Here is a 57,671-nt window from a genome sequence, read left to right as displayed (position 1 = left end):
CGCCTACAAATTCTAGTCATCGTAATTCCAATAGAAAGCCTGCCGCTTGCCGCGACGAGCTTTTCTTTGTGCACCGCTAATTCTGGGGACCGTGGCATCTGCATGAAGATGGCCGGCGCCGCAATGGGAGCATTGCCTGATCAGCGCCGGCCGGGCGGTAAAATCAGGTCCGCCGCAACTCAAGCGATAGCTGATTCTTGACGTTGCGTCAGGTGGGGTCGGACTAGGCCTTCTTCGCCCGTTTCGCCGGCGCCTTAACCTCAGCCTTCCGAGTTCGGCGCGACCATGGGGTAATCGCGAGACAAGCCCCACTTCTCACGGTATTCGTCGGGTGTCATGCCAAGTAGGCCAAGGTGGCGTTTCATAGACTGGAATTTCCGGCCGTCTTCCAGGCTGATGATGTAATCCGGGAATACAGACTTTTTTGGATTTGCCGCAGGCACAAGCTCTTTCGAAGCCGGTGCGATCTGGCTGCTCAAACCTGACAATGAAGCGCGTTGGCAACATTTCCATAGGCGCAGCGAGAGCCCCGAAGTTGTTCATCCACGCCAGAAGCCTCGACGCCTCTTCGTCGACCAGGCAGAGCGGCAGGCGTTTGCCTAATAGAGCCAGAACAATCGGTTCGGCGCGTTAGCACTCGACCCCCGCGTGGCATCTGGCTGGGCAAAAAAGCTTGAATTGTCCGACGGTTGGGCGCTGATAGGGAGACAGCGACCGATGAGCGAGAGCCGGAACTGGCTTGCGAGGCGCTTGAGGGGGAGAAATCGTGGATACGACGGCGGAAACGGACGTTACTTCGTTGATTTCGGGCTTCGAACAGTTCGCCGGGCGGTTCGTCTCAGGACTGTCCGCGCGGTTCGCCGCTCTAAGCGGCGTCCCCGTTGACATTGAAAACCTGAGGGCCTCGCTCGCGGCCGGGGGAACGTCTCTCCTTGCGCTCCTGTTCGAGATTGTGTTGGTCGTTGCGCTCGTCGCGGGCGTGTTCATCCTGCTCGCTCGGCAATTCAAGAAGGCGAGTGCCACAAGCAGTGCATGGCGCAAAATCTTCGCGGGCTTGGCGGCTACTGTGGTGGCGATGGTTATCGGCTTCATTGCTGCGCGGCTGCTGGCCGGTTCGGGCCTGCCTCTGCAAACCCTTCACCTTTGGACGGTAGTGACCGTACTCGGCCTCATCATCCTCGCCGCCGTCAGATCACTCTTGATGGCATCGAGGCGAACCGAGTTCTCGGAGCGCTCCGTCCATCTGCTGGCGCTGGTGCACGACCTATCACTTGCTATTGGCTTGGCGATCATCGGCGTTGCGCTGTTCGCGACGTTGCGGCTCTGGAGCGTCGGGCCGGCCTTGGGGGATCTGCTGCGAACAGGCTTGGGAATTCCGATCTACCTTGTGTTTGCATGGGCGGTATGGCGGCACAGACGCACAATGGCAGCAGCCGTCGCCGGTCCGCGCCCCAGAAGCCGGTGGCGCACCCGTCTAGCCAAATTGTGGCCGCCAATCGTGATCGCGTTCCTGATAATCACCTTTCTCAGCACTCAGGCCGCGCTGACCCTGGGAGCATCGCTTCCTGGGTTGGCCGTTCTGCTGACCGCGTTGGTGTTTCTCGCCGCGCCGCATCTCGACGCAATGATCGGGAACTGGGCGCAGCGCGGATTGGAGTCTCCTGACATCTCGATCTTGGCAGCGGCAGGGCGACAGACCGCCCGCTTCACTGTCGTGGCTATCATGATTGCCATGCTGGGAACGTTATGGGCGACACCGCTAGCTGCCGGGTTCGGCATAAATCTGCGACAGGTCGCCAAGGGGGCATCCGGTTTGGCGCTGATCATGTTGGGGGCGGCTTTTCTGTGGAACGTAGTCGGCACGGGGACGGCTCGCGCCTTGCGCGCAGAGTTACCCACCGAAGGTGGTGATGAGGAGATGCTGGGTGCGCCGCGTTCACGGCTGGGCACGCTGGTGCCGCTGCTCAGCGCGGTCGGCAAATCGAGCATTCTGGCCTTGGCACTACTCTCGATCCTGGTGTCTATCGGGGTCAATGTCTGGCCTGTGATCGCTGGCTTGAGTGTGTTCGGGCTGGCCATCGGCTTCGGCTCGCAGACATTGGTCAAGGACCTGGTCTCCGGGCTGTTTTTCCTGATCGATGATGCATTCCGCTTCGGCGAATATATTGAAACGTCAGGCGCCAAGGGGACCGTAGAAAAAATATCGGTTCGGTCGGTTTCTCTGCGCCATCAGCGCGGTGCCTTAGCAACAATTCCTTATGGCGAGATTGGCAAGATCCAGAATTTCAGCCGCGACTGGATGATCGAGAAACTGACCTTTCGCGTTGCATTCAACACCGATGTCGACAAAGTCCGCAAGATTTTCAAGAAGATCGGCCAGGATATTTCGACCAATCCGGAACTTTCCGGAGATTTGCTCGCCCCGTTCAAGAGCCAAGGTATTGCCGAGGTTGAGGACGGCACGCTGGTTATCCGGGCCAAATTCATGGCGAAAGCGGGCAAACACTTCATGATCCGCCGCGCCGTTTTGCTCGCCGTGCACCAGGCATTTCAGGAAAACGGCATTAAGGCCGTCCCAAAGCCACTGACCTCTAATCCCGGAGCCTGAGCATTCCGAATAATCACGGCTACGCCGTCGTGAATTCGTGTCGCTACCGGCCGTCAGCCCACGATCACCGGAAGCATTCTCTCCCTGCCTTTCCTGTGCAGCCGCCGCGCACTTCCTTTAGGCTAGCATGTCTACACTGATGCGGGCGCTGCAAGAGGGAAGGGCGCTCGGGAGAACATTGCGCTTGGTCTGTGCGCCAGCCAGCCCACTGAATCCCTTGCAGCCTTCCCTAACGGGGTTTTTGGCGGGCCGAGGGTTGGCGAGCGTAATGTGGAGCGGCAGGGGCATGAGGCACCCTGAAAATCGCTGACCACCTAAACCCTAGGAGAGCACGAACTCCCAGCGGGAAATCCTTATCTTCGGCAATAGCGAAAACCCACACGTCGCGTCATCGAGCAGTACCATCGGATGGTCTCCTCAAGCCCACCATGACGCTGCGGCTTTCAGTCCGCCACGTCGAAGCCGGCTTTCCTCAGCGAGCCGATGATGAATTCGACGTCTTGCACACGGGCCAACCGCGTAGAAGCGACCTGACGCAGGCTCTTCACCAAATTAGGTTGATTTTGGTACAGCCATTCAACCTCGCGATCAGCCTCGATTTTGTATCCTCCTTCGCTGAAGACGGCAGCGGCAATCACGTGGTAGAGCGCGTTCAATCGAACCGGCGATTTCTTGATCCACATGACCGCCTGCGGATAGTCGCCGCTGAAATAAGAGCAAAGAGCCAGATCTGCTTCATAGTAACCTAAGGAACTCGGATTTCTTTGACGCGCCTCCACAATCAACGCGCAGCCGTCATGCCAATTTCCAGAGACCGCCAGACGCTGTCCGTATTCGCCCATGAACTCGGTATCGTTGGGATTGATGGCTAAACCTCGTTTACCCACTGCCAATGCCAAATTGATTTCCTTGCTGAAATAGAGCGCAAGCATTTCTCCCTGAAGCCCTCTTAGATTGAGAGGGTCGATTTCCGCCGCCTGCCTTGCGGCTGCCAAGGCGCGCTCGAGCGCGGCGGTGGAAGATTTGGGGTCGTCCGGGAATTCGAACCGATATTCATCGATGTAGACAAGCGAAAGAAGACCCCAGGCGGTGGCGTAATTCGGGAAGCGTCCCACGGCCTTCTCGAGGCACGTACGCACGGATACACGGGTCTCGGGACTTAGCTCGATCCGATATGCATAGAAAGACAGCGTGCAAGAATATGCCACCCAATCGTCGGGCGGATTGTTGACATGGAGATTGGCATCCGCTTGGAAGATAACACCATAGGTTTGAGCCAGGCTCGTCGACACGTTTCGCGCGATGTCTGACTGGGCCTCGACAAGTTCCGCGACTTTCATCCGGCCATCATAGCTGTGCGCCCACAGAACCGAACCGTTGGCTCGGTTGAACAACCTGACCCGAAGCAGAAAGGTATCGACCGACAGATTGACGCTTCCGGCAAGGACAAATCGTGGTGGCAACGTCGACGTGTCGCCGTCCTTAGGCCCCGACTCCATAACCACGATGTCCCTGAACTTAGAAAGCTGGCTGACAATTTCCTGCTTCAACCCGCTCGCAATGGCCGCCGCCGCGGCGTTGCCGGTGAGATCGTCAAAGGACTCAACCAGTACTCGGGGCGTTTCTGGCGCGCTTGACCTGACAGACGCCCACGACCACGCCAAGACCGACGCTCCAGCCGCGAGAATGGCTGCTAGCGTCGCCGGCAACAGGAACGCAATCCTGCGGGCCGGAGAGTGGGTGATTGTTTGAGAAACAACGCCCACTTGCGGCTCCGCCAGCGAAGGCTGAGAACGAAGCGCGAAGACAGGAGCATATCCTCCTTTTGGAATCGTGATCAGGATTGGGTCTGTGTGTCCGGCCGTCAGATAGTAGCGCTCGAGCGCGCGCCTGAGGTGGCCAGCCTCGATGCGAACGATCGGATCCGTTTGCGGGTCGAACGACTCGCCGCGACCAAATACCTCGACTGCGATAGAATAGGCCTTGATACGGTCGCCACGTCCCGACAATGCTTCTTCCACCACATGGGTGAGGAAACGGCGCTCGCGGCCGGTGGCATCGAAGTCCGCACTACCGAGGATAAGAGCAAGTTGGACGCGACAAGCCTCGATGGGGACCACATGCTCCCCCGGTGCGGGCGTTTCCGCCTGGATTACCATATCTTGGCCCCCTGCAACCGCTGCTTTTGTTGTTGTGCGGTTACGTGCTTATCCACGTAACTTACCTTCTGCTGCCGTCACTTTGCAATACGATTGCTTGAAGTCGATGAGCTGGACGTCATGAACACAAAAGACGGATCGTCTGACAGACACCGAGCGGTCTCCGCGGCAGTGCGCCGATACCCCCAGTTTGAATTGACTGTCTATCGGCTGATGGACCGAAGTGAGAGCTTTCGCGACATTTGCGAGGAACTCGCCGATGCAGAGTTTGCGCTTTCGAAGGTCGACGAGGTCCCGCCGGCATTGCGCGAAGCCAGACGAGCCGAATGGCAGGAACTGGTGGATCGCTTGGTTGGAGAGCTAGGCGCAGCAGTGCTGAACACCGACGCTGCCCGGAAATCGGGTATCAACCCCTGGCCGCCACGGTGAACAAGTCATGAGTGCCGGGAGCAATAAATTCGTAAAGGAAGGAACCTGACATGATGGCTGTCAATCGGACAAAAGCGCTGGGTTGTGCCGTTCTTTCCTTCCTTTGGCTTGCCCATCCCGCCGGAGCCGCTGATGCGGTCTCACCAGTGACGCCGGACTTGAAGCCGGTGGTCACCGAACAAGGGTGGACGTTCTCCGTCGCGCCGTATTTCTGGGCGGCTGGAATGTCGGGGGAAGTGGCGCAATTCGGTCTGCCCCCCATCGACGTTGATGCGAATTTCGGCGACGTCCTGAAGAATCTCGATTTCGCGGCAATGGCTGTCGCCGAGGCTCGCTACGGCCGCTACAGCATTTTCGGCGACCTTCAGTATGTGAAAATATCTGGAGAAAGCGGCACGCCAAGAGGCGTCGTCGCCACCAGTGTCGAGCTCTCGTCGAAAACGTTTTCAGGGCTGGTCGGAGCTGGCTATTCGATCTTCCAGAGTGACGCCGGACGCCTCGATTTCGTCGGCGCCATGAGGGTCTGGTCCGTAAACACGGATCTCGACTTCCATGGCGGTGTCCTTGACGGGGTGTCCGGCAGCGATGGTGGGACCTGGGTGGATGGCCTGGTTGGCGTTCGCGCGAGTTACTCGCTCACGCCTGAAGTCTATGTAACGGGCTGGGGCATGGTTGGTGCAGGCGCAGCCAATGTCGACTGGGACGTCGCGGCGGCCCTGGGCTACCGATTCCACGAACGGTTTTCGGCGGTCGCCGGCTACCGAGCACTCGGCGTCAACTACCGCAGTGACGGCTTCGTCTTCGATGTCGTCCAGCAAGGACCGATCATGGGATTGGTCATGCGTTTCTAGGATTCGACTTGGATCAATGAACAACGATGGAGGAAGCGATGACAACGAAACCTACATTCCGCAAGTGCGCCGTCCTGGCCTTGCCTTTGGCAACTTTCGTACAGATTGATCCCATCTCCCTCGTGACTCGGGGATCGATATCATCTGAAGCGTTGGCCCGCGTTGGACGCCCTCTTACGGCCACAAGCGCAGCGGGAGTCGCGCGACGCGCGACCCGGCGAACCATCCGGAGAACAAGCGTGTACGTAGCTAGCCTGCCGGCCGGTTGCGCCAAGACTTCGGTTAACGGGACGGCCGTCTGGCATTGCGGCGGGAAATATTATCAGCACTCGGGCTCGAAGTACGTGGTCGTCCACGTCAACTGACATAGCCTGCGACCGGATAAGCAGATCCGAGGCTTGCGCCAAGGTCCTGACGTACGGCCGAGGCCTGCGCCAGTTTGCTGCCAGCGCCAAAATCGGCGAGCCTAGCGATGGACAAAGTAAAATAAATGAACGCGACACGAACACTATTTCTGGTCGTAGTTGCGGCGGTCGAAGCGGCAACAGGTCTCGGTCTTTTGTTGCTGCCTTCGGTTGCATTCGTACTGCTTCTCGGATTGGAAGGCGCCGCGGTTGAAGCATTTTTTGTCGGCCGCATTGCGGGCGCGGCGTTACTTGCCATAGGTGTCGCAAGCTGGATGGCGAGGAAAGACGGCGCAAATCCTTCACTATTCGGATTCCTGACTGGCATTCTGATTTACAACACGGCGGTGTCAATTCTCCTCGTCTACGCGGCCGCAGTCCTGAAGATGACGGGCGTTATGCTTTGGCCCACGGTTGCATTTCATGGCCTTCTTGCGGTCTGGGGTGGTCTGCTTCTACGGGGCATTCCGCAGGCAAACCGGTGAGAGCCGACGGCAAGATGCCGCGCTCGCCCGGGCACATTTACGAGTTCGTTCGCGGCAACGACAGCAGCTCTGTAGAGCTATTACATGCTTCCCCCACGTAACTTACATTCCAGCGTCAGCTCTTTGGGGCCTACTATCCATGAAGGAATGCAGGAAGTGCTCATCGAGTATCGCGCCCGAATTGCGTTGCGCGGGTAATTTGAGAGCTTTCCCATTGTCGCAGCCGGAGCGCTTCGCAACGAGGGGCAAACATGGGCGAGATCGTATCGGTCTTACTAGTGGCGGTTCCGCCGGTTTTCGGCGTCGAAGGCAACCGGCATTTGACAATGCCTGCGTGGCCCGCGTGCGAGATGCTGCCGTAGCTGGAGCGAAGGAGGGCGTATGACGTTGCTCAGGGAGCCTCTGCTGCATTTTGCCGTTGCCGGCGGGATCCTGTTTGGCGGCTATTCCTGGCTGAACGACAGGCATAGCGAAGCAACAACCAGCGAGCAGATCAGCCTCGGCGAAGGCGACGTGCGCTGGCTCAAGCAGACCTGGTCGACCCAATGGCTGCGCGAGCCAACCGCCGATGAGCTCAAGGGTCTTGTCGATGATCTGCTGAACGAGAAAGTGATGGCGCGCGAAGCGCAGGAGATGGGCCTCGAGAAGGACGACACCATCATCCGCCGCCGCCTGGCGCAAAAGCTCAAATTCCTTGTCGAGGACACGGCCCAGCTTGTCCAGCCGACCGAAGTGGAACTGCGGCAGTTCTATGCCGCCAACCCCGCGCACTTCGAGACGCCCGGAACACTTTCATTCCGGCAGGTCTACTTCAACCCGGAGCATCGCAAGGATGCCGCGGCGGAGGCGACCGCCGCGCTGGGTGCGTTTGCCGCGAAAGTAGGGGACGACTCGATTGAGGGCGACCGGCTGCTGTTCGGCGACAGCTTTGCCGACACTGACGAACAGGCGCTGTCGGGAATGTTCGGCGCCGATTTTGCCCGCCAGGTGTTTGCCTTTGAACCCGGCGGATGGCGCGGTCCGGTGAAATCTGGCTACGGCTTTCATCTGGTGCTCGTCACACAGCGCACGGCGACCGCGCCGAAGCCCTTTGAGACCGTGAAGGATGCCGTGCTGGCTGACTGGCGTTCTGCGAAGCAGACCGAGCTCAGCCGAAACTATATGGTCGAGCTGCGCAACAAATATGACGCGGCGCTGGATGCCAGCGCAAAAGCGCTGCTTGGGCAAGAGAACACACCGAAGGTGGCTGCTCAATGAACCCACTCGCCAGATGGCCCGCACCCGTACGAGTTGTTCGGGCCGCGATGCAGTGCGTTCGGCTGGCTGTGCTGACCGCTTGTATCGCCATGCTGGTCCCGCTAGTTGCCGCCGCGCATGAGGTGCGTCCGGCCTATCTGAGCGTCCAGGAAGATGCACCCAATGAATTCAGCGTGTTGCTCAAAACGCCGATGCAGGGCGACGCGCGCCTGGCGCTGTCGGCCCTGTTTTCCGGCAAGATCGAGAAGGTGACGCCGATCGTCTCGCATCCGACCGGCGATGCTATGGTGCAGACCTGGCGCATGCGGACGCTTGAGCCGCTCGCCGGTCAGAACGTCCTGATCGACGGGCTGCAAAACACCATGACAGACGCGCTTGTCCACGTGGTGTTCGCGAATGGTAACAGTTGGACGGCGCGACTCACCCCCAGCGACCCGTCGGCGATCATCCCGGCGTCGCAGAGCGTCCGGGCGGTGTTCGTCACCTATGTTCGCAACGGCATCGAACATATTGCCTTTGGCTTCGACCACCTGCTCTTCGTCGCCGGGCTGATGCTGATCGTGCGCGATTGGCGCAAGCTCGTGAAAGCGATTACAGCCTTCACTGTGGCTCATTCGATCACCTTAAGCTGCGCCACCCTCGGGTGGCTGACGCTGCCGTCGCGGCCGGTGGAAGCGATGATCGCCATCAGCATCGTCATGGTTGCCGCCGAGGTCGTGAGGATGGAGCGCGGGCAGCTCAGCCTGGCCATTGTGAGACCATGGATGGTGGCCTTCGTTTTCGGCCTGCTGCACGGTTTCGGCTTTGCGGGGGCGCTGGTCGAGCTCGGCCTACCGCAGGGCGACATTCCGCTGGCGCTCTTGGCCTTCAACGTCGGCGTCGAACTCGGGCAACTAGCCTTCATCGCCGTTTTGCTGACGGCTGTTTATTCGGTGATGCGGTTCGCCAAGATCCCGCGGCAGGCGATCGTCGGGTCGGCCTATGTGATCGGGACCATCGCGGCATTCTGGAGCGTCCAGCGGCTGGACGCGATGTTCTTGTAAGGAGGAGCAAATGGGACCCGCAAGACTGCCGCGCCGCCGCCTGAGTAGCCGGAAGCTTGGGCGCGCTACCGCGGTAGCCTTTGTCGCATCTCTTTTGGCCGCTGCTCCGACGTCCAAGGGACAGGCTTGCGGCTATGACAGCCCGCAGACCGCTTCGCAGGGTTTCCTGAATTGGCTCTATCCGGATTCACTCTATGTCGTCGGCGCCATATCGAAGGAGGTGGCAGCGGGACGGCTGCCGGTAGCAAACTTCGATCAAACGGGACCAGACCTGTTCGGGCACAGATTCAAGCTGACGGCGACGGCGCTGGAGCAATTCGGCGACATGCTCCGGGCGGCGTCGCCGGGTCCGGCCCAGCCTTCGGTTTCCCTAGTCGTCGTTGAGCCGATGCTGTGGACACGCTTCGATCAGGGTCCCGAGGGCTTGCGCACGACGGTTCATGTTACGGGGGCGCTCCGCGGCGACCTTGTCCTCGTATCGGGCGAAGCCGTATTAACCGAAATCGCGTCGCGGCGGTTGACCTTCGGCCAAGCTGTCAAGCGCGGCGTGGTGCGTCTCTATGGGACGGCCCCGCAGATCGCCCAATTCCTGCTCAGCTATTCGGACGTCGGCGCCAACGACAGTGCTGTCGAAACATCATTGAGGCCGGTCTTCTCGCTGGCAAGCGTGGCGGCCGGCTCACCCCATTTCGCTTCGTTGCAGTCGCACCCGGTTGGCATCGCGCCCGCCGAGCTCGGATGCACACCTGACCACGCTGAGATTTCATTCCATGAGGGAGAGAGACAATGATCCGGAAACCATTGAGAATTACCAGTTTTGTGTTGCTTGCCGTCTGCGCAAGCGCCGTGGCGAGGGCACAGGATGCCGGCACCTATACCGTGGAGGAGGCGGGGCAAGCCATCAAGCCCCGGCCTTACTCACCCTATGCCGGGCGCAATTTCCCCACGCGGCCGCTGTTTGGTGATACGCATTTGCACACCGCCCTGTCCTTCGACGCCGGGGCGGCCGGAGCCAGGCTGGGACCGCGCGAGGCCTACAAATTTGCGAAAGGCGAGGAGGTCATTTCCTCGACAGGACAGCCGGCCAGGCTGTCGCGTCCGCTCGACTTCTTGGTCGTCGCAGATCACTCCGACAATATGGGATGGTTCACAGACTTCATGGCGGGAAAGCCGGAGATCCTCCAGAACGCGCAAGCCCGCAAGTGGTACGACCAGATACAGTCGGGTCAGGCGGGGGAAGCGGCGTGGGACATCGTCGTGACTTTTTCGCAAGGCAAATTCCCGCCCGATATCATCTACCAGCCGGGCAATCCCGCCTATCGGTCGGTGTGGCAGAGCATCATCTCGGCAGCCGAAGAAGCCAACGATCCGGGGCGCTTCACTGCTTTCATCGGCTTTGAATGGACGTCGCTGTCCAAGGGCAACAATCTCCACCGCAATGTCATATTCCGCGACGGTGCAGAAAAGGCCGGTCTCATCGAACCATACACAACGCAGCCGCCCATTGGCAGCAACAACCCGCGCGACCTTTGGAAATGGCTGAAGAACTATGAGGACACGACCGGCGGCGATGTGCTTGCCATCGCCCACAATGGCAATCTGAGCAATGGAGAGATGTTCCCGATCATTGAGCCGGTCACCGGCAAGGAGATTGATCGCGAATACGCCCAGCAGCGTGCCCACTGGGAGGTGCTTTACGAAACCACCCAGATGAAAGGTGATGGTGAGAGCCATCCCTTTCTTTCTCCCAATGACGAATTCGCCAACTTCGAGAAATGGGACAAAGGCAATCTTGATCTCAGTGTGAAGAAGACACCGGACATGCTGGAGTTCGAGTATACGCGCTCGGCTCTCAAGAACGGGCTGAAGCTGGAAGCCAAGCTGGGGGTCAATCCCTACAAATTCGGCTTGGTCGGGAGCACAGATTCGCACACGGGCCTCTCCACTGCCGACGACGACAACTTCTTCGGTAAGATCTCGACCGGTGAGCCGAGCCCGGAACGCTGGTCGCACCCCTTCATGGCAAACCCCAAGCTCGGGCTCAAGATCCTGGGCTGGGAGACAACTGCATCGGGCTATGCCGCAGTGTGGGCGCAGGAGAACACACGCGCCTCGATCTTCGACGCCATGAAGCGGCGCGAGACCTACGCCACGACCGGACCACGGATGACAGTTCGGTTCTTCGGCGGTTTCGATTTCGTCGAAGCCGACGCCAATACCCGCAGCCCAGCGATCGCCGGCTACACCAAGGGCGTGCCGATGGGCGGCGACCTCAGTCAGGCGCCCACGGGCAAGGTGCCGACCTTCCTGATCGCGGCGCTGAAAGATCCGATCGGCGCCAATCTTGACCGCTATCAGATCGTAAAAGGCTGGCTGGACGCCGGCGGCGAGGTGCATGAACAGGTCTACGATGTCGCCTGGTCTGGAGACCGTAAGCCGGGCACCAACGGCAAGCTGCCGCCGGTCGGCAATACCGTTGACGTGGCCAACGCCACCTGGACCAACACGATCGGATCTCCGGAACTTGTCGCTGTGTGGAAAGACCCGGATTTCGACCCGTCCCAGCGGGCCTTCTACTATGGCCGCGTCATGGAGATCCCGACACCACGCTGGCCCGCCTATGATGCCAAGTACTTCGGCATCAAGATGTCGCCGGATGTGAACATGACGACACAGGAACGAGCCTACACATCGCCGATCTGGTATACTCCAGCCGGATAAAGAAGTGGCGGCTAGGGGAGATCGGACTAATGAAGCCTACGAGCAACGCTCAACGATGAGCATGGCAGTAACAATCCCATAATAACGAACATTCATGAGCAAGAACGACAACAAAGGAAGAGGATACCATGCGAAACTTCGTGATCATCACGGCAACGTCAGTAGCACTTTCGTCTGCGACGGTAGCTTACGCACAAACACAAAATCCCCTTCCGAAGGCCAGCGATGTGCTTGTCCGATACGGGGACGACGTCGAGGGCTGGACGGTCTATGCAAATCAAACCCGCGGAGATTGCTTGATCGTGCGCCAAGATGGGCCAAGTGCGGTTCAAATGGGCGTCACCGCAAATCAGGAGGTCGGGTATCTGGGCGTGTTTACGAAGGTGGATATCGGCCTCAAGAACGGAAACACGTCGGACATTTTCGTCTCTCTTGACGGGCATCTCTATAAGGGTGTGGCCACCAGCTCAACCGGCGAACTTAAGGGTGGATATTCTGGTGGCTACATTTTGACCGACGACCCGAATTTCAAGCGCGACGTAGCGAAGAAGTATCAAATGACCGTGTTTCCGGAAACCAAGGGGACCTTCATCGTCGATCTGGAGGGGACTTTCAAGGCAATGGCAGTCGGCCGCAAATGCCTCAAGCATTGACCGCCAGGCAATATTCCCACCCACTCCTCCACCTGGCCGTAGTTAGAATTGCTCAGGGATTGGCGAATTTAGGGTTGCGCTTCATCCCTCAACGTGGTGACGGATAGAGGGGATTTGCGGCTCGGTTCGCGACTGTCTGCGTGAGAGCGTCCGGCATCTACCGAGCGTCCGCTTTCCGGCGGGCCATCAAAAGCAGCGGCAATCTGGTAGACGTAGAAACTTACCCTTCCCTCCACGTAACTTACGTTCCCCCGACGGCTCGGTCCGGTAGTCTCGTGATAACTCGAACCAACAAACGGGATAAGACGCCGGCTGGCTGACGAAAGCGGTCTCGGAGGTTGCGCTTTGGAAGGTCAACGAGGCCCCGCCGGCATTGCGCGAAGCCAGACGAGCCGAAGGGCAGGAACTGGTGGATCGCTTTGATTGGAGAGGTAGGAGCGGCAGTGCTGAACACCGACGCCGCGCGGAAATCGGGTATCAACCCTTGGCCGCCACGGTGAACAGTCATGAGTTGCGCTGACTCTCGACGGAGAGGTCACCTTGACCGGCTCGGCGATACGATCATCGTACGGCAGTGCTTGCAAGGTGGAGTCAGGGTACGCGAGATTCCTTCGATTTCCTCAAAACTGTTAGAGCCACAATCCATTCGATCAGCCTCTCGAAATTAAGGGCACAATGATGAAAGCATTCCAGTTCATCGCAGCGCAGAAGCCGGCCGAACTCCGCGAGGTGGCGGTGCCCGAACCGGGTGCGGGTCAGGTGCTGATCAAGATCGGGGGCGCTGGCGCCTGTCACTCCGACCTGCACATACTCGAAGCGCCGCCGAAGCCAGGACCTGCCCGAAAGCCCTTCACTCTCGGCCACGAGAACGCGGGCTGGGTCGAGAAGCTTGGACCAGGCGCAACGGGGTTTGCAAATGGCGACCCAGTGATTGTCTACGGCCCTTGGGGTTGCGGCCTTTGCATGAACTGTCGGGTGGGTCGGGAGAACTATTGCCAGAACCCCGGGGATACCAAAGCAGGCGGCTTGGGCTCCGACGGCGGCATGGCCCCCTATTTCCTGGTCCCGTCAACGCGATTCCTCATACCCCTGGGGACCCTGGATCCTCGCGAGGCGGCTCCACTTAGTGACGCCGCTCTCACAAGCTATCACGCGGTTAAACGGTCGCTCCACCTACTGGGTGCGGGCTCGACCGCTGTAGTGATTGGTGCCGGCGGCCTCGGGCAGATGGCTATTCAGGTCTTGCGAGTGCTTAGCGGGGCAACAACCATCATTGCTGTCGACACTTCGGCCGACAAGCTTGCGATCGCCAAGAACATGGGCGCCGACGAGGTGTTGCTCTCGAGCGACGCGGCGGTTAAGCGCATCAAGGACATGACGCGAGGACAGGGCGCTGAGCTGGTGCTTGACATGGTGGGCGCGAACCCGACCCTCAATATGGCCGCGCGTGTGGCTCGAGTGCTGGGTCACCTCACGATCGTCGGGCTGGGTAGTGGAGCTGTGCCCGTCAACTTCCGGGGCCCGGCGATGGAGTGCTCGGTTTCGTCACCCTACTGGGGTTACATCCCCGAGCTGATCGAGGTTGTCAGCCTCGCGCAAGCGGGAAAAATCAAGATGCTGGTGGAACACTTTCCGCTAGAGCGGGCGGCCGAGGCCTACCACCTTCTTCACGAAGGAAAGATTAATGGACGCGCGGTTATTACCCCGAACGACTGATCTTCGCCGCTGACAGAACGGCAGCGGCCGACAGATCAGTGAAACGGGCGCATTCAGTTCGGAACAGGTCGTCCAGACAGTGAATGTCTACCCAAGGTAGAGGAGGCTTTCACCCGAATTGCAACATGGCGTCTCAACGATTGGCAGCTCGGGCAAGCGCCATTAGATGTTTAGTCCCAGGCTTTTCATCAAGTTGTTAAAGTTGACGTCTCCCGCATCTAGACTAGAGGCTCTTCGGCCTCAATTTCGGTCTACCAAAGGCGAACCAGAAATACGCATGGACGGCATGCGACGTCACTGCGGCAATTCGGTTGGTTCTTCCCGAACGGCACCATTGGCGGTTCGACGGTACTCGGACACCATCTCGTAGACCACCCTTCGCGCGCGGTTCATGTTACCAATGGGCCGATGCTCGGGCAGCGCATGCCAAGGGTTGAAGGCAAGGGTTTCGGCCATTTCTATGCCCTTCATGGTGATGTCCTGGCGTGGAATGCGAACGATCGCCACTCGCTGGAATGGAGATTGCGATTCATCCCAAACCGTGAGCGGCTCTTCGACTGGCATCCTCACGGGATCAGTCTGAACCTGGACCATGAAATCAAAATAGACGTCGCTCTCAACGACCTGCTTCCTCATCGCTTCGCGCAGGAAGTCGGGTCCCTCGGACGCCGGCGGGCGATTTGCGGTGTTGAAGATCGGCTTGGCACTGAACTTTATCGCATTCGGACCAAGCATGTACGGGACTTGGCTGAAATACCGGACCTGGAGCGGGTTGTAGAACGGCTCTAGCGACTGGCGCAAATATAGCGCGTGCTCTGGTCGGTGCGCTTCATAAAACCGCGCCCGGTCTTCGGGTGAGCTAGCTATGTGCAAGGCCTCGTAACTCTCAAAGGACTGAGCAAGGAACCCTGGGAAATTTATCATAATGAAGTCTTGCGTCATCGCGTGCCTCTCGGACGCCAGAAGTTTTTCCCCCTCGACGCCGAGAAGTTTTATGGCCATGCCTCCGGAACGCGGGAGACGTGTGTCGGGATAGCTGAAGACGTCTCCGGCAGAAAACCGAATGAGTGCATCGAATTTGCGCGGTGCCTTGAACACGCCATGGCGCAGAGCGTAAGAAAAATCGTCGAGCACGATAAACTCCGCGGTCACGAGGCCGTGGGTTTTCGGATGCGCGTCGCGCTGAATGGATGTGGAACCCGGCTGATACTGTCCACGCAGCCGATCCATGGTTAGCTTCTTGAGAGTTTCAATAAAAACCTCTTCGGACGGGTCAAGCGTTTCTTCTGCCAAGCCCGGAGTGTAGGTGCCTGATTGCGCTTCTGACATTAAATCATCTCCCTCATGCCCATCACTTGAACCAGAGACATCACTCTCCGACGGTCGATCATTTGGTGCACTCGTTTCCTCCGCCCTAGGTGTTCAGGTCAGCCAGCCAGCGCAGCGCTCGAAGTCCTGGCGCGAAGAAATACTCGCCACCCCGGTTGGTGACGAAGCCAGGCAGCCCCTTCAAGCGTTGACGGATCGGCTCTTGCGGGATTGTGAACTGACCAGTCCCATCGTTTGGACCTATCATCGGGTCTCTCTCGCCCTTGGCCCCGAAGAAGAGACCGTCGTTCACCCACTCTCTCTTAATGAACTCGAACTGTCGCTCCAGATCGGCGCCGACGAACGCGAACACCATGCCCCGATCGGCACCGTCGTCCTCCAACACACCCGCCGGGAGCATCGGGCCGTAGGCCATGCCGCGACGCAGGACGCGATGAAGGCGGGAAATCCCAGTGATTTTGGCATCGCGTGGATTCATCCGCCGGGCGTGGGAGCCCATGGGGCATCTCAGGCCCCGTGGGTCGTCAGCCTCATAGAGGAAATCGTCGTTTCGACGCCGATCGGCGCCGAGCTCTGGGTCATCGCGCTCTGGAGCCAGAGCGAGGGGCGCCCCGCTGGGCCACCGCCCGACGATCTTCGCGGCGAGACGGTCTTCGTCCTCCGGACGGGTGGCGCTTGCATGCACGTATTGTCGGAAAGCTGCCACCCGGGTGTGGTACTTCAACATGGCGAAGTAGCTGCCGTTCCGACCGAGCATCTCGGGCGCCGGCATCGCCGGCAGCACGTCCAGTTCATTGGTGTAGCCAAGGAAAAACTCGCCCGCCTTGATAGGCTGCTCCTGCGGGTTGGTGCCTGGAATGCCGCTGCCCTCAATGCCGGGACTGGCGATGCCATCCTTGAAACCGAACGGGTTGCGCAAGTCAGCCGGCACGTGGCAGTCCTGACGCCAGATCGCCTCGATGCCAGGCATCTCTCGCAATACTTCGCGCGCGGGCGCGAAAACCGCCTCCAGCTGCGCGGTACCAGGCGAAATCGCGGAGACCGCGATGTGGACATCCGGGCTGCCGAGCGGCCATTCCCAGTGGTCCGGCCCGTTCTCGCCCACATCGCCCAGCATCGCTGCGCGCGCGGCCATGCCCTGCTGGAACGCCAGCGGGAAGCTGTCGAGCGAGTCCTGCGGTACGCCTAGCGCCTTGAGGCCCTGGAAAGTAAGAGCGGTGCTGACCCAAGCCTTGGCAGCTGGATCGGCCGGATGGGCGGCATTGCCGAGCGCCGGTATCAACCGACGCAGCAACTCGCGACCCGCGCGCCTGTCATCGACGCGCAGGAGGATGTAGGCGCCGACGTACGGTATGGGACGGGGACGCAGGGCCCCGTTCTGGATATCGTCCAGTTCAAGATTCATAATCCACCCCACCCATCACTTAGCCAGCGCCCAGCTCAGTCGGCCGCCTCGGCAAGCAGCGCCTTTAAGGCTGGGTGCTTCAAGGCCTCGGCGGCGCCGGGCTGGTCGAGCGCGCTTTGGAACGCCTCCTGCACGCGCAGGGCTTTGCGAACTTCCTTGGCGGTAGCGCCTGGGTAGTAAGAGTAGGTGAGGAGTTCCTCGACTTTGTGGTCCTTCCAGAACTTGACGAAGGCGTCGCGGTTACTGGAACCCGGCCAGCCTTCCGTGTACTGCCAGGCACTATTGAAAACGCCAAACGTCGGACCTGGCTTAATTTCCATGGAATAGAAATCGCTGAGATAGCTGTCGGTGTCGCCATCGAACTCGCTGGTGAACACGAGATATTTGTCGTTGAGGATGAAGAACCGCTGAAAATGCAGGATGCCCAAGACCTCGGAAATGGATCCGAATGTTCCTCCCTTCTTTGCAGCCTCCGCTATTTTAAGGAGGTTCTCAAGCTCGCCCGGCTTGATCTTGTTGACGATCGTGTACGTGTTGGTGAACGGCTTAGTGGCGTTTTTGGCCAGCTGCTTGTCATCCATGGTTTTTTCTCCTCAAAGCGGCAGATGTAATGGTCGAGTCTCGAAACAGATCGCGAGGGCAGGGAACTCGGTAGTGAATGCCTGATGGCCTACATCGCCACCCAACGGCTTGAAGCGACAGGTGATGACAGTTGGTCAAACCAGGTATCAACGGATCCATCTGACAAACCGCACGATCACTTCCTCGGCGATGACCATGGTCATGACGACAATAATCAGCGGCACCACGCCGTGCAGCATGCCTTCGAAGCGAACCCTGTCCCCGAACACGAAGGAAATCACCTCCAGGATCACGAACTTGGAAAGGAACAGCACCACCCATGCGCCGAAGAATCGCATGAACTTCATGAAGGCGCCTTGCCTTGCATGGAAGAACACGGCGACCTGATGCTCGATGGCGATGGTCCCCTTAAGGAGGGCCTGCAACAGGATGGCGGCTAGCAATGACACGCTGAAGGATGAGACTGTGACGCTGTCCGAAAACTCATCAAACAGGTTCAGGACCACGAGATCGATCAGGACACCAAAGAGATAACGTATGATCAATCGCTGGCGGTCAGTCGGCATTTCGGCCGTGGCCGGCAGAAAACCGTGAATTTTATCAGCCATGACGTCCCCTTAGAAAAGACTCCTGAAACTCCATATTACTTTACATCGGCCGTTTCGGCGCGCCACGTAACTAACTGTAAGTATCGTGGAGCCTCCGGCCCTTAGTCCCCATCCAATTTACCGTGGCGGCAAAGGATCGATGCGTGACCTCACGACGGTATCGTCGTTCCGCAATTCTGCTCCTACCCTGCGATCAATCGATCGATGAGTCCTTGCCACTCGGCTCGTCTGGCTTTGCGCAGTGCGCCGGCGACAAGAAGACAAGCTGCCTCCGGCACCGGCGCCCTCAAATCCGTGAGCCCATCTGATCCGCTTTGGTCGGATTCCTGAGCGCTCACTCAGCGACGGGAATTTTGGCGAACAATGTATGCGGCACGACGCATAGATAATGCACCCGCACGCGCCAAATCCCGATCATGAGCTTCCGCGGTCGGTCAGAGGATGGGCCACAGATCGGTGATCCGACGGCATGACCATGGTTCTTGTGTTCGGGCCACCAAGGCCGCCAGAACAAGCCGGACCATTCAAAAAACGCGCTGTTGTTACCACGTAAATAACCCCCCAGTTGGCTGGAACCTCCAAAAGACTGTGTATAGTGTGAACGCGCTGAGGGGCGCTTACGCAATGAAAGCCGAGCTACCGGCAAGTCATGATTACTCGCGCTTGCGCGTCGGGTTCCGCATGGCGGTTTGCCTGAGCAGAACACTCTAGGGAACCAGGCATCGTCCCGCGGCGCGATGCTCGCTTTGTGTGACAGGGAGAAGATGCCATGGCGTCCGATGCAACCGGGATCTCTCAAGATAACACCTCTGAAGGCTCGGATAAGCAAGCCAGGAACGGAAACCCGCTGCGCCGGGTCGCACTGTTCGTGCTACTGATGGCCTGCTTGCTCTTCGTGCTCGCGGTCTTCATGGAAAGGCGCACGCCTTCTTCGTCCCAGGCGACTGTCAGCGCCTATGTGGTCGGCATTGCGCCGGAGGTCACCGGTCGGGTCGTCGAAGTCGGCGTGACCGACAACAGTGGCGTGCAGCCTGGGCAGATGCTGTTTCGTATCGATCCGCAGCAATACCAGCTGGCCGTCACCGAGGCAGAAGCAAAGCTTGCCAAGGTCGGCCAGTCGATCGGCGCTTCGACAGCCTCCGTCGATGCCGTCCAGGCACGCCTTGTACAAGCACAGGCAGTTCGCGACAACGTCCAGGAACAGGCCAACCGGGCCATGGAGCTCGTCAGGCGCGGCGTCTATTCCAAGGCGAAGTACGATGAAGCCAAGGCCGCGGTGGACCAGGCAAATGCCGCGGTCGTCGCTGCTGAAGCGGATCTCAAGCGGGCGCAGGAAGAACTTGGGCCGTCAGGCGCCGACAATCCGCAGTTGAAGGAGGCGCTCGCGACGCTTCAACGTGCGCAGCTTGATCTTTTGCGCACGACGGTTCTGGCGCCGGCTGAGGGTGTCGTCACCAACCTCCAGCTCTCCGTCGGAGGCGTTGTCGGCGCCGGCCAAAGCGCCATGACGTTCATAGACGTCGGCACGGTGTGGATCACCGCGCCGTTCAAGGAAAACAGCCTTGAGAACGTCGCCGCCGGCAACCACGCGGACGTCTTGTTCGACCTCTTGCCTGGCCAGGTCTTTGGGGCGACGGTCGAAAGCGTGGGGATGGGCGTGGCCCAGGGAAATGTCGACCCCAAGACCGGGCTGCCGAAGATTTCCACCGAAAGCGGATGGGCGGGAACGCCACAGAGCTTTCCCGTTCGCCTGATCCTCGACGAGGGCAGACCCAAAGGCGTGCGTTACGGGTCGCAGGCGAACGTTGTGATCTATACCGGCGACAATCCAGTGACCAACGCGGTCGGCCGCATTTGGATGCGCGTCTTGTCGATCCTGACCTATGTTAGCTGACCGCGACCTTGCGCACGCCAATGCCAAGCGCAAGGGTCTGCGCATCGCGCTGGCGATTGCCGTCGGCTTCACCTGGTCGGTTCTGTCGGGCGCTGTTATTCCCTTTCTGGGACCACTGTTCGCCGCGCAGTTCCTGATCTCCAGCTCCCGTCCGCTACAGCTTAAACAGGCGATGGGGATGGTGGTCCTTATTGTTGTCGCCGGCGCACTTCTGCAGGCCGTAACGGTGCTGACGGGCCATCGGCCACCAGTTCTGTTGCTACTGCTCGGGCTCGTCTATTTCATGTGTTTCTACCTGCAGGCGAACGGCAAGGGCGGCGGAGCCAGCTTTCTTGTCCTGGTGGTCGCTGTGATGGTGCCGTTGCTGACCGTGCTCAACCGCGATCTCGGCGATTCCATCCTGTCGATCCTCGCACAGGGCGTGGTCAGTGGAGCGATCCTGATGTGGATTGCCCATGCGGTCATACCCGACCGGGGCAGCGCCGAGACTCAAGCTCCGGCTCCTCCTGCAAACCCTCGCGCCGCGCGCTATGCCGCCGCCAATGCCGTCATACTGCTGATCGCCGTCCTGGCTTGCCTGACGCGAGACGGCCTTGCCACGGCGATCGTCATTCCGATCACCGTGGCATCGCTGCTGTCGCAGCTCGATGTCAGCGCAAGTGCAAAGGCGGCGTTCGGCCTAGTCATGGTCAATCTCCTTGGAGGCATGGTTGCATCTTTTGCGTTCGCATTGCTACAGGTTCATCCCACGACCCCCACGCTGTTTGTCCTGGTGCTACTCGTCGGCCTGGTGTTCGGCGGCCGCGCGGCGCTGGGCAAACGTTCCGCCAAGCTCTACGCGGGCGCGCTGACGATTTTCCTCATCCTGTTTGGAACCGGCGTCTCGCCCCTGCCGGGATCGGCAGCGGAATCCTTTGCCACGCGGGTCAACTACATACTGCTGGCTATCACCTATACCATCTTCATGACGGCGTTGCTTTGGCCAGGACCGAGGCGCGGCGCTGAAGGCAGGGTGCCGTCATAAAGCGCTTATGACCGCTACTCGGACCGTATGTATTTCCGTTTCGTCCCAGCCTCGTCTTAGCGGCATTCCGATCGCCGAAGCAGCCGCGTAAGGCTTGGCCGATCGCCGTCGAAAGTCGCCGGATCGGCACAAAGGAGATCTCATGGTTCGGAACGCCGGCATCTGCGCCGCGACCCGAAAACTGGTGTTTGACGAGCACATTCGTTCCGAGAGATGGCGGCGACGTCGATTGATTTGTTGGCAAGGTCTCTCAGTTCTGCACGTAGCATACAGTTACTTACCTACCGCATCGGCAGGTAATGCGCCAACTTAACGCCAAGGCAAGAAACTTCGCCCGGACTCAGCGACGGAACATCGCTGACCACCAGGTTCACATGCCTTTGGAGGGACGACAATGGGGATCAAGTTTCCACGCTGGCCTGTTGGCGCTGCGGCCGTGATCGCGTTGTTGATGTGCTCCGCTCCGACCTCTTCCGCGGTTGCTCAAGATCAAGCAGCTGCTACAGCTAGCGCAGCGACCAACCAAGCCCCCGAACCGCTCGACGAGGATGAACTCGAAATCTTGGTGGCACGAATCGCGCTCTACCCGGATGAACTTGTCGCGGTGATTTCCGAAGCGTCGCTTTATCCATTGCAGATCGTGGAAGCGAGCCGGTTTTTGGATCAGGTCGCCAAGAAGCCAGGCCTGAAAGCGAAGGAAAGCTGGGACGGCAGCGTCATCTCACTGCTCAACTATCCCGACATCGTTAAAATGATGAGCGATGATCTGGAGTGGACACAGTCGCTGGGCGACGCACTGACGTATCAGCAAAAAGATGTTCTGGTCGCCATACAGCAGTTGCGCGACACGGCCGTCGCCAAAGGGGTGATCAAGTCCGATGAAAAGATCAAGGTTGTCGAGGAGAACGACAATGTCGTCATCAGGTCCGCCAGCGCGGACACGGTCTATATTCCACGGTATGAGCCCGAGATGCTCTATGTCACTGACTATCCGGTTGCTCCGATCTCCTATTATCCGGACCCCTACCCAAGTTATTATTATCCTACTGCGCCCTATTTCGCGGCCTTGGTGACTGGCGCCGTCTGGGCAGCGGCGGTGGACTGGAATGGTGGGGGTGTGTGGGGAGGGCGCTGGAACGGCAACGATATCGATATCGACTGCAATAATTGCTTCAACAACATAAACGGCAAGGTCAATTTCAACGACGTCGACTGGAAAAACGTCGACCGCTCCAAGATAAATTTCGACAAAAACCAATTCGCCAAGATCGACAATACGAGCATCGGCAATCGCGTTAAAACGAACGATCGCAACAACATGCGCGACAAGGCATCCGAATTGAGGAGAGGCCAGATCAGCGCGCTGCCTGGGAATTCGGCGAAGGTGAAAGACATCCGCCAACGCCAAATCAGAGAGGGTTTGAAAGCCCGGCCCCCGGCGTCACGGCCGGATTTCAAAAAGCCAACCAACACCAAGCCAACTACGTCGGCGCGAAACAATGATCGTTCCGCGGTCAGGGCACCTGGGAAAGTCAATCGCCCGGTCGGCAAGCCGCGGCCCGCAGCGAGAGTGGACAACAGACCGAGGAGCCCTTCCGGTCTTGGCAACGTCAGCTCCGGAAAACGTCAGCAGATAGCCTCCAACCGCGGTGCGAGAAGCATGGGAGGCGGAATTCGCACCGGCGGCGGAGGCGGCCACAAGGTGATCAGACAGGGTGGTGGCAGGCAGGGCGGTGGCGGGCGCAGGCGTTGATGAAGTTTGGCGAGAGGAAAACCGACATGAAAACGTCCGTCCGGAGTCTTGTTCTACGTTCGTTGCTCGGTGCCGGAATGATCTTGAGCACTGACGCGGAATCCGCAAATCTTGCCGGCGCGCAGGAGGTGCACAGCCCCTCGGATTACGTGGCCTTGAAAGGGCCGCCGCCGTTCGATGATCCCTCGGCGGCGGTGGAGGCGTTCAAATCGGTTCTAGCAAAGGACGATTTCGACGGACTGGCGGCGTTGCTTGGACTGGATGCCGCGAAGCTGCGGACAAGCGAGGGCGTGATGGATACCTACGCGCAGATCCGGCAAGGCGCTGCGAAGACGGTGATCGTGCGCGAACTTGGCGACCGGAAGGAACTCAATATTGGCGACAAGCTTTGGACGCTGCCATTTCCGATCACCAAGCGTAGGGACGGCAAATGGGCGTACGACACCCAGGCTGGCATCGAAGAAATTATCAACCGGCGCGTCGGCGAAAATGAGATCGCGGCGATCGAAATGGTTCGCGCCTACGTGGACGCCCAACATGATTACTCGGCAGAAGACCGCGATGGCGATGGCGTGCTGAGCTACGCCCAGAAGCTAGTCAGCAGCGAGGGCCAGGCCGACGGCCTTTATTGGCCGTCCGATGAAGCCCATGGCGTCAGTCCGGCAGGCGATTTCATCAACCAGGCGGCACTCGACAAGGCGAAGAAAGGCAATGGCTATTTTGGCTATCGATTCCGCATCCTCACGGGCCAAGGCAAGAACATCGCCGGGGGCGCTTACGACTATGTCATCAACGGCAACATGATCGCCGGTTTCGCGCTTTTGGCCTGGCCTGTGAAGTATGCGGAAACAGGTGTCAAGACCTTTGAGGTCAATCAGCAAGGAATTGTGTACGAGGCCGATCTAGGACCAAACACGGAGGCCGTAGCCCGGGGGATAAAGCTGTTCAATCCCGATGACAAATGGGAGGTGACCGGTGACTAGCTTCAGTCTGAAGCACTACGCGTTGCCGGTCTTGGCCCGCTTCCAAATTCATCTTCATAGCCAACCGGAACTAGTGGTTCACGGCCTCGCTGGAACCGGCTGGCATCGGTCATTGCAACGGGCGAGCGAGCCTTGCGATAAGCAACTGAGGCGGTGTGGGAGCAGATCTTGTAAAATGTGGAGGTCGCTGGTCGCGGCCATTGCTGTTCTTGCCGTGGGTGGTTCGGCTTTGGCGGCCAGAGTGGTGAACAAGGACAGCCAGATCCGTACGCTGATCGTGACACAAGGCAGCGGCAAGACGAAGCTGGCGTTGCACGCGGGGGAAATCGTGGAATTCTGCCCAAATGGCTGTTACGTCACCTGGCCCAATGGTGATCTCGAAGCCCTGACCGGGTCGGAATCGATCGAGATTTCGGGTGGCGTCGCCCGCATCAAGTAAACGGCGGATAAGGAATAGGCTTGGAAGACGGCGGCGCCCGCTTCGTTCCGTGGCGAAATGCCAGCAGTTGCGCAAAATAGCGGATTCCGATACTTCGTTAGGCAGTGTGGAGCGGCAACCCAACAGTCTCGGATCCACGATCGCGGCAATCTGCATCGACTGATAGGTTGGCGACAACGGTATTGACCGCCTTGTCGAGTTACACACTGGGGGGCGTTTTGAGAACCGGGATAAGTAAATCAGAAGGCGGGCGTACCACAAACGCCTTGCTGGCATTTGCATTGGTTGGCCTGCTTTTCGGCTGCGCGTCGCGCCCGAAAAATGTCTTGTTGCCGGTGGCAGATACGTCCCCATCATCCAGCAAGGTGGAGATGCTGGTGACGACGACGCGGGCTCGCTCAGCCAACCCGGCCGAGATGTATACGGGCGAGCGTGGCCTGGCTCCTTCATTCGCGGACGTTACGGTGTCGATCCCGCCGGCGTCAGCCCGTAGGGTCGGCGAGGTCGCCTGGCCCAAGAAGCTGCCGTCAAACCCTGCAACCGATTTCGCGGTGGTGAAAGCCGAAGAACTAACACGGGATGGAGCGAAGGAGTGGCTACACGCCTCTGTCAAGAAGAGCCCGGACCACAGCGTTTTGGTTTTCATCCATGGCTTCAACAACCGCTTCGAGGACTCCCTTTACCGCTTTGCGCAGATCGCGAAGGATACCGGCACCGACAGCGCTCCGATCTTGGTCACATGGCCTTCCCGAGGCAGTACGCTAGCCTATGGCTACGATCGCGAGAGCACCAACTACACGCGCGATGCGCTCGAGACGCTGTTCCAATACCTGGCGCACGATCCCGACGTAAAAGAGGTTTCGATCCTCGCCCATTCGATGGGTAATTGGCTTGCGTTGGAATCCTTGCGCCAGATGGCCATCCGCAACGGCGGCCTGCCGGCGAAGTTCAAGAACGTCATGCTGGCCGCGCCTGACGTCGATGTCGACGTGTTTCGCACGCAGATTGCCGACATGGGCAAACAGCACCCGCAGTTCACCCTCTTCGTCTCGCAGGATGACCGGGCGCTTGCATTTTCTCGACGGGTCTGGGGCAACATCCCCCGGCTCGGTTCGATCAATCCGGAAGAGACTCCCTATAAGGAAGACCTTGCAAGCAACAATGTGACCGTCATCGACCTGACCAAGGTCAAATCCGGGGACAGTCTGAATCACGGCAAGTTCGCGTCGTCACCGCAGATCGTGCAACTAATTGGGGCGCGGATGGCTGCCGGCCAGACCTTGACCGACAGCAGGGTGGGCCTTGGCGACACCATCGTGCAAGCGACAACAGGCGCGGCAGCTGCGGCTGGCAGCGCTGCAGGTTTGGTAATTTCGGCGCCCGTTGCCGTGGTCGATCAGAACACCAGAGAGAACTACGGCAAGGAAGTCGAGAACCTGACCGGCTCTCCAAGCAACGAGGCCAGCAGGGCCAATAAAAGTTGTACGTCACCCTCGGCCTCTGCGAAGGGCTGCAAGAAACAATAATTCCAGGCTAGGGCGGCAGCGAAGTTCATGCATCGCATCGGTCGGATATCGCTTGCCATCATCCTGTCACTAGCCGTTGCACTTTTGTCGGCCTGGAGCGGACTTGCCATGTGGTACCGTCTGCCCTCGGCAGAGCTTGGACGGGCTGCGGCCTGCGCCATTTTGATTTCATTCGGCATCGGCACCGTCATGGCCCTCTTCAGCCGTTTTCGCTTCAGGGCCGTGGTCCTGTTTATCGCTGCTTTCGCTGCGGTGCTGGTCTGGTGGAGCACCATCAAGCCTTTAGACGACGCGGAGTGGGCGCCAGATGTCGCCCGTCAGGTAACCGGGACACTCGACGGGAATCTGTTGACGCTGAAAGACGTGCGCGACTTCGAATGGCGCAGCGACATTGATTTCGCCGAGCACTGGACAACCCGAACCTACGACCTCTCCACCGTTCAGACCGCTGACCTCTTCATGTCTTATTGGGCTGGACCGAAAATGGCCCATGTCATGATGAGCTTTGGCTTCTCCGACGGTCGCTATCTTGCCTGGTCCATCGAGGTGCGGCGTCGCGTGGGTGGCAAGTTTTCGCCCATAGCAGACCTGTTCAAGAGCAATCCACTGGTCATTATCGCGGCCGACGAGCGAGACGTCATCGGTGTCAGGTCAAATGTTCGGGGGGAGGACGTCCAGATCTATCGCCTGAAAGCGTCGCCTGACGCGGCCCGATCACTTCTCCTCGAATATGTCTCGGACGGAAATGCGCTCTCCACGAAACCTGCATTCTACAATTCCATTACCACGAACTGCACGACGACAATCGTCAAGATGATGCGAGCGGTCGGTGACCCAATTCCTTTCGACTGGCGCCTCATCGTCAACGGCTATCTTCCCGAATATGCGTACGATCGGGGTGCACTCGACACCCGCTTGCCAATATCGACCTTAAGGGAGTTCGCCCACATAGACGACCGTGCGCGGAAGTCGGGCCTCTCGCCGGATTTTTCGCGATTGATCCGGGTTGGTGTGCCCTATCCCCACCGAGAGTATCGATTTCGCAAGGGCATCGCTGATGGGCCGAAACGCCAAGGAGGTTGTCTCGTCGAACTGGCATTGGTGGTAAGTTGGTCGAGCAGCAGTTGCTTCTTTGCATCGCCGAGACGTTCAGCCAGAGCGTCGGGCCGGGAGATCGAGTCGATGGCGGCGGACCATGTTTGAATTTTCGGAACTTGGGACGCTGATCATCGGTCTCATCGCGTTGCTCGCGGGAACCCGCATCCGTCGAATGGTTCCAGTGCTGAAACGCATCGACATGCCCAACGCCGTGATCGGAGCCATGATAGTGGCTCTACTGGTTCTTCTTGCTCAGGTCATCGTCGGAACTGAGGTCGCCTTCGGCACAAAACTCCGCGATCTCCTATTGCTTGTCTTCTTCACGACGATCGGCCTGTCCGCGAAGTTGAAAGCGCTGCGAGCCGGTGGCCGTCCGCTCGTAATCCTCTGCGCGGTGACAGTGCTTCTGCTGGTCTGCCAGAATCTGGTTGGCATCGGTGTCGCTACGGCTTGGGGTGCACACCCCTTCTACGGTCTCCTTGCCGGGAGCCTCTCCTTCGTCGGTGGACCAGGAACGGCACTTGCCTGGGCGAAGGAGGCGGAGGCCGTCGGGCTCCAGAACGCCCCAGCGGTCGGAGCCGGCGCGGCGACCCTTGCGGTCATCACCGGGGCTCTGGTGTCGGGACCCATCACTGGTTGGCTGATCGGGCGTCACAAACTCTCCCTGGCCGCTACGCCGCAGACCGAGGTCTCCTTCGCCGAGCCGCAAAAAGCTATTCCGGGAGCAGAGTCAGGAGGCTCGCTTGAAAGCATTCTGGTGACGATCCTGATTATTGCAGTGTCGGTCTTTCTTGGCGGCAAGCTCAATAGCTGGGCCAAGGACGCAGGATTGTTGCTGCCTGGCTTCCTGTCGGCAATGCTCGCGGGAGTTTTCCTGACGAACCTTGTTGACTGGACTGGCTTCCGGCTGGACTTCGAGCCAATTCAAAAGGGCGGCGAGGTCGCTCTGAACCTGTTTCTGGTGCTCAGCCTCATGAGTACCAAGCTGGTCGCCGTCGCCGCTATCCTTGGACCACTTTTCGTCAACGTGGTGCTGCAGATCATCGTCATTGTGGCAATTGCCTATTTTATTCTGTTCCGGCTGCTCGGCCGTGACTATGAGGCCGCGGTTACGGTCGGTGGTTTCCTCGGCTTCGGGATATCTTCTATGCCCGTCGCGATGGCGACCATGGACGAAGTGGCACGCCGTTACGGTCCAGCACCGAAGGCGTTCTTGCTAATCACCCTCGCAGGATCGTTCTTCGTTGATCTTGCCAACGCTCTCGTTGCAAAGGCTTTCTTGGCGTTGCCACTTTTCGACATGAAGGTCCTGGGCATTGTAGGGCACTGATTTCCGACAAATGCGGTTCGAACGAGCGGCAAGCTGTCGACTGGCGCAGTGACGCCGCGAGCCGCCACAAAGCGGAATCGCTATGCTATTGTTGTCGCCCCAAAGGCAGCGGCGATCTTCGCGCGGTTCAATAGCAGCAGGTGAATGCGCATTGAGCGCAGCTGGTTTGCTGCTCGTTCAGACCGAACAACTCGCCCAGCGTCAATTTGCCCCTGGCGCTGGGCGGCAGTATTGAGACGCAACCGCAGTCCACCTCAGAGACCAAACCATGAATGTTACTGCCATTACCGATGCGACTGGTCGTTCGGATAACGCTGCTGCTGACACGCATCGGAAAGCGCTGGAGGTCAATCTGGACCCAACGAGTTTCGGCTCGTTCGCCGAGATCGGCGCAGGCCAGGAAGTGGCGCGATGGTTTCTGCGCGTTGGCGCCGCGTCTGGCACGGTGGCCAAAACCGTCTCAGCCTACGACAAGGAAGTGAGCGATGACCTTTACGGCTCCGGAACACGCTACGTGTCCAGGCCGCGGCTTGAGACGATGCTCGATTGTGAATGGAAATCACTTGTGCAGCAGATCGGTGACGCGCGTGGCAAAGATACGCGCTTGTTTGCTTTCGCCGATACCATCGCCGCCCGCAACTTTGCAGGCACCAACGATTGCCACGGCTGGATCGGCGTCCGCTTTCAGGATCACCCGCGGGCTGAGGCGAGCGACATTCTGCTGCACGTGAACCTTCGCGATAATGCCAACCTGCTTCAGCAGGAGACGGTGGGCATTCTCGGTGTGAACCTGCTGCATGCGCTGCTGAATGAGCGGGCAACCCCCGGCGATTTGCCCGCGAGGATGTTCGACAGCCTTACAAATGACCGCCTCGAAATTGATCGGATCGTGATGCGAGGCCGCGCGTTCGCGGATTGCGACATGCGCGAACTGCACATAGCCTTGGCACGCGACGGCAGGGCTGAGGCGGTGACGCTGGACAGTGATGGCGTGGCCGTTGCTGCGAACGAGTTTCTCTATAAGAAGTCTGTGGCCATCGTGCCGTTGGCGAGCGACCCCCGCGACGGCCTTTCACCTGAAGCGATTGCGGCGTGCCTGGGAACGCTTCGCCGCGAGGTCGCCGGGAATCCTGAGGTGAAGGGTGTCATCGATGTGCGCCTGATGGTCGTCGATTCTGATACCCCGCTGCCTGCAATGGGCAAGGGCGCGGCGATGATGATGCGGCACCGCCAGTTGTACCGCGCCACCGCATTCGTGCGTCGATACACACAGGCGCCTTTGCGTTTTGCCGTGCCGCTGCCTGCGTTGATACGGGTTCTCGAAGATGTGAGATACCAGCACCTGGAAGGCCGCCTGCTTGAGGGTATCGCGCGGCTTTTCGGCTCCAACGTACGTGTACTGGCCTATCCATGCCCTCGCGAGGAGTTGCTTCCCCTGCTCGAAACTGAGCTGGGACGCGGATGGAAGCTTGATGGCAGCCGGCCATGGATAACTGCCGACCAGTTGCGCCCAGCACCGCCGCTGCTGCATCTTTACGAATATCTGCTGGCCAGTGGCTTCCTGGTTGCGATACCTCCCAACTAGCGATGGCATGTCGTGCAAACTTCCCCACCGCCACGACTAAACACTACCTTCAAATGGAGCCATTGTGGTTTGGCAACGTGCTGCTTACCGAGGCGGCCGGCGACGCAGTGGGAAAGCCCGGCCTCATTTGACGCGTGGAGCACTTGCGCGGCGAGGACGATCTTAGGCATGCCTCGCTGCAGGATTTCCGCGAAGAAGATTGAATCGGAGCAATGCCAGCAGATCACCTTTCAGGTCGTCGACAGCAGCGCAACTCTCGGCAGTGTTCCGAACCGTCATTGGTAGAGCCATGGTGGCGTTTCATCTTGTCGATTTTTCCGGCCCGACGGCAGACCAGCTGCTAGGCAGCGCCGTTTTTCTATGGGGGCTTGTTTGCTGCTTTATCACGCTCTGCTACGGACCCCTAAACTGAAGGTCCGGTTCCCAGCTACCCGGCAACGCCATTCCAATGCCAAGGCCTTGCGGCGAGGCCAAGGGCGAGTTTGCCTATGAGATCGAAAGCGAAGGCGGGACAGGACGCCACACGTCCAGGCAGGGCTCTCTGAGGGCGCTGGCGATATCGTCAAAGAACTTTCCATCTGAGCAATGTAGATTGAAACCGCGAAATGTGAATTCCCGGTTTGTCCATGGTTGGCGAATGCGTTCCTTTAATCGACCAACATCCTGGCCAAAACCTGTGTAAGCAGGCGTTTGCCCATAGGAATGTCATCAACCTGAATGACCAAAGGGACACCCAAATCTCTTGCCGCTCTTAAGGCGACCGTCAATTCCAGTGCCAGCCTATGAACCTTCAACGCCGCTTCAACTTGTTGCGCTTCACTCGGAGGCGGGCTGCGCTGCTCAACTTCTTTCGCATTATTCAGAATGCGTCGCTCGGCGAGCTCTTGAGTGAAAGTCATTTTTGCGTTCCCCCGTACGAAAACTGAGAGCATCACGCCAGTCGAGCGCGAACGCAAGCAGCCTCCCTTGTAAGGGGTGCTTGACGAATCGGCGAATAGTCCGGGGGCTTGACAACCCGGAATTGGATAGGGACTCGCAACCCTTGGCTGGGAGCCCCACCGAATAGAGTAGGAAGCCATGCAATGCGACCGGAACATCCTCGATGGATCGGCTCAAGCTTTCGCATCCTATCAACGCGAACGGGATTTCATCGCTGAGCAGATACTCGACGCCACCGACACGATAGCCTCGTTCGACTGGACGCTCGGCGACAACGAGACCAGGCACCGGCAGTTCAGCAGCGTCATGAAAGCCGAATTTGAGGGCATCGTAGAACGGGACATGCAAGCCCGCCGTTTCCCACGGCCTTGGTGGCAGCAGCGCGCCGAAGCCCCTCGTTCTGCTTAGGTGAACCATGCCTGGATGTCTGACGCAGCCGGGCTGATCCACGAAAATCAATCGGATTGGAGATACATCGATGAGTGCACAGACGAAGGACGGATGGATTGGCATCGTCAAGGGTCGGCCACAAGTGGGCGATTTTGCCGAACGCTCGCGACGCACACGCCTGGAAGACATCCATGCTTTCACCGAAATGACTGGCGACCGTAACCCGCTGCACTACGACAAGGCGCTCGCCGAGGCATCTGTCTTCGGCAAGCTGATCGTCCAGGGCGGCGTCACCTCCGGCATCCTCAATGCAGTTGTGGCCGAGGACCTTCCTGGCCCTGGTACCGTCTTCCTCGAGGTCGCCTGGAAATTCGTGAAGGCGGTCGGCATCGACGAGATGATCACCGGCCGCGTCGAGATCAAGGAGGTGCGTCCCGACAAGCCGATCTGCAAGATCGAGACCTCGGTACGTAATGAGGCTGGTGAAGTCTGCCTGACGGGCACTGCGACGGTGTTCACCGTGCCGCTGGCACGCGGCTGAGTGGTTGCCATGGTGTGCCAGCTGGGTCCAGATAGCGCGCCCAAGGCCATCATTGTCGAGGATACCCATCGCTGGAGGGTTCTTGGCCTACTTTGCCTCGCAGTGGTCCTGTCGCTGACCACCTGGTTTTCAGCGGCCGCGATTACGCCCGAGCTGAGGGCGGCGTGGCATCTCTCGGGCGCCATCGAAGCCTGGCTGACCAATGGCGTGCAGATCGGTTTCGTTGCAGGCGCGCTTATCTCGAGCCTCGTCAATCTGCCTGATGTCGTCAGACTGAACCGCCTGATGGCGGTTTCTTCACTGCTTGCCGCTGCCGCCAATGCTTGTCTGCTTCTGCAGCCCGGCCCTGTAGGCATCGTCGCTGCCCGGATCGTCACTGGCGTTGCGTTGGCCGGTGTCTATCCGCCGGCGCTGAAGCTGGTCTCGACCTGGTTCATACGAGAAAGGGGCCTCGCACTCGGCGCCACGATCGGTGCGCTGACACTGGGCTCGGCCCTGCCACATCTGTTTCGGGCACTCACCGGTTCGTTCGACTGGCGATCAGTGCTGCTTGCCGCAAGCGCCGCGACACTCATCGGATCTGCGCTTTTTTGGTTCTTCGCCAGCGAAGGACCGCATGCATTCGGCAAGGCGATGTTCGATCCGCGCCAGATCGGCGAAATCTTCAGGGACAGGCCCTTGCTCCTGGTCAATATCGGCTATCTCGGCCACATGTGGGAACTCTATGCCATGTGGACATGGCTGCTCACCTATGCCAGGGCCGCGCTCGAAGAGCAGGGTCAACCGTCGCCGGCTTTTGCGTCACTGCTGACGTTCTGCGCGATCGCTGCGGGAGTCGCCGGCTGCCTGCTTGGCGGCGTGTTGTCTGACCGCTTCGATCGCAGCCTGACCACGGCAGGAATGATGATTGTGTCTGCTCTCTGCGCGCTGGCTATCGGCTTTGTCTTCCACGGTCCGCTCTGGCTGTTCGTCTTGATCGCCGTCGTCTGGGGCATCTCAGTCATCGGTGATTCCGCGCAGTTCTCCGCGGTGGTGACGGAGCTTGGCGACAGGCGCTTTGTCGGCACAGCGCTGTCAGTCCAACTCGGGCTCGGCTTTGCGCTTACAGTGCTGGTCATCGGATTGATCCCTCACGTGGCGGCCTTGCTTGGCGGCTGGCGTTGGGCATTCCTGCTTTCGGTTCCGGGACCGTTGATCGGTGCCGCGGCGATGCTCAGCCTGCGGCGATTAACTTCTTCCACGAAGATGGCCGGCGGAAAGCGGTAAACTTCAACCCCAAATCCGTAAGGAGAGGATGCTGCATGAGGCATTTTCCGCGCGGCGAGATGAGACTGGTCGTTTCGCTTCGTCGATTGATGACTCTGCTATGACGCGTTGGTGGCGGGGGGAGGACTGCTTGTTTGCGATTTCGCCCCATAAGCAGACAGTCCCCTTCCGGCCCCAAAGCCGCCTGCCAGGAATGCGCCCCAGGGTGGTCATAGAGGTCAACTTCGTCACTGCCTGAAAGCAGACATCGCTGGGGACCATAGTAGAGGTCACAGTTGCGTGCTACGCGGGGACAGCGTGAACGTCTCAATTCCGTTACATTCCAGTCCAAACGAACGCGCGTCTCGGCGCGCAATGAGCCAAGCTCGCAAACAACGTTGTCGGAACCCACGCAGATGGTGCGACCTCAACGGGTTAGGGCGTCCAGCGCCCTTTGTGCCGCGATGAGGTCGACGATTGGATACCTTGTGTTCAATGTGCGGACCACCGCTTGCAGACGCGTCGCGGCCTCATGAACACTGCCTTGACGTGCCAGAACTGGTGCCAGTTGCGTTGCGGCGCGAAGCTCGAAGAGTCTCGCTTGCTGCCGACGGGCAGTAGTAATTGCCTTTTCGAATAGGTGTGTGGCTCCCGTCAGTTCACCTCTGCCCGCGGCGATTTGGCCACGAAGGCGAATGCATTCTGCTAGGTAGCTCTCCTCATCTGTATCGAAAACGAGCGTATCGACATCATCAAGCATTTGCGATGCGTCTTCGATGCGACCGGCGCGCAGGAGAAGATCACAAAGCTCGCATGCTTTCTCAGGGGTATGAAATATGACGCCCTGCCCACGCCAAAGAACCAAACTCTCCCGGACGTCATCGATGCCGGCATTCAGTTCACCTAAATGCGAGCGGGCATGGCCACGCCACCTAATGCCGCTGCTTCGACGCGCCGTATAGCCATGCAGTTCGCAAATCTCGACGATCTTCGTAGCGGTCTCAAGGAGTTCCTTGTATTGACCAAGTAGCGCGTACAATTCGCACTGCACGAGAAGACACCACGCGAGGTGGAAAGGCTTATCGACCTGGTCAAAATTTCGAATTAGGCGCTCTTTCTCTTCGACTGCATCATCAAAGAAACCCAATATCATCAGCGATTCGCTAAAATATTCCTGGGCAGAGACACGGATTTGATCCGCACCGGCGAACAAGATACCCCGGCTTGGGTCAACACTATCAATCAAATCTAAGGCATTCCGCAAAGCTTCCGCTGCCTGCGGTTGTTCTCCCCGGCTATAATGAGCCATCCCCTTGGTTGCCCAAAGACCGCTCAGATAAGCCGTTGGAAGGAGATCGGCACAGTCTGCAAGCTGCTTTTCGGCCAGGGTCAGGTAATCGTGATTGCGCCCAGTGGCATAAGAAAATGGAGCGTGTGAAAGCGCAACGTCACATTGCAATTCGGCCGATGCAGTGTTCGCGGCAGCAAGACGTGCATCTTCAAGCGTCTTCCCAAGGCGCTCAGAACGATACCCTTCAGCCTGCATCAAGGCATTGGCCATCGCAAGGTGGAGACGTGTCATCCGTTCGGCGCCGCCGGACACATCGCCAACTCTCCTGCTGCAGTCGATAGCACTGGCAAAGTGCGATACGGCTTCCCTGATGGCAGCTCTGGCTATGGCGGCCCCTCCCGCCTTTTGCCAATGATCGAGCGCGCCCGCCCAATCCCCAGCTTCCTGAAAGTGGTGCGCGAGGAGCTCGGGTTGCGCCTCAGTGATTTCGGGCCACTTTTCCTCCAACATATCTGCGACACGCTTATGTAGCTCCTGGCGCTTGGCGCGCAGCAGCGTGCCATAGGCAGCGTCTTGAACGAGCGCATGTTTGAAGAGGTAAGTGGCCTGTGGCCGCGTCCCGCGGCAGAATACCAGACCGGCGCCGACGAGTTGATCCAGTCCACCGTTCAGCTCAGCGGCATTTCGCTGCGCGACCGCTACCAGCAACTCGTAGGAGAACTCCCGACCCAGAACCGCGCCGACCTGCGCGACCTCCTTAACGGCTGAGCCGAGGCGATCGAGCCGCGCCATCAACGAGGCATGCAGCGTGGCGGGAACGTTCAACGCCGTCGCGGCAGTTCTTGAGAGCACTGTTTTGGCGTTGCCGCTCTCCAACACCGCCTTGGTCAGCTCCTCGACGAACAGTGGCACCCCGTCCGTGCGCTCAATGATCTCCGCGACAACGTCGCTCGGCAGCTCTCCGGTGCCGACGACCCTCTGGACCAGCGCGGCGCCTTCACGACGGTCGAGCCGATTGAGGACCAGAACCGTGACGTGGGACTGCCCGATCCACGGCGGTTGAAACTCGGGGCGGAACGTGAGGAGAAGCAGAACTGGCAGGCGCGGCACCCGCTCGATGACCAGGTCGAGCAGCTCGCGCGAGCTGGGGTCGATCCAGTGCACATCCTCGAAGAGCATCAGCACCGGACCTTGTCGCGCCAGATGTTCGAGCTGCCTGAGCAGCGCATCGAACGTTTTCTGTTTCTTACGCTCGGGCGTCAGTTGGAGAGGCGGGAAACGGCCGTCGGTCGGTAACGACAGCAGCTCCGCCAGCAGCGCCGAGTCCTCCGACGAGGCCGGGGCAAGCAGGGCGCCAAGCTTATCCAGCTTTCTCTCAGGCGGGTCGTCGCGCTCCAACCCGGCGGCGCGTTCTAGCTGCGCAATGGTCGGGTGGAGCGCGCTGTCTTGACGGTGCGGCGAACAGAAATAGCGCAGGCGGGTGTGTGGCTCATTCTGGATGCGCTCCTGCAAGGTGAGGGTGAGGCGCGACTTTCCAATGCCGGGCTCGCCTGAGAGCAGCACCACACGTCCTTCACCACTTTTGGCGCGATGCCAGTGGCGCTGCAGCAGCTCGACCTCCTCCTCACGCCCGACCAGCGGCGTCGGCGTCGTCCCATGCATTGCCTCGAACCGGCTTTCGACAGCGCTCTCACCAACCACTTGATATGGATGAATCGGCTCCGGAAAGCCTTTCACCTCAAGGGCGCCAAGATCGCGATATTCGAAAAGATCGCCGACCAGCTGCCGCGTTTGCGGCCCGATCACGACCGCTCCGGGTTCGGCAAGAGCTTGCAGGCGGGCGGCAAGGTTCGGCGTCTCGCCCACGACGCCGCGCTCGTGCCCTTCGCCGGAGGTGATCAGGTCGCCAACGACTACCTGTCCGGTGCCGATACCGATACGAGCCCGCAATAGCTCGGGCTCCGGCAGTCGACTAACGGCATCAACGAGAGCAAGGCCAGCGCGCACCGCCTGCTCGGCGGCGTTCTCGTGCGCCTGCGGGTAGCCGAAATACACCAAAACTCCGTCTCCCATATATTTGGCGACAAAGCCGCCAAAGTGAGCGACCGTATCGGCAACACACCGGTGATACGCTCCGATGATCTCACGCAGGTCCTCGGGATCCAGACGCGTTGCCAGAGCAGTCGAGCCGACGAGGTCGATGAACATGACAGTGAGTTGCCGCCGTTCTGCGCGAGATTCCGAGGGTGAAGGCGGCCGACGAGCTGTGGTGGGCCGGATCTGATCTTCGGCCAGGGCCGCAATGCCCCTGAGCAACTTACGCCGATGCCCAATCGACGTGATCCCGAGCGCCGTCAGATCGTCGGCGGTCAGGCTTGGAAGCACCTCTTCATCGATGTCGTGGCTACCGAAGGCGTCGGCATACTCGCCGAGGCCGAGGCTTACCAGCCATGCCGGAACATCCAAGTGCCTACCTCCGAGGCGGTGGAGGCTTTGCCCGACCACTATATCGCCAACACTAAGTCTGGTCGCGTCTCTCGCGATGAGCAATGCCCCTTTGGCCGTGCGCTATCCTATCAGTGAATGATGCCACCAGTCCCGAATTTTTTACAGATGGGTAGCCTGCATTCAGATGGCATATTCATGCGCCAATCGTCAGCCCACGCCGCGTTGCATTCATTCTTCGAAGCCGACCGAAAACAGCCCGTCCCCTGCGACTTCAACATGTACAAGTGGCGCCATCTCGCCGAGAACTTCTTCTGCGACCAGCGATTCAGGCGTGTCGCAGCTCGATACGAGAAGACCCACGAGAGCCTCCGCGCCATGATCTATGCCCCGCGCTCAGATGCGCTCGCGCCTGGCAACGAGCCGCTCCATGTCGGGCTGAGTCGGACGACAATGATAGCCCATCAAAGCCCAGGCGGCGCTGCGGAAGAGGTAAGTCTCACTACCATCGCGTGTCACGCCAGCTTAGCAACTCACGCCGTGCGCCTTTTATTTATCTGCTGTGCGTTGCAGGTCGTGACAATAGGAGTACCATGAACCCAGATGGTGGCGGTTGATTGGAGGACATTTGGTATGATTGCAAATGCCGACCACGAAAACCTCAATAGAGACCAGCAAGTCGCGTTGTCGAATGCTCGGCTTGGCCACTATCTGACGGTAATGGGCATAGCGTTCGCGGTCACGGCTGTGAACGTATTTTTGATATTCAGCTTCGCTAACACAGCGCCAGCTTCAGCAAAGCTGGCGCTAGCCTTGTCAGTTTTCAACATATCCTGTTTTGGCTCTCTCGCAGGAAGGTCAATTCTCCAGGAAATCAAGGCAATCAACCAAGACTATGCCGAGGCGAAACTGGGAACCCACCACGCGAGGTACGTCGCCGAGATCCCAATAGATTTGTTCGCTGCGCTGACGGTAGGCCTTCTCGTCTTGATTGGGTTGGTGCAACTCTGGATGTTGTTTACTATTTGAAGCAAGCTTGCGATCAGCGCCGCGAGCAGTTGCGGGTGGCACGCGCACTTGCCCACATCCTTTTGGCGACGGATCGAAATTGTCGTCTATTTCCGCAGATACGTCGAAACCGATATACTGTTCGATGCCTCGGCCCGGCGTCAATCGTGAGCCCGTTCTTCAACCTATCGGGGGACAGCCAGCCGCGAGAGCTTCGAACATCGCCGTCACGTTTTAGCCACCGCTTCCGCCCTACGGCCCAACCAAGTCCACAACCGACAGCCGCTTGCGGGTAAGGTACTAATAGGCGAAACTGATCGGAACTGGGAGGGTTTGCCACCTCGCCTCCGAGGTTGGCTGCCGACAGAGTGCTCCGAAATGCACCGCAAGCTCGCCGCCATCCTTGCTGCTGACGTTGTCGGCTATTCTGCCATGATGGAGCGCGACGAGGCGGGTACGTATCAACGGGTGCGCGCCGGTCATAAGGAACTTTTCGAGCCGACAGTAGCGCGTCATCATGGCACGATCTTCAAGCTGATGGGCGATGGGCTGCTGGCGGAGTTTTCGTCGGTCGTCGAGGCGATGGAATGCGCGGTTTCGTTGCAACATGGGCTGGCCGAGCGAAACGCCTCGTTGCCCAAAGAGCAGCGCGTGGAAGTGCGCATCGGCGTCAATCTTGGCGAGGTGATTGTCGAGGGCGACGATCGGTTTGGCGAGGGCGTAAATATCGCGGCACGACTAGAACAACTTGCCGAACCTGGCGGCATCTGGGTCTCTGCAAAGGTCGCGCGCGAGGTTGAGAAGAAGCTGGCTTTCGGCTTTCAATCGATGGGCCTGCAGAAGGTCAAGAACATCGCGGAGCCGGTGGAGGCATACCGTGTTACGGTCGGCAGCAAGGCCAAGCCCAGGTGCGCAAGCCGCAGCCGGTCGCGGCTGCTAGTCGTGGCGAGCTTCCTGGTGCTGGCCTTAGCAGTCACGGCGGTCCTGGCGTGGTGGCAGTTCTATGGAACAAAGCGCGAGACGGGCCAAGGTGGCATCCCGACCGTGGCGGTTTTGCCGTTCAAAAACATGAGCGGCGACCCGAAGCTGGAGTATTTCAGCGACGGCATGACAGACAATTTGATCTCGATGCTGGCAGGCGTCACCGAACTTAAGGTGCTCTCGCGTAGCTCTACCTTTGTCTACAAGGATAAGCCAACCGATGTCCGCCAGATCGGTCAAGAGTTGAACGCGGCCTACGTGATCGAGGGTGGCATCTGGAAGGAGACGGACCGGGTGCGCATCACCGCGCAGCTGATCAACGCGCGCACAGGCGAAAATCTCTGGGCGGAAAAGTTCGATCGCTCTGGAAGCAATCCCCTTGTGATTCAGGACGAGGTGATCGAACACATCATTGGCACGCTCGGTGGCCAGCGCGGAAAAATGTACGGCAGCGAATACAAGAAGGTCTGGGAAAAGGACACACCGGATCTCGAAGAGTACGACTTCTTCCTTCGATCCAATTTCTTCTTCGGGCAGTTCACGCCCGAGAGCCTGGTGAAGGCGACGGACATAATTCTTGAGGGCCTGGCCAAGTTTCCCGACTCGTCGCTGTTGTCGTGCGGACTGGCTTGGGATCACCTCTTGGCGGCCAACCTGGCCTTTGACGAGAAGCCTGACGAACATTGGCGCATGGCGTCCGAACTGGAGGCAAAGGTTCTTCCGCGGGCCAACCTCGGACCCGACGCAAGAAAAAGCTGCTTGTGGTCAAACGTCTACGTCAGCGCTCATGAGGGCAACTTCGATCTTTCTCTGCGCAGGGCCGACGAGGTGATTGCGCTTTCGCCGGGAGACGCGTTTCTCATCGGCGACCTTTCATCAGCAGCCCGCTTCAGCGGCTTGACAGACAAGGCCATTGAGCGAGCAGAATACGGGCTCAGGAACGATCCAAACTTCGCCGATTATTATATGATGATGAAGGCGAATGCCTTGACGGACATCGAAAAGTACGCCGAATCTGCGGCCCTGATTACGAGGGTGTCAGATTTCCTGATCACTGTTCCGCTGCTACGTGCCATCGACGATGTCCATCTTGGAAAAATCGACGACGCACGCAGTGAAGTCCTCAAGGCGCTTGCCATGCAGCCGTGGCTTAAGGCCACGCGGTGGCGCGATATGGCGTTCCATATCAATCCTGCAGTGATTGATCGACAGGTGGCCGACCTGGTAGTAGCGGGACTGCCAATGAAGTAGGTTTGGTTGGGGACCGGAGTACAGGCGTACGGCATCCTTCCCTGCCTCGTTAGTTACCTTCAGGTTGCACCGATTGGGGACCTCCGCTGCTGAAAAGCTGCCAGTCCGCTTGCGGCCAATCTCAGCCATACCGATCATAGGCAGGGCGTGAAACGGGCATCGCATTGCGGGTAGGGAAGGGCGGGTTTAAACCCCAAAACACCCGCGCCAGAGATGCTCAAGTCACGCTCTTCAAAGCCATTCTGATTGAACGTGACGCAGCGTTCGCAAAGGGTATCGAGCGGGTTGGTTATGTATGAACACTCTGACGCCCCGATCGACCACGGATTCGCACGCATGTTTCTCGAACCAACGCCTCTCGGGCGAATGAACCGCCTCTCTGCTTACTCTGGCCGAGCCGTCTTCTTCTCCGTAAGCGCTGTTGTGGGATCACCTTGTTCGGGAGTGGTCGCGATCTGTGAGGTTGCCGATCCTGTATTGGAATGGGAGATCGGCTTTGTCTGGACTTGACCTTACGCTTGACCCGGATCGGCAGCCTCGGGCGTTTCGAGGTGATCAACGGTGCCGGCGGTCAGCGTCATTGGTCGGTGGATGACAAGGCGCGGATCATCGCGTAGACGCTGGAGCCGAACGCAGTCGTTTCCGAGGTCGCCCGCCGGTATGACCTCAGGCCGCAGCAGGTCTTCGCCTGGCGCCGCAAAGCGCGCAAACAGGGCGCTTCGGTGCAGCAAGATTCTCCTGCCTTCGTGCCAGCCGTTGCGACGGCGGCGGAGCCTGTAGCCGGGCATCCACCGAAGCAGCGGAAACGGCAAGCCACTCGAGACGCCGGAGTGATCGAGCTTGAGATCGACGGCATCGCGATGCGCGCGGCCGGGGCGCCGATACCTAGACGGTGGCCTGCAATCCCCTGATGATCTGGATCGCCGGGGGAAGCCCGTTCGACTTCCGCAAGGGGGCGGAGGGGCTGGCGGCGCTGGTGCGAGAGACGGCGATCTGGACGCGCTGAAGGCGATGACCCTGGCGCGCGACATCGAGNGGCTGGCGGCGCTGGTGCGAGAGACGGCGATCTGGACGCGCTGAAGGCGATGACCCTGGCGCGCGACATCGAGACGTTCGATTCCGACAAATGCTTCTCTATAATCCGCCACGGCTCGTCCTCCTGTGGTGAGGATCGGCTCGGCCCGCCCGAGCAACGGACCCGCACTGTAGGGCGAGCCACCTTATCGGCAGAGGCGGACATACGGTCTTACGCTAAAGCGGCTGTTCCGCTATTGAGCCTGACAGGCGTCCTAGTGATCCGCGCGTCGAATTTCAATCGCAAAACCCGCGTCGACTTTGAAGGGCGATGTAACGCCAAGGGCGCCTGCCACCAAGCATGGTCGCCAGAAATTCATGCGTAAGATAGATCGTATTCCCTTCGGCGCGGTCTTGGACAAGTTCGGTTGGCAAGTGGAAGCCGCCCTCCCACAGGACGAATGCACGCAGCGGCTCTGCGGCGAAGTTGTGCCAATGAAGAACCGCGTGCCCTAGACGGGCGGCCGCGATTCCGCCAAAAGAACCCACCCCGACCAAGCATGGAAAGGGCCGTCGGCCCAGCGCGTGACCATTCCCGCGACGAGGGTGAAGGTGTCGCTGTCTAATGGAGAGGCGTTCGCGATCGACTAAGGCCGAGAGGGATAAAGCGAGAAATAAGACATCGGATGTTTTTCACCATCTACAAACGTGCGCGATTGCGCAATCAGCACCGGCTGTGCGTTTCGACGCAGATAGCCCCACGGCGTAGCTGTTGAGAGCGATCTTGTTGAGGTTGCGTCCCGTAGCTCCTGGGCGCCCCCGGTGACCATAAACGGTTTCGATCCGGGGGAACCCCAAGGCGCCACCCAGAAATATGGATAGACGTACTGGTCTTTGTCTTTCACCCAAGTCCACAACTTCGCTGCAAGCTGCGTCTGGCTGCCTTGAGTCCCCCATTGGGTATACGGCAGGGCGCTGCCACCCTTCCGGTCCGCCACATAGCCGCCGGTGACCACCATGGTTCCGTCCTGTACCGCGTCGGCGGCCTGAACCCGAGCCATGAGGTAGCACATGCCGGAGGGATCGTCGACAACCCGGTGCTCATTGTAGTTGGAGCCATACCCCTGCCCCAAGGTGTGTTCTGCTGTACCTTGAATGCCCCAGGTGCACTCAGGGTCGTCATTTCTATTGTTGTAAGCGATGTTACCGACGTTCATCCGTCCTCCCACGATCGCCATCTCGTCTGCGGTCATGTTCAGCGGTCCCCTGTAGATAGGAGTGGAGTTGTATTTCTGCTTTTCATTCGAAGGCGGGACCGTTTTGGAGTCGAGCCGGGAAACGCTGAAAGTCGGGGACGGCTCGAAGCTGACGTCCAACATGAGGTAAGTCTGCTGCGACGCCGCACCTGAACGGAACACCGGGATGTCACCAGGTTGGATGGTGTCGATCTTGTCGCAAATCCAGTGGTAGTGGCCAGCAAACACGGCAGATACGCCAGTTTGCGACATCAGTGCCCTAAACTGGTCGAGCGCGGCGCCGCGCTCGAACTCATTATCCAAGTAAGCATGAGTGAAAACGAAGATCGCGTCGCCGCGCAGTCTCGCCTGGGTAATGTCATCGATAAGCCAGTTCCATGACGACGTAATCCTGTAGTTTCGCCGTCCCCCCGTCGCGAGCTGGGAGTACCATTCGCGCGTGTAGAACGGATACAGGTGCAGCATCACACAATGCACTGGGCCGAGATTGAAGGAATATGCCAGGCTGCCGGTGAACGTCTTGGCTCCGGTCGGCAAGCTAAAGCCGTCTGTCTCCGAAAAATCGACTGACCGCAGCTTAAGCCTGTTGTTCTGCAGCCACCCCCACATCCAGTCGACCATACGGCTGGCGCGATTGTTGTTGTAGGTGTCGTCGACGTATAGGCTGTAGTCGTGGTTGCCCAACGCCGGATATGCGGGCACGCGTAGCGTTTCGAAGGCGTCCGTCCAGACCGGCAGGTCCGTGTCTGCGCCCGTGCACGTGAGATCTCCGTTGATGATAACCGCAGCGATTGGATCTTTCCCCGGCGCATTCGCGTCGCTGTTGATCGCGGCGTACTGACCGACTATCTGCTCCTTCGAGTTTTTGTCCCCCACCCCTGCTTCGAGATTGGGCGGATAGCCCTGATAGATGATGTTGCCGTTTTTGTCCCTGGTGATGTCGTCGTACCAGGGATATTGTGGGTCCGATGTAATCGCAATCCTGAAGCTCACTTGGTTCCCCTCCCTAGATCATCCCGAATTGTGCTCAAGTCTAGCATGGTGTCTTTGATCGCGTCTATGGAACCATCCAGAGTGACATAGGCTGTTTCATGGAACTTGCTGATGACATCAGGAGGCCTGTTAAGCATGCCAGTTGTTCGCGCTCGTAGCTCAGATGCAGGTTGGAGCTCTGCCTAGTGCACCAGTATCGGAAGCGAGAACTAGGAACCGGGAGTGCTGAAGCGCTGCCAAAACGCGCGGTTGATGCTTCGCCGGTTGACGCGGTCGGGATCGACAACGCTCTCCATACTCTCGTCAGCCTGGGTAGAGCCTATCTCTTGGGTATCCAATTGGAGCGGCATGCCTTCGCCGTTGACCAAAACTCTCTGCTGAAGGACTTCGGTGCGCAGCGGCACTATTGGCATCACGACAATGGCTCCTGATGCCGCCTGCCAAAGCTGGATCTCAAGCAATGTCAGTTGCGCCAGGCCCGCGCCTTGCGAATTTAGATGCTAGGCAATCGCATGCGTATCCGAGCGGATACCATCTCCGGCGACAACGATCTGAAAGTCACCCAGCCTTAGCGACCGCGTCACGGCATCGAATTCATGAGACGGACTTGCGCTCGATCTGAAGCGACAGTCAACTCCAATTGTCGAGGTCATCTGCTCTCTGCGAGCGAATTGGACGCACGGCGCCCAACGTCGCATGATATGCGGTCTGGAACTGGGAAAGGGACCGAGCCTGAGCCTCCACAGCGTTAGATGGAGCCTCCAAGCATCGCGACAAGCTGGCCTTGTCGATGCGTTCCGGTCTTGTGGAATATCGATTTGACCCTGTCGCGCGCGGTCTCAACCTTGATTCCGAGAACGCTGGCCGTCTCGGCGAGAGAATCCCCTTTCGCTAACCGCTCGCAGAAGTTGATTTCGGCTCGGGTCAATCCGTACTGTTGGGCAAATGCCGACAAATCACCGGGGTGGCGGAGGCGCGCGTCTAAATCGCGGATAAAGACAAGAACCATCGATCTGGTGAGAAAGAGGGACAGGATGCCGGAAGCCGACATGGCCGGGAGCGGCGCAAACGAAACCTGCCAGTTGCGCCCCTCGATGCAGAAAGGAATTTGGTGCAGGTCCGGGGGCGATCCTCTGGAGATCGCGACAATCCCATTGCGGAACAGCTTGTCGGCGCGCGCATTGGAAAGGCACACGCCGCCGTGGCGGAGTACAGCCACGGAACCTGCGGAAAACATGTCAACAGCCTGCTGGTTCGCATCGCGGAGATGTCTGTCGCTGTCTATGACGAATGCCGCGCAGCAGGCGCGTTCGACCAAGGCGGCTCCCGCCACAGCATCCTCGGTTCGTTTCCTGAGCAAATGTCCAAGATCGATCGACCTTCGCAGATTGCTTCGTATCCGAGTGAGAACTTCGGCCGCAGCCCGGTCATAAGAGCCGGCCCTGGAAAGCGGATAGTGCAGGGGGAGGTGGATGACTTCCCGTGGCCCGCCATCTATTTTTATGCCGGCCGCTGCCTCGATGTCTTTCTGCGGACGGAGCCAGTCATTGTAGAATTCCGTATCCGCGAACGTACGTGCCGGACAGTCTTTCTCGGCGACCAGAACCGTTCCGCTTTCGACGGCCTGCCACAGCGGTATCCACGGATTTAACCGGGCATAGTGATCCGCATACGATCTCAGATATTCCGGGTCTATGTTGTGGACGGCCTGAAAATTTAGTTTGTTCTCGACAATATTGTGATTCAGCAGCGAGCACAACGATCCAGGAAATGCTTCCCCCATTGCGCGTGGCACTTCATCCCAGGAAACCACCCCGAACGCGGCGGCATCAATTGCTTCAGCAACCGCCTTGCTTACTGAGGCAACACGCTTCTCATCGTAGACACCATCCATGCTCCCGACCCAAACGCTGGGCGACCCTGTTCCATGGGCACGCCTCCCCAAATCCGTAGGTACAATCCCTTGATGAGCCTACACTAATATACCAAAGGTGTATAGCTAAACGTTACAGCCGAGCACAAGACCGCCACGGGATGCGGCAAGCAAGGAACGCAGTTTTGATTTAACAGCAGACTTTAGCTTGCTGGTATAAATGCAAGATTCGGTGCAGTGCTGAAGGCCGCCACGAATCCCACATCCAGCCGAATACGTCGCTGCGAAGTTTTCAAGATCCCGTCTGCAATCGTTGAGAACAACTATGAACTAGGCCGACTCCACCCAAATGGGGGTTTCGTAGCACAGCCGATCGCCGGAATATGCGGATTCAAACGGCAGTTTAGCCGGACAACAATGGCGAATGCCAGATCTGAGCATCGGGGATGAGCATCTCAAGCGTCAGCACACTCTGCACACCGGTTCAAGCGGTTCCGGATCGCTTTCACCCGGACTGAAGAGAATCGGAAGCGATCCTACCGTTTGGGCAAAGCATGACCGATTTCCGACTGCATTGAAGTATCCGAGGAGGGTGAAATGGCCGACAAATTCGGAACGAATGGCAACGACGTGATTGTCGGCACTGCCGAAGACGACTTCATCATAGGTGGGCCGCAAGGCGGCGACCCTGCTCTTGAGATTGGTGATGACGAGATCAGCGGCGAGGATGGGAATGACTATATTCAGGGACTTGGCGGTGATGACACGCTGACCGGTGGCGACGGCAACGACAACCTCATTGGCGGCGATGGCGACGATGCGCTGAACGGCGGCGCCGGCTACGACTATCTCGATGGTGGTGCGGGCAACGACACGCTTGACGTGGGCGCCGATGGCGGCCAGGCGCAGGGCGGCGACGGCAACGACACGCTGATTGGTAGCGGCGCGATCGACCAGCTCTTTGGCGGCGCTGACGACGACACGCTCGAGGGCGGCGACGACAATGACACGCTCTACGGCGGTGAGGGCAACGACACCATCAATGCGGGCGCCGGCAATGACACGCTCGCCGGCGACGACACCTACAGCTCCACCGGCAACGATATTCTAAACGGCGAAGCCGGCGATGACACCATCTATTCCTATGGTGGTGCTGACACGATCGACGGCGGCGACGGCAACGACACGGCAACGATCGATCGCTCGACGGCCATCACGGCATTCAACATCAACATGGCCAGCACCACCAGTCCAACTGCGGTCGGCGACGGCACGACCTTCGTCAACGTCGAGAGCCTGCAGTTCACCGGTGGTTCCGGCAACGATGTGATCACCACCCTCGGTGGCAGCGACCAGCTTTACGGCGGCGATGGCGATGACACGCTGAGCGGGGGTGCCGGCTACGACTATCTCGACGGTGGCGCGGGCAACGATACGCTCGATACCGGAGCCGACGGCGGACAAGCCCAAGGAGGCGCGGGCAACGACACCATTCATCTTTCCGGAATGCTCGGGGACTTTCAGATCACCGCTTTTTCCGACACCAATGTTCAACTCCTCGATCTGAGGACGTCTACCTACACGACCGTCTATGCGGTGGAATCGTTTGTGTTTTCCGATGGAACGCGAACATTTGACGCGTTGAACCATTCACCGGCCAGTTTGGCTCTCTCAAGTGCAACAATTGCCGAAAACAGCACGAATGGCACTGTTATAGGCACTCTGTCAGCGATCGATGCTGATGTCGGCGATGCGCTTACCTACAGTCTTGTTGATGACGCAGGGGGCCTATTTGCCATTTCCGGCGACCAATTGGTGGTCAACGGGCCACTGGATTTCGAAGCGGCGACTTCTCACGAGGTTCTTGTTCGTGTCACTGACACCGCAGGATATACCGGCGACCGACTATTCACAATTGGTGTCACTGACATCAACGATACCGTGAATCAGCCACCGACAGACATTTCGCTTTCTGCCGATTCTGTCGCCGAAAACAGCGCGCCCGGCACGATCATTGGGGCGCTCGCTGCGACTGACTCCGACTCGGGGGAGACGCTGACCTTCATGCTACCCGACGACGCCGGCGGCACATTCGCCATCTCCGGCAACGATCTCGTCGTCAGCGGTCCAATCGACTTCGAGGCGGGCCCGACCCGTCAGGTGACGGTGCGGGTCACCGATAGTCAGAACCATACCTACAACGAGACCTTCACCATCAATGTCAGCAATGTGAACGAGGCGCCGGTCATCACCTCCAATGGCGGCGGGGGGACTGCGACGATCAACTTGGCCGAGAACACGACGGCGGTGACAACGGTGACCGCGAGCGATCCCGATGCCGGGACGACGCTGCCCTATGCCATCGCCGGCGGCGCAGATGCCGCCCTATTCAGCATCAATGCGACGACCGGCGCGCTGAGCTTCGTCAGTGCGCCGAACTTCGAGGCGCCCGGAGATGCCGGTGGCAACAATGTCTATGACGTCATCGTGTCGGCCTCCGACGGAACCCTCACCGACACTCAGTCGATCGCGGTGACGGTGACCAACCAGAACGAAGCGCCAGCTATCACCTCCAACGGTGGCGGTGACACGGCTCAGGTCTCGGTTGCCGAGACCACAACTGCAGTCACGACAGTCACGGCGACGGATTCCGACGCCGGGACGACGCTGGCCTATGCGATCGCCGGCGGCGCCGATGCCGCGCTGTTCAGCATCAATGCGACGACTGGCGTGCTAGGCTTCGTCAATGCGCCGAACTTCGAGGCGCCCGGCGATGCCGGTGGCAACAATGTCTATGATATCATTGTCTCTGCCTCCGACGGAACCCTCACCGACACTCAGTCGATCGCGGTGACGGTGACCAACCAGAACGANTGTCTCTGCCTCCGACGGAACCCTCACCGACACTCAGTCGATCGCGGTGACGGTGACCAACCAGAACGAAGCGCCAGCTATCACCTCCAACGGTGGTGGTGACACGGCTCAGGTCTCGGTTGCCGAGACCACAACTGCAGTGACGACAGTCACGGCGACGGATTCCGATGCCGGGACGACGCTGGCCTATGCCATCGCCGGCGGCGCCGATGCCGCGCTGTTCAGCATCAATGCGACAACTGGCGCGCTAAGCTTCGTCAATGCGCCGAACTTCGAGGCGCCCGGCGATGCCGGTGGCAACAATGTCTATGATATCATTGTCTCTGCCTCCGACGGAACCCTCACCGACACCCAGGCCATCGCGGTGACGGTGACCAACCAGAACACAGCCCCGGTCATTACCTCCAACGGTGGCGGGGCGACTGCGACGATCAGCTTGGCCGAGAACACGACGGCGGTGACGACAGTGGCGGCTTCCGATCCCGATGCCGGGACGACGCTGGCCTATGCCATCGCCGGCGGCGCCGATGCCGCGCGGTTCAGCATCAATGCGACAACTGGCGCGCTAAGCTTCGTCAATGCGCCGAACTTCGAGGCGCCCGGCGATGCCGGTGGCAACAATGTCTATGATGTCATTGTCTCTGCCTCCGACGGAACCCTCACCGACACTCAGTCGATCGCGGTGACGGTGACCAACCAGAACNGTCAGTGCGCCGAACTTCGAGGCGCCCGGAGATGCCGGTGGCAACAATGTCTATGATATCATTGTCTCTGCCTCCGACGGAACCCTCACCGACACTCAGTCGATCGCGGTGACGGTGACCAACCAGAACGACAATGTGCCGGTGTTCTCCTCGGTCACGACGGCCAATTTCGCCGAGAACGCCACCGGCACGGTCTACGACGCCAATGCCAGCGACGCGGATAATCTCGGGGCGCTGACCTACACACTGTCAGGCGCTGACGCAGCGCTGTTCAATGTCGATGCCGCGACCGGCGTGGCCACCTTCAAGAACGCGCCCGACTTCGAGACCCGGCTCGATCAAGGCGCCAACAATGTCTACGACATCGTCGTCACCGCTTCCGACGGCACCCTCAGCACTGACCGCAGCGTCGCCATCACGNGCCAACAATGTCTACGACATCGTCGTCACCGCTTCCGACGGCACCCTCAGCACTGACCGCAGCGTCGCCATCACGGTGACCAACCTCAACGACAATGCACCAGTGTTCAGTTCGGGCACGAGTGCAAACTTTGCGGAGAAGGGCACGGGTGTGGCCTATGACGCGAACGCCAGCGATGCCGACAATCTCGGCGCGCTGACCTATTCGCTGGGCGGCACTGACGCTGCGCTGTTCGACATCAATGCGTCGACGGGCGAAGTCACCTTCAAGGCGGCGCCTGACTTCGAGGCTCCGGCCGACGCCAGCAGCAACAATGTCTACGACATCGTCGTCACCGCTTCCGACGGCACCCTCAGCACTGACCGCAGCGTCGCCATCACGGTGACCAACCTCAACGACAATGCACCAGTGTTCAGTTCGGGCACGAGTGCAAGCTTTGCGGAGAACGGCACGGGTGTGGCCTATGACGCGAACGCCACCGATGCCGACAATCTCGGCGCGCTGACCTATTCGCTGGGCGGCACTGACGCTGCGCTGTTCGACATCAACGCCTCGACGGGCGAGGTCACCTTCAAGGCGGCGCCGAACTTCGAGGCCCCGGCCGATTCAGACGGCAACAATGTCTATGACATCGTCGTCACCGCTTCCGACGGCCCACTCAGCACCGACCGCAGCGTCGCCATCGCCGTTACCAGCGTCCTCGAAAACCATGTCATCAACGGCACGCCTTTCGACGACTATCTGGTCGGCACAGCCGAAGCAGACACCATTAACGGTCTGGAGGGCCATGACACGCTGATCGGGGGCCAGGGCAACGACATTCTCAATGGCGGCGGACAAAACGGTGACCTGGTCAACTACGCCGACGAAGGTGGCGGAGGCGCGGTCGTCGTAAACCTGGCCGAAGGTACGGCAACAGACACTTTCGGCGACACTGATACGCTGATCGGAATATCTGACGTTTTCGGTACTGATCAGGCCGACACAATCGCGGGAAAGAACGCCGGCGAAGGTTACGAGGGTTTCTACGGATTTGCCGGTAATGACACCATCACCGGCGGCTCGGGCGACTCCTGGGTCTACTATGATCGAGACGCCAGCTTCGGCGGTAGCAACGGCGCCACCGTCAACATCTCGGACACTGAACAAGGCGGTCAGGCCGCCAACACAGCTACGGATGGCTTCGGCGACACGGACACGTTGACCAACATCAACAAGGTTCGCGGAACTGAGTTCGCCGACACGGTCTTTGGAGGTGACCAAGACTTTAGTCAATTCCAGATGGGTGCAGGCGCCGATTACGTGGACGGCGGCGCCGGCGAGGATATGATCGACTACAAATTCGACAATGATGGCGGCACGGCTACCCACGGTGTAATCGTCAACCTTTCCGGCACGACCCAAACCTCGTTCCTTGGAACCGTTGGACCGCACAGCGCGATAGATCTCTTTGGCGACACCGATACTCTGGTCAACATAGAAGACGCCCGCGGATCTGAATTCGCCGACTTCCTCTTCGGCAACGCCGGCGACAATGTCCTGATCGGAGAAGCTGGGGACGACACGCTGATCGGCAACGGCGGCGACGACACATTCATCGGCGGTGCAGGCAACGACACAATGGACGGCGGCTCCGGGGCCGATACGGTCAACTACGGAGCCGAAACTGGCGCCAACGGAGTGTATGTGAACCTTCTTGGACGAGCTCCGAACTATCCTGTACTTATTGGGCCAGATGGAAACACCTTGGACGTAGATACCGCCTACGACACTTTTGGCGATAAGGACAGCATCCCCAACATCCGGAACGTTGTCGGAACCAGCTACAACGACATCATCTACGGCGGCAACCACGATAACATCCTGCAGGGTGGAGCGGGAGACGACATCCTGCTTGGCGGCGGTCGGGACGACACGCTAGATGGCGAGGATGGCATTGACACCGCCATATACCGCGGAAACCGGTCTGACTATATCGCGGTCGCCAATGCCGACGGCAGTGTCACAATTACCGATCTGCGCCCTAACCCAGTCGATCCGGTCAACAATGTCCTGAACGATGGCACGGACGTCGTGCGCAACATCGAACTGTTCCAATTCGCCGATGGGACCGTGAGTCTCTCGGACTTGTTAACGGCTGCGCCTCCGACAAACCAACCACCCGTCATCACCTCGAATGGGGGCGGTGACGATGCTTCGATCAGCCTGGCCGAGAACACGACCGCGGTGACAACTGTGACAGCAACCGATCCGGATGCTGGTGACACGTTTATCTATTCGATCATCGGAGGGTTTGACGCCAATCTGTTTTCGATCGACGGCCAGTCGGGCGCGCTCTCGTTCGTGACGGCGCCAGATTTTGAGAACCCGAACCTCAACGGCGGGATCTTCGATCAGTACTACTCGGTTGTCGTCCAGGCCGACGATGGCCATGGCGGCCTGGACACACAGACCATTACGGTCACAGTGATCAACGCCAACGACAATGCTCCGGTGTTCAGTTCGGGCCCGAGCACAAATTTTGTCGAGAACGGCACGGGCGTCGCCTACGACGCCAACGCCTCAGACGCCGACAATCTTGGTGCGCTGAGCTACTCGCTCAGCGGCACCGACGCTGCATTGTTTGACATCAACGCCTCGACCGGCGAGGTCACCTTCAAGGATGCGCCCGACTTCGAGGCTCCCACCGATTCAGACGCCAACAACGTCTACGACATCGTCGTCACCGCATCCGACGGCACGCTCAGCACCGACCGCAGCGTCGCCATCACGGTGACAGATGTGCCGAACACCATCATCGGTGATGAATTTGACAACGTGCTTGTTGGCACAAGCGAAGACGAAACGATTCTTGGGCTCGGCGGAAACGACACGATCCTGGGAGGAGGAGGCGACGACAACCTGCGCGGTGGATCAGGGTCAGATATCCTCGACGGCGGCGAAGGAAACGACGTCATCCATTACGGCGTTCTGGACAGTTCGTTGGGTGACACGATCGATGGCGGAGATGGAATCGATACTATCTCGGTCGAAGGGAACAACAGCGACCTTTACCGAACAAGCATCTCGGGCGTTGAGCGCCTGGCATTCGACACCACGTCAAGCGCAGGGGTGTGGCTCAGTAGCGATGATGTCGGAGCGGGTCAGATAAATACCTTCGTGGGCAGCGCATTTTTCGACCAGGTATCCGTGCGTATCACTTCGCTATCGGGAGGAACGGCCGACCTTAGTACCGCTGTATTCCAGAACTGGGGTCCGAATGACAGTGTCGAGCTGATAGGTTCCAACGCCAATGACGTGCTTATTGGCTCCGTGGTTGGCGACGTCATTTTCGGGAGTCTTGGCGCAGACACCATGCAAGGTGGCGCAGGGAACGATACGTTCAGCTTCAACCCGGGGGATGTCGCAAGTAGCGAGTCAATTGACGGTGGGAGCGGAACAGATCAGCTACTTATCTTCGGGAACACCGACTTTCGCTCGGCAACGCTTAGCTCAATGGAATCGCTGACCTTCGGCGGATCAGCGATTCCTGCAACCGTCACTTTTTCCTCGACGCAGATCGGAGCGGGATTGTCTCTGAACGCTTCCGTCGTGGGCAACGCCGGGGCCAACGCGATCAACCTCTCGATGGATGCACCGGGAACTCTCGATATCGGAGCTTGGACCTTCTCGAACTGGAGTTCCAATGACTCTATCTTCGTGGGCGGGTCGTCATCGGCAGACACGCTCATTGGATCATCCCAAGCAGACGAGATTCAGGGCAACTTCGGCAACGACATTTTGATAGGCGGTGATGGTGATGACCAACTCGCCGGGCAATATGACGTTGACACCCTCACCGGCGGCGCGGGCGTTGATACGTTTGCCGGCAGCGTCACCGACTGGAATGGAGACCGGATCACCGACTACGAATACGGCGAGAAAATCATGGTGGCCTTCGGATCGGCCTCGCAGAGCGACTACCGTCTTCGCACGACTGCGACAGACACCTTCATCGATATCGATGGAAACGGCGACGGGACTTTTGACAGTACAATCGTTCTCTCCGGCCAGATCCACGGCACGTTGGACGTGACAGCAGCGGCCAATCCTGACTACGCCCAACTTGTGATCACACCGAATTCCGCTCCGGCTATCACGTCGGATGGCGCAGGCGACACAGCTCAGATCTCCATTGCAGAGAATACGACGGCGGTGACAACGGTCACGGCAACCGATCCGGATGCAGGCGACACGCTTACTTACTCGATCGTCAGCGGCGCCGATGCTGGGCTATTTCAAATTGATGCGACGACGGGCGTCCTGAATTTCCAAAACGCTCCAGACTTCGAAGCCCCGGCAGACAGTGGCGGCAACAACGTCTACGACCTCACGGTGCAGGTCTCCGATGGGTCGTCCGTTGATAGTCAGTCGATCGCCATTACCGTCACGGACGTTGCGGGCCAGACAATCACGGGTACGAACGGCGCTCAGACTCTAACCGGAACCCCGGAAGTGGACACCATTTCGGGGCTTGGCGGCAACGATACTCTCATTGGGCTGGCCGATAGTGATTATCTCAATGGCGGCGCCGGCGCCGACACCATGCTTGGCGGGACCGGCAACGATACCTACGTCGTCGACAACACTGGCGACATCGTCGACGAGACCGGCGGCGACGGCACCGATCTGGTCCGCTCGTCAATCGCGTTCAGCCTGGCCGATGCGCTGCATGTCATTGGCGACGTCGAGAACCTGACGCTGACCGGNGGCGGCGATGCCGAAGGCGACACCTTCTCCAGCATCGAGAACCTTCTGGGCTCTGCCCAGAACGACACGCTCGAGGGCGACGGCAACAACAACGTGCTGAACGGCGGCGCAGGCATAGATACGCTGAGCTACGAGCACGCGGCCGCGGCCATCACGATGAGCCTTGCGACGACGGCGGCCCAGAACACGATTGGCGCCGGCAGCGACACAGTCTCAGCCTTCGAAAACCTGGTCGGCTCGGCATTCGGCGACACGCTGACGGGCAGCACGGCGGCGAACGTCATCTCCGGCCTGGGCGGCGACGATGTGATCAATGGCGGCGCCGGCGCCGACACCATGCTTGGCGGGACCGGCAACGATACCTACGTCGTCGACAACACTGGCGACATCGTCGACGAGACCGGCGGCGACGGCACCGATCTGGTCCGCTCGTCAATCGCGTTCAGCCTNGCCAACGTGATCACCGGCAACACCGGCAACAACACTTTGGCTGGGCTGGGCGGCGCCGATACGCTGATCGGCGGCGCAGGCACCGACACGGCTAGCTACGCGGCGTCGGCGGCGGGTGTAAACGTCAGCCTGATGACCGGTGTGGCTCAAGGCGGCGATGCCGAAGGCGACACCTTCTCCAGCATCGAGAACCTTCTGGGCTCTGCCCAGAACGACACGCTCGAGGGCGACGGCAACAACAACGTGCTCAACGGCGGCGCCGGCATAGATACGCTGAGCTACGAGCACGCGGCCGCGGCCATCACGGTGAGCTTGGCGACGACGGCGGCCCAGAACACGATTGGCGCCGCCAGCGACACAGTCTCAGCCTTCGAGAACCTGGTCGGCTCGGCATTCGGCGACACGCTGACGGGCAGCACGGCGGCGAACGTCATCTCCGGCCTGGGCGGCGACGATGTGATCAATGGCGGCGCCGGCGCCGACACCATGCTCGGCGGGACCGGCAACGATACCTACGTCGTCGACAACGTAGGCGACATCGTCGACGAGACCGGCGGTGACGGCACCGATCTGGTTCGCTCGTCAATCGCGTTCAGCCTGGCCGATGCGCTGCATGTCATTGGCGACGTCGAGAACCTGACGCTGACCGGTACCGGCAACGTGGCCGGCACGGGCAATGCGCTCGCCAACGTGATCACCGGCAACACCGGCAACAANACCTACGTCGTCGACAACACTGGCGACATCGTCGACGAGACCGGCGGCGACGGCACCGATCTGGTCCGCTCGTCAATCGCGTTCAGCCTAGCCGATGCGCTGCATGTCATTGGCGACGTCGAGAACCTGACGCTGACCGGTACCGGCAACGTGGCCGGCACGGGCAATGCGCTCGCCAACGTGATCACCGGCAACACCGGCAACAACACTTTGGCTGGGCTGGGCGGCGCCGATACGCTGATCGGCGGCACGGGCACCGACACGGCCAGTTATGCGGCCTCGACCGCCGGCGTGGACGTCAGGCTGACGACCGGTGTGGCGCATGGCGGCGATGCCGAAGGCGACACCTTCTCCAGCATCGAGAACCTTCTGGGCTCTGCCCAGAACGACACGCTCGAGGGCGACGGCAACAACAACGTGCTCAACGGCGGCGCCGGCATTGATACGCTGAGCTATGAACACGCGGCCGCGGCCATCACGGTGAGCTTGGCGACGACGGCGGCCCAGAACACGATTGGCGCCGCCAGCGACACANGGCGGCGATGCCGAAGGCGACACCTTCTCCAGCATCGAGAACCTTCTGGGCTCTGCCCAGAACGACACGCTCGAGGGCGACGGCAACAACAACGTGCTCAACGGCGGCGCCGGCGATGATACCATGCGAGGTCGGGGCGGAAACGACACCTACATTGTCGACAGCGCCAACGACACCGTCGACGAGAGCGTCGCCAATTCGACGGGAACCGATACTGTCCAAGCCTCGATTTCGTTCAGCCTGTTGAACTCGGCTCGTGTCCTTGGCGTCTTCGAGAACCTATCATTGACGGGCAACGCCGACATCGACGGTACGGGCAATTCCGCCAACAACGTCCTAACCGGTAACGGCGGAGCCAACGTTCTGGATGGCGGCGCCGGGAACGACACGCTCACGGGCGGCCTGGGAGCCGACACCTTCCGCTTCAGCACTGCCCTCAATGCCTCGACCAACAAGGACACCATCACGGATTTCAACGTCGCCGACGATACCATCGCGCTGGAACACACGGTGTTCACAGCGGTCGGAAGCCTAGGGACCTTGGCGCCCGAGTCATTCCATATCGGAACGGCGGCGGCCGACGCTGACGACCGTATCATCTACAACTCAGCGACCGGAACGCTCACCTACGACACCAACGGCAACGCGACAGGCGGGGCGGTACAGTTCGCAAATATCGGCGCCGGACTCGCGCTGACCAACGCCGACTTCATGGTGGCGTAGGCGGTAGGGGGAAACCGATGGGCACGGGGCAGATTGCGATGACGCCAGGGAACGAACTGAGAGCAGCATTCTCGCACTGTAAGGGTGCGTTGCTCTGTGTCGGCGCCTTCTCGGCTGTGGTCAATATTCTCGGCCTGACCGGGTCGCTCTACATGCTACAGGTCTACGACCGCGTGATGCCATCGCGGAGCATCCCGACACTGGTCGGCATGACCATCGTCATGGTCTGGCTCTACGCGGCTTATGGCCTGCTCGACTTCGTCCGTCTCCGTCTTCTGGTAAGAATAGGCAACACACTCGATCACAGGCTTCGCCGGCAGGCCTTCGAGGCATCGCTGCTGTTGCCCCTCAGGACTGGGCATGATGGAGCGCGCGTCCAGCCCGTTCGCGATCTCGACCAGATACGCTCGTTTGTGTCGGGACCCGGACCCACGGCCTTCTTCGATATGCCCTGGATTCCCGTATACATCGCGTTCATCTTTATGCTGCATCCATGGCTCGGCATCCTTGCCACGGCTGGGGCGACGGTGATCGTTCTGCTCACGCTGGTTGCCGAAGCGTTGGGCAGGGCACCGGGTCGGAGGGCGACAGAATCGGTCGTCGCACGCTCGGCCTTCTCGGACGCAGGCCGCCGCAATGCCGAGATCATCCGGGCGATGGGCCTTTCGGTGCGGTTCGCGACGTTCTGGAGCCATCAAAGCTCCCGCTTTCTCGCGGATCAGCGGCGGCTTTCCGACATTGTTGGCTTCACCAGCGCCATGTCACGGACTCTCAGGATGATGCTTCAATCGCTCATGCTAGGTCTCGGAGCCTATCTTGTAATTTCGGGAGAAGCGACGTCGGGCGTGATTATTGCCTCTTCGATCATGCTTGGCCGTTCGCTGGCACCCGTGGACGTCGCCATCGCGAACTGGCGCGGGTTCATTTCGGCTCGCCAGAGCTACGGCCAGCTCTCCAGGACCCTCAAGGGCTTCGCCGACCGTAGCCAGCCGATGGCGCTGCCGCGTCCGCACAACGTGCTTTCGGTGGACAGCTTGGCCGTAGCCGCGCCCGGCCAGCAGAAGCCTGTCATACAAAACGTGACGTTCGTGCTCCGCGCGGGCGCGGCCCTTGGCGTGATCGGGCCGAGTGCGTCGGGCAAATCCACCCTGGTGCGCGCATTGGTTGGGGCGTGGCCTTCGCTGCGCGGAACAGTGCGTCTCGACCATGCGGCCCTTGACCAATGGGACCGCGAGGCGCTCGGTCGCGACATCGGCTATCTTCCCCAGGACATCGAACTGTTCGACGGGACGGTTGCCGAAAACATCAGCCGCTTCGACGGGAACGCCTCGCCGAAGGATATCCTGGCCGCAGCCCAGGCTGCCGGGGTGGACAAGATGATCCTTTTGC

At 59.5% G+C, this 57,671-nt stretch carries 38 protein-coding genes and 3 pseudogenes (2 of these 41 cut by a window edge); 30 read left to right on the top strand and 11 right to left on the bottom strand.

From position 1 onward, the window contains the following. A protein-coding gene (locus tag X728_RS158895; RefSeq protein ID WP_245266084.1) for an outer membrane protein crosses the window boundary here: on the top strand, positions 1-16 show its 3' portion. 596 nt of this gene lie to the left of the window's left edge; 16 of the gene's 612 nt are visible here — the last part of the coding sequence; its start codon lies off the left edge, out of view; the stop codon is at positions 14-16. Between the two features lie 256 nt (positions 17-272). On the opposite strand, the pseudogene X728_RS0134485 reads toward X728_RS158895, so the two are convergent. Further along, positions 273-446 (bottom strand): annotated as a pseudogene (locus X728_RS0134485) (MucR family transcriptional regulator); the annotation flags it as partial. Positions 447-766: 320 nt separating this feature from the next. Between X728_RS0134485 and X728_RS158900 the strand changes: the two are divergent. Continuing rightward, positions 767-2,608 (top strand): mechanosensitive ion channel domain-containing protein, encoded by a 1,842-nt coding sequence (locus X728_RS158900; RefSeq protein WP_023830972.1) that lies wholly within the window; start codon positions 767-769, stop codon positions 2,606-2,608. A gap of 443 nt (positions 2,609-3,051) precedes the next feature. Here the strand turns inward: X728_RS158900 and X728_RS158905 are convergent, their stop codons facing one another. Further along, positions 3,052-4,767: a hypothetical protein gene (locus tag X728_RS158905; protein ID WP_023830971.1), complete on the bottom strand. Its 1,716-nt coding sequence runs from the start codon at positions 4,765-4,767 to the stop codon at positions 3,052-3,054. Between the two features lie 93 nt (positions 4,768-4,860). Between X728_RS158905 and X728_RS158910 the strand changes: the two genes are divergently transcribed. The 9 genes from X728_RS158910 to X728_RS158950 all read left to right on the top strand — a co-directional run bounded on the left by X728_RS158910 (position 4,861) and on the right by X728_RS158950 (position 14,326). Further along, positions 4,861-5,196, top strand: coding sequence for a hypothetical protein (locus X728_RS158910; protein WP_348625628.1), 336 nt, complete (start codon positions 4,861-4,863; stop codon positions 5,194-5,196). A gap of 53 nt (positions 5,197-5,249) precedes the next feature. Further along, positions 5,250-6,047 carry a hypothetical protein gene (locus X728_RS158915; RefSeq protein ID WP_023830969.1) on the top strand — a complete coding sequence of 266 codons (798 nt, stop codon included), beginning with the start codon at positions 5,250-5,252 and terminating at the stop codon, positions 6,045-6,047. Positions 6,048-6,537: 490 nt separating this feature from the next. Next, on the top strand, positions 6,538-6,936 hold the full coding sequence (locus X728_RS158920) for a hypothetical protein (protein ID WP_023830968.1): 399 nt from the start codon (positions 6,538-6,540) through the stop codon (positions 6,934-6,936). A gap of 513 nt (positions 6,937-7,449) precedes the next feature. Further along, positions 7,450-8,193, top strand: a complete 744-nt coding sequence (locus X728_RS158925; protein ID WP_245266083.1) for a peptidylprolyl isomerase — start codon at positions 7,450-7,452, stop codon at positions 8,191-8,193. Further along, positions 8,190-9,236, top strand: coding sequence for a HupE/UreJ family protein (locus X728_RS158930; protein ID WP_348625627.1), 1,047 nt, complete (start codon positions 8,190-8,192; stop codon positions 9,234-9,236). The genes X728_RS158925 and X728_RS158930 overlap by 4 nt, the downstream gene beginning before the upstream one ends. Before the next feature lie 10 nt (positions 9,237-9,246). Continuing rightward, the gene (locus X728_RS158935) at positions 9,247-10,026 is read left to right on the top strand and encodes a hypothetical protein (protein WP_031195033.1); all 780 of its coding nucleotides are present in this window, start codon (positions 9,247-9,249) and stop codon (positions 10,024-10,026) included. Continuing rightward, positions 10,023-11,957, top strand: coding sequence for a DUF3604 domain-containing protein (locus X728_RS158940; RefSeq protein WP_023830963.1), 1,935 nt, complete (start codon positions 10,023-10,025; stop codon positions 11,955-11,957). The genes X728_RS158935 and X728_RS158940 overlap by 4 nt, the downstream gene beginning before the upstream one ends. 128 nt (positions 11,958-12,085) lie before the next feature. Further along, positions 12,086-12,610, top strand: a complete 525-nt coding sequence (locus X728_RS158945) for a hypothetical protein (RefSeq protein ID WP_023830962.1) — start codon at positions 12,086-12,088, stop codon at positions 12,608-12,610. Positions 12,611-13,285: 675 nt separating this feature from the next. After that, a complete protein-coding gene (locus X728_RS158950) occupies positions 13,286-14,326 on the top strand; it encodes an NAD(P)-dependent alcohol dehydrogenase (protein ID WP_196815056.1) in 1,041 nt (346 codons plus the stop codon). 294 nt (positions 14,327-14,620) lie between these two features. Here X728_RS158950 and X728_RS158955 read toward each other — a convergent pair whose 3' ends face one another. From X728_RS158955 to X728_RS158965, 4 genes are all read right to left on the bottom strand, one after another. After that, positions 14,621-15,655: a hypothetical protein gene (locus X728_RS158955; protein WP_023830960.1), complete on the bottom strand. Its 1,035-nt coding sequence runs from the start codon at positions 15,653-15,655 to the stop codon at positions 14,621-14,623. 85 nt (positions 15,656-15,740) lie between these two features. Next, positions 15,741-17,060, bottom strand: coding sequence for a Dyp-type peroxidase (locus tag X728_RS158960; protein ID WP_023830959.1), 1,320 nt, complete (start codon positions 17,058-17,060; stop codon positions 15,741-15,743). A 35-nt stretch (positions 17,061-17,095) separates the two neighbouring features. Further along, positions 17,096-17,641 (bottom strand): hypothetical protein, encoded by a 546-nt coding sequence (locus X728_RS1000000167695; protein ID WP_023830958.1) that lies wholly within the window; start codon positions 17,639-17,641, stop codon positions 17,096-17,098. A 147-nt stretch (positions 17,642-17,788) separates the two neighbouring features. Beyond that, on the bottom strand, positions 17,789-18,250 hold the full coding sequence (locus X728_RS158965) for a hypothetical protein (RefSeq protein ID WP_023830957.1): 462 nt from the start codon (positions 18,248-18,250) through the stop codon (positions 17,789-17,791). Positions 18,251-19,019: 769 nt separating this feature from the next. Between X728_RS158965 and X728_RS158970 the strand changes: the two genes are divergently transcribed. The 9 genes and pseudogenes from X728_RS158970 to X728_RS01000000166450 all read left to right on the top strand — a co-directional run bounded on the left by X728_RS158970 (position 19,020) and on the right by X728_RS01000000166450 (position 29,882). After that, a complete protein-coding gene (locus X728_RS158970) occupies positions 19,020-20,144 on the top strand; it encodes an HlyD family secretion protein (RefSeq protein ID WP_023830956.1) in 1,125 nt (374 codons plus the stop codon). After that, positions 20,134-21,168 (top strand): DUF2955 domain-containing protein, encoded by a 1,035-nt coding sequence (locus X728_RS158975; protein ID WP_023830955.1) that lies wholly within the window; start codon positions 20,134-20,136, stop codon positions 21,166-21,168. The genes X728_RS158970 and X728_RS158975 overlap by 11 nt, the downstream gene beginning before the upstream one ends. 394 nt (positions 21,169-21,562) lie before the next feature. Next, entirely contained in the window at positions 21,563-22,921 is a 1,359-nt protein-coding gene (locus X728_RS158980) for a DUF3300 domain-containing protein (protein WP_023830954.1), read from the top strand. Between the two features lie 26 nt (positions 22,922-22,947). Next, complete coding sequence (locus X728_RS158985; RefSeq protein ID WP_023830953.1) at positions 22,948-23,904, top strand: DUF2950 domain-containing protein; 957 nt, start codon at positions 22,948-22,950, stop codon at positions 23,902-23,904. Between the two features lie 175 nt (positions 23,905-24,079). Further along, positions 24,080-24,343 (top strand): hypothetical protein, encoded by a 264-nt coding sequence (locus X728_RS158990; protein ID WP_023830952.1) that lies wholly within the window; start codon positions 24,080-24,082, stop codon positions 24,341-24,343. Between the two features lie 269 nt (positions 24,344-24,612). Further along, complete coding sequence (locus X728_RS158995) at positions 24,613-25,869, top strand: alpha/beta hydrolase (protein WP_155923943.1); 1,257 nt, start codon at positions 24,613-24,615, stop codon at positions 25,867-25,869. Between the two features lie 27 nt (positions 25,870-25,896). Then, a pseudogene (locus tag X728_RS159000) lies at positions 25,897-26,892 on the top strand (DUF4105 domain-containing protein); the annotation flags it as partial. Positions 26,893-27,064: 172 nt separating this feature from the next. Then, a complete protein-coding gene (gene gltS / locus X728_RS159005; RefSeq protein WP_031195017.1) occupies positions 27,065-28,297 on the top strand; it encodes a sodium/glutamate symporter in 1,233 nt (410 codons plus the stop codon). A gap of 268 nt (positions 28,298-28,565) precedes the next feature. Further along, entirely contained in the window at positions 28,566-29,882 is a 1,317-nt protein-coding gene (locus tag X728_RS01000000166450) for a hypothetical protein (RefSeq protein ID WP_023830948.1), read from the top strand. Between the two features lie 647 nt (positions 29,883-30,529). On the opposite strand, the gene X728_RS159010 is transcribed toward X728_RS01000000166450, so the two are convergent. After that, the gene (locus X728_RS159010) at positions 30,530-30,781 is read right to left on the bottom strand and encodes a hypothetical protein (protein ID WP_155923933.1); all 252 of its coding nucleotides are present in this window, start codon (positions 30,779-30,781) and stop codon (positions 30,530-30,532) included. Between the two features lie 518 nt (positions 30,782-31,299). Between X728_RS159010 and X728_RS159020 the strand changes: the two genes are divergently transcribed. Both X728_RS159020 and X728_RS159025 read left to right on the top strand, forming a co-directional pair. Further along, on the top strand, positions 31,300-31,752 hold the full coding sequence (locus X728_RS159020; RefSeq protein ID WP_023734915.1) for a MaoC family dehydratase: 453 nt from the start codon (positions 31,300-31,302) through the stop codon (positions 31,750-31,752). Positions 31,753-31,761: 9 nt separating this feature from the next. Further along, the gene (locus tag X728_RS159025) at positions 31,762-33,018 is read left to right on the top strand and encodes an MFS transporter (protein WP_023830945.1); all 1,257 of its coding nucleotides are present in this window, start codon (positions 31,762-31,764) and stop codon (positions 33,016-33,018) included. A 406-nt stretch (positions 33,019-33,424) separates the two neighbouring features. Here the strand turns inward: X728_RS159025 and X728_RS159030 are convergent, their stop codons facing one another. Next, positions 33,425-36,754: an AAA family ATPase gene (locus X728_RS159030; RefSeq protein ID WP_023830944.1), complete on the bottom strand. Its 3,330-nt coding sequence runs from the start codon at positions 36,752-36,754 to the stop codon at positions 33,425-33,427. Between the two features lie 237 nt (positions 36,755-36,991). On the opposite strand from X728_RS159030, the pseudogene X728_RS1000000171415 reads away from it, so the two are divergent. The 3 genes and pseudogenes from X728_RS1000000171415 to X728_RS159040 all read left to right on the top strand — a co-directional run. Further along, a pseudogene (locus X728_RS1000000171415) lies at positions 36,992-37,093 on the top strand (IS5/IS1182 family transposase); the annotation flags it as partial. A gap of 273 nt (positions 37,094-37,366) precedes the next feature. Beyond that, on the top strand, positions 37,367-37,762 hold the full coding sequence (locus X728_RS159035) for a hypothetical protein (protein ID WP_023723947.1): 396 nt from the start codon (positions 37,367-37,369) through the stop codon (positions 37,760-37,762). 357 nt (positions 37,763-38,119) lie between these two features. After that, the gene (locus X728_RS159040) at positions 38,120-39,973 is read left to right on the top strand and encodes an adenylate/guanylate cyclase domain-containing protein (RefSeq protein ID WP_023830942.1); all 1,854 of its coding nucleotides are present in this window, start codon (positions 38,120-38,122) and stop codon (positions 39,971-39,973) included. Between the two features lie 1,661 nt (positions 39,974-41,634). Here X728_RS159040 and X728_RS159050 read toward each other — a convergent pair. The 3 genes from X728_RS159050 to X728_RS159060 form a co-directional block, all read right to left on the bottom strand. After that, positions 41,635-43,236 carry a metallophosphoesterase gene (locus X728_RS159050; RefSeq protein WP_023830938.1) on the bottom strand — a complete coding sequence of 534 codons (1,602 nt, stop codon included), beginning with the start codon at positions 43,234-43,236 and terminating at the stop codon, positions 41,635-41,637. 209 nt (positions 43,237-43,445) lie between these two features. Then, complete coding sequence (locus tag X728_RS159055; protein ID WP_023830936.1) at positions 43,446-43,697, bottom strand: hypothetical protein; 252 nt, start codon at positions 43,695-43,697, stop codon at positions 43,446-43,448. A gap of 287 nt (positions 43,698-43,984) precedes the next feature. Beyond that, on the bottom strand, positions 43,985-45,130 hold the full coding sequence (locus tag X728_RS159060) for a helix-turn-helix transcriptional regulator (RefSeq protein WP_023830935.1): 1,146 nt from the start codon (positions 45,128-45,130) through the stop codon (positions 43,985-43,987). 576 nt (positions 45,131-45,706) lie between these two features. Here X728_RS159060 and X728_RS1000000170165 point away from each other — a divergent pair. From X728_RS1000000170165 to X728_RS159075, 5 genes are all read left to right on the top strand, one after another. Further along, the gene (locus X728_RS1000000170165; protein WP_023830934.1) at positions 45,707-48,085 is read left to right on the top strand and encodes a cadherin domain-containing protein; all 2,379 of its coding nucleotides are present in this window, start codon (positions 45,707-45,709) and stop codon (positions 48,083-48,085) included. Continuing rightward, a complete protein-coding gene (locus X728_RS1000000170160; RefSeq protein ID WP_196815055.1) occupies positions 48,036-48,743 on the top strand; it encodes a cadherin repeat domain-containing protein in 708 nt (235 codons plus the stop codon). Before X728_RS1000000170165 ends, X728_RS1000000170160 begins: the two co-directional genes overlap by 50 nt. Before the next feature lie 440 nt (positions 48,744-49,183). Continuing rightward, complete coding sequence (locus X728_RS01000000166440) at positions 49,184-55,678, top strand: cadherin domain-containing protein (RefSeq protein ID WP_032897311.1); 6,495 nt, start codon at positions 49,184-49,186, stop codon at positions 55,676-55,678. Further along, positions 55,653-56,282: a calcium-binding protein gene (locus X728_RS1000000168450; protein WP_196815053.1), complete on the top strand. Its 630-nt coding sequence runs from the start codon at positions 55,653-55,655 to the stop codon at positions 56,280-56,282. Before X728_RS01000000166440 ends, X728_RS1000000168450 begins: the two co-directional genes overlap by 26 nt. A gap of 17 nt (positions 56,283-56,299) precedes the next feature. Next, positions 56,300-57,671: the 5' portion of a type I secretion system permease/ATPase gene (locus X728_RS159075; protein WP_081732335.1), read on the top strand. Its footprint extends 410 nt past the window's final position; the window shows 1,372 of its 1,782 coding nt (coding positions 1-1,372); it begins with the start codon at positions 56,300-56,302; its stop codon lies off the right edge, out of view.

The organism is Mesorhizobium sp. L103C119B0 (genome assembly GCF_000502235.1).
Taxonomy (GTDB): Bacteria; Pseudomonadota; Alphaproteobacteria; order Rhizobiales; family Rhizobiaceae; genus Mesorhizobium.
This window is presented reverse-complemented; position numbering and strand designations above follow the sequence as displayed.

Excerpts from the sequence above, each read along its gene's own strand:
- X728_RS158915 (WP_023830969.1), top strand. The coding sequence starts at position 5,250 with ATGGCTGTCAATCGGACAAAAGCGCTGGGTTGTGCCGTTCTTTCCTTC.
- X728_RS159040 (WP_023830942.1), top strand. The coding sequence starts at position 38,120 with ATGCACCGCAAGCTCGCCGCCATCCTTGCTGCTGACGTTGTCGGCTAT.
- X728_RS158920 (WP_023830968.1), top strand. The coding sequence starts at position 6,538 with ATGAACGCGACACGAACACTATTTCTGGTCGTAGTTGCGGCGGTCGAA.
- X728_RS159010 (WP_155923933.1), bottom strand. The coding sequence starts at position 30,781 with ATGACTTTCACTCAAGAGCTCGCCGAGCGACGCATTCTGAATAATGCG.
- X728_RS158970 (WP_023830956.1), top strand. The coding sequence starts at position 19,020 with ATGGCGTCCGATGCAACCGGGATCTCTCAAGATAACACCTCTGAAGGC.
- X728_RS158960 (WP_023830959.1), bottom strand. The coding sequence starts at position 17,060 with ATGAATCTTGAACTGGACGATATCCAGAACGGGGCCCTGCGTCCCCGT.
- X728_RS158905 (WP_023830971.1), bottom strand. The coding sequence starts at position 4,767 with ATGGTAATCCAGGCGGAAACGCCCGCACCGGGGGAGCATGTGGTCCCC.
- X728_RS158930 (WP_348625627.1), top strand. The coding sequence starts at position 8,190 with ATGAACCCACTCGCCAGATGGCCCGCACCCGTACGAGTTGTTCGGGCC.
- gltS (WP_031195017.1), top strand. The coding sequence starts at position 27,065 with ATGTTTGAATTTTCGGAACTTGGGACGCTGATCATCGGTCTCATCGCG.
- X728_RS159025 (WP_023830945.1), top strand. The coding sequence starts at position 31,762 with ATGGTGTGCCAGCTGGGTCCAGATAGCGCGCCCAAGGCCATCATTGTC.
- X728_RS158950 (WP_196815056.1), top strand. The coding sequence starts at position 13,286 with ATGATGAAAGCATTCCAGTTCATCGCAGCGCAGAAGCCGGCCGAACTC.
- X728_RS158990 (WP_023830952.1), top strand. The coding sequence starts at position 24,080 with ATGTGGAGGTCGCTGGTCGCGGCCATTGCTGTTCTTGCCGTGGGTGGT.
- X728_RS159020 (WP_023734915.1), top strand. The coding sequence starts at position 31,300 with ATGAGTGCACAGACGAAGGACGGATGGATTGGCATCGTCAAGGGTCGG.
- X728_RS1000000167695 (WP_023830958.1), bottom strand. The coding sequence starts at position 17,641 with ATGGATGACAAGCAGCTGGCCAAAAACGCCACTAAGCCGTTCACCAAC.
- X728_RS159035 (WP_023723947.1), top strand. The coding sequence starts at position 37,367 with ATGATTGCAAATGCCGACCACGAAAACCTCAATAGAGACCAGCAAGTC.
- X728_RS158955 (WP_023830960.1), bottom strand. The coding sequence starts at position 15,655 with ATGTCAGAAGCGCAATCAGGCACCTACACTCCGGGCTTGGCAGAAGAA.
- X728_RS159060 (WP_023830935.1), bottom strand. The coding sequence starts at position 45,130 with ATGGATGGTGTCTACGATGAGAAGCGTGTTGCCTCAGTAAGCAAGGCG.
- X728_RS158980 (WP_023830954.1), top strand. The coding sequence starts at position 21,563 with ATGGGGATCAAGTTTCCACGCTGGCCTGTTGGCGCTGCGGCCGTGATC.
- X728_RS158935 (WP_031195033.1), top strand. The coding sequence starts at position 9,247 with ATGGGACCCGCAAGACTGCCGCGCCGCCGCCTGAGTAGCCGGAAGCTT.
- X728_RS158985 (WP_023830953.1), top strand. The coding sequence starts at position 22,948 with ATGAAAACGTCCGTCCGGAGTCTTGTTCTACGTTCGTTGCTCGGTGCC.
- X728_RS158975 (WP_023830955.1), top strand. The coding sequence starts at position 20,134 with ATGTTAGCTGACCGCGACCTTGCGCACGCCAATGCCAAGCGCAAGGGT.
- X728_RS01000000166450 (WP_023830948.1), top strand. The coding sequence starts at position 28,566 with ATGAATGTTACTGCCATTACCGATGCGACTGGTCGTTCGGATAACGCT.
- X728_RS158965 (WP_023830957.1), bottom strand. The coding sequence starts at position 18,250 with ATGGCTGATAAAATTCACGGTTTTCTGCCGGCCACGGCCGAAATGCCG.
- X728_RS158945 (WP_023830962.1), top strand. The coding sequence starts at position 12,086 with ATGCGAAACTTCGTGATCATCACGGCAACGTCAGTAGCACTTTCGTCT.
- X728_RS158940 (WP_023830963.1), top strand. The coding sequence starts at position 10,023 with ATGATCCGGAAACCATTGAGAATTACCAGTTTTGTGTTGCTTGCCGTC.